A 56,670-nucleotide genomic window follows, 5' to 3' on the forward strand; every position below is an offset into this window, starting at 1 on the left:
GTTCGTCTGCAAAACCTGGACAAAAGAACCCGAACGCTTCAGGATCAACCCGATCCAGCACACCGTGGGACTAAACAATTAAGCGCATCGAAAATGCCATGGCGACTTTCTTGGCCAAGCGCCGACCTCCTCCGCACATACGTCCAGAACTCGATATTGGCTACCGCTTGAATGGGCAGAGCATCGAAATATTCGAGATTCGCCCGCAGTGGGACAATCCGGCGATCATTCGTGAGCACCCGTTCGCCAAGGCGACCTACGTACGAACTCAAAATCTGTGGAAGGTATTTTGGAAACGCTCTGACCTGAAGTGGCATGGTTACGAGCCTGCCGCAACTGTGAAGTCGATTGATGAATTTCTGGCTGCCGTCGACGCGGATCAGTACTGTTGTTTTTTCGGGTAACCCCCGTCATCTTTGGAAGAAAAATCAGACTCCGATCAACAACCAAGGAGTCAAAGATGGAAACCATCAACAAACGCGAAGCCTGGAACAAGGGAAAACTTGTCGGCCAGAAGCCACCCCTCAAGCCGAAGGACATCTGGGCCATCCGCATCCACCTCCAGAATGCCCATGCAGTCCGCGACCTTGCCATGTTCAACCTGGCTATCGACAGCAAGCTGCGGGGCTGCGATCTCGTCAGTCTGCGGGTCCGCGATATCACCCACGGGAACCAGGTGCTATCCCGCGCCATGGTGATCCAGCGGAAAACGCAGCGGCCAGTGCAGTTTGAACTGACGGAACCGACAAGGACGGCAGTGACGGCATGGCTTGAGAAGTCACGTTTGCGCGGAGATCAGTTTCTGTTCCCGAGCAGGGTAGCAAAGTCGCCACACGTCTCGACACGGCAGTATGCGCGGATCGTGCATCACTGGGCCGAATCAGCCGGTCTGGATTCGTCGGTCTATGGGACGCATTCCATGCGGAGAACCAAGGCAACATTGATCTACAAGCGCACGAAGAATCTGCGGGCCGTTCAGTTGCTACTTGGTCATTCCAAGCTGGAGAGCACCGTTCGTTACCTCGGCATTGAGGTAGACGATGCGCTGGAGATTTCGGAGCAGACTGAAATCTAGCCGGCACCTTGCGGCAGCACGGGGGCACAACCCGTGCGGCCGCTTTTTGGCATCATGTTGTATCCGTGCTACCGGCCACAACCAGCCTGTCGATTTGCGGTAAAGGAACGGCAGCATTGAAAATGCCGAAGGCATTAAATGTAAGCAACTGACGTTGGGGCGCTAGTCGTTCCAAGGGTGGTAGTTGATTCGGGCGGCAGGACGAACGCGCCCCGCAATAGTAGTTCGTTGAAAATGTGGCCACGGCGCGTGAGTATCATCCGTCGGCTGAACGGCAACATGTGCTGATTCACTTTCTGGTAATGTGAGAGTTATTCGATACCGTCCGTTAACTTGCCGACATTGTTTCGCGTGACAACCGAACCCACTTACGCCCGTAGCCTAATCGAGGCGAGTCTTGACCCTTTGGTAACGATCAGCGCCGAGGGCAAGATCACGGACGTCAATACGGCCACGGAAAAAGTCACCGGCGTAAGCAGAGGCAGACTGATCGGTAGTGATTTCGCCGACTACTTCACTGATCCGCAGAAAGCCCGTGAGGGATATCAACAGGTATTCTCGCAGGGTTCCGTGACTGACTACCCGCTGGCAATTCGCCATGCTTCCGGCAAGGTCACGGATGTCCTCTACAACGCCAGCGTATATCGTGACGCCCAAGGCAACGTGCTTGGCGTGTTCGCTGCTGCGCGAGACATCACCGAACGGAAGAAGGCGGAAGAAGCAACCCAAGCCGCATCTCAATACGCCCGTAGCCTAATCGAGGCGAGTCTTGACCCTTTGGTAACGATCAGCGCCGAGGGCAAGATCACGGACGTCAATACGGCCACGGAAAAAGTCACCGGCGTAAGCAGAGGCAGACTGATCGGTAGTGATTTCGCCGACTACTTCACTGATCCGCAGAAAGCCCGTGAGGGATATCAACAGGTATTCTCGCAGGGTTCCGTGACTGACTACCCGCTGGCAATTCGCCATGCTTCCGGCAAGGTCACGGATGTCCTCTACAACGCCAGCGTATATCGTGACGCCCAAGGCAACGTGCTTGGCGTGTTCGCTGCTGCGCGAGACATCACCGAACGGAAGAAGGCGGAAGAAGCACTTGCCGAGTACAGTCGGCAGCTCGAGCAGCGAGCCATTGAACTGGAGTTAGCCAAAAAAGCCGCCGAGGCCGCCAACGTAGCCAAGAGCGCTTTCCTCGCCAACATGAGCCACGAAATCCGAACCCCGATGAACGGTATCATCGGCATGGCCAACATCCTGCGCCGGGAAGGTGTTACCAGCAAACAGAAACATCGCCTCGACGTCATCGACTCCTCTGCCCAGCACCTGTTGTCGGTTATCAACGACGTCCTCGATATTTCTAAGATTGAGGCCGGCAAGTTCTCCTTGAATGAAGCTCCGGTTGTCGTAAGCAGCCTGATGGCTAATGTCAGTTCGATCCTGTCGGATCGAGTTAAAGCCAAGGGTCTCCACCTACTGATCGAAACCGGGCACTTGCCACACAACCTTGTGGGTGACCCGACGCGGCTACAACAGGCGCTGCTCAACTACGCCACAAATGCCGTTAAGTTCACTGAAACAGGCACCGTGACACTGCGTGCTCTCAAACAGGAAGAAATCGACGATTCGGTAATAGTACGCTTCGAGGTAGTGGACACCGGCATAGGCATTCCTCCCGAAACCATGTCGCGACTCTTTACTGCTTTTGAGCAGGCCGACAACTCAATGACCCGCAAGTATGGTGGCACCGGCCTTGGATTGGCCATTACTCAGCGACTGGCCGAATTGATGGGGGGGGGAGTCGGCGCTGAAAGCAAGCCGGGGATGGGCAGCACTTTCTGGTTTACGGTAAACCTAAAAAAGAGCGGCGAGACACTTGAAGCGGCGACGGGAACAGCCTCCGTTGCCGAGGCCGAGCTTCAACAACGCTACGCCGGCAAGCGCATTTTGGTAGTTGATGACGAACCCATAAACCGGGAGGTCGTCGTGATGCATCTTGAAGCGGCCGATCTTGTCGCTGATACAGCGGAGGACGGCGCAGAGGCTGTCCTGATGGCGAGGAAGAACAGCTACGCCGCCATCTTGATGGATATGCAGATGCCGAAACTAAACGGGCTAGAGGCAACGCCAGAGATACGCCAGATTCCCGGTTACCGAGATACACCGATCATCGCCATGACCGCCAACGCATTTGCCGAGGACAAGTCGCAGTGCCTTGCTGCGGGGATGAACGATTTCCTGACCAAGCCATTCAACCCCGATCAGTTTTTTTCAATCTTGCTGCGCTCATTGAGTCAGCGAGACGGCTAGGACTGGTTTGCCTATGACTCCAACAGCGCGGTTAACAGCAACTGACTATGCAAACGACAAAGGTCCGTTTACAGTCTGAAGCAGCCCAATAGCCAACCTGCCTTGACGGACTGGTTTGGGTCGAGAGCGCCAGTTCGACGGAGTAGGTAGCAGACCTTCGAGCCTGATTGGCGTTGACTGGCGGCTTACCTCCACATTGCCGCCCGACACCGGGCAAGCGGCCAACGGCGGCAAAGGCCGACGTGCTGTCAAAGCAGTGATTGCTGCGACTGTTCGGCAATCAGGTTTTCAGCCGGAAACAGTCGCAAGAAATCTCGACTTGCCGATACCGGAGCATTCAACCAATCGTCGTAATCCTGCTCATTTAGAATCACTACCGAGCGCTTTTCGTCATCGGGGTTGTGGAACTGACGCATGAACGGGTGCTGATCCGCGTTTACTGTCAGCATCGTGTAGCTGTGGGTGATATCCCCTGACGGATGGCGTTTCGTCGCCCAGAGACCAGCGATGCCCATCGGCTTGCCATCTGCTCGGGTGATGCGCGTTGGTACTGCCCGGCCACTACGCCAATCCGGTTCGTAGATCGCCTCAGCCGGAATGATGCAATGCTGCGCCAGTCGCCAGGCATCTCGATACGAAGGCTTCTCATGTACCGTTTCCGAGCGGGCGTTATAGGTATTCCGGGCAATGCTTGCGCCCTTGGCCCAATGGGGAATCAGACCGAATGACCCAACCAGTAATTCGCGCAGTGGAACGGCTTCGTCGCCGACATCGGCAAATTCATGCTTGCGCAGAAACGGGCCGAAATACCCCGGCCACAAGCTGGATTTCAGATCAAGCGGCACCTCACTCACGCCGAAGTACGACTTGAGGCGGGCGGGATCGGTTTGCGGATCATAGTGGGCACACATGCGATCCAGCATACCAAAAGAAACCCCTCGGGTTTGGACGCCGAGGGGTTTCGGGACAACCGCGTTATTACTTGGTTGTCGGGGCAGTCAGGGTTGCAGCTTCCTTCTTTTCAGCCTTGTGGCCATGCTTGGCATGCTTATGAGCCGGTTTTGCTGCTTCAGGCTTGGCCGCTTCGACCTTGGCCTCGGTCTTGACAGGTTCAGCGGCCTTCGGTGCTTCAACTTTCTTCTCGGCAGCGGCCGGCGCCGGGGCAACCACCTTGGCTGACGGGGCGGTCGAAGGGGCCGGGGTGGCAGTGCCCTGGGCAAAGGAAGCGGAAGCAAAGCCAGCAGCAACAGTCAGGGCAACGAGGATCTTGGAAACTTGCATTTTGAATCTCCTAAACAGGTAGGTTGTTGTTCATTTTCAGGTGCTGACAACCTTTTGCAGCGCCATGGGCCGAATAACGCGCCGTGTTGCGCCGCCGATGTCAGCAGAAACGTAAGCCTGTGTATCCGCCTATAACCCAGATGTATCGGGCGATTTCACGGGCAGGCAATGCAGTCCAAATGCATACAGTATTGCGCCTTGTTGAGTACTGTACGAATATACAGTTAATCAACAACAAGGAGCCGATCATGATTCGTATCGTCTGCCCACACTGCCATGCCCCATTGGCCGCGAATGAACTGGAACAAGCCCGCGTCGATGGTTGCCTGAGCTTGATCTGTCCGGAGTGCGCATCTGTCCTCCTCTCCGACAAGGAGCGGGAGTATCACACCCTGGCGGAGCATTACCCCGAGATGGCCCATGCCTGAGTTGTCATTACGCCTGGATGATCTGCCGGGTGTCTTCGTTCCTTTGCCCGGCGCACCGCGCCTGGCCTTGCCTATTGACGAGGTGCGGGTCTCCGCCGGCTTTCCGAGTCCTGCCGCTGACTATGCCGACAATCGGCTCGACATCAACGAGTACCTGATTCGCAATCCAGTCTCGACCTTCTTCTTTTCTGTGGAAGGCGATTCCATGCAAGGGGCTGAGATATTCGATGGCGATATTTTGGTGGTCGACAAGAGCATTCGGCCCCGGCATGGACACATTGTTGTTGCCTTCGTCGATGGCGAGCGCCTGGTCAAACGGCTTTACCAGCGCGCTGGCCGGGTTGCCTTGTTGGCCGAGAATCCGAACTATCCCCCCTTGGAAATCCGGGATGGCATGGATCTCCTGATCTGGGGCGTGGTGACAGGCAAGTTCAAACACTTTGGCGCCTGAGCCATGGCCGTGTTTGCCCTGGTCGATTGCAACAACTTCTACGCGTCATGCGAGAAGCTATTCAATCCCAGACTCAAAGATACGCCGGTCGTCGTACTTTCCAATAACGATGGCTGCGTCGTTGCCCGGTCGGCCGAAGTCAAAGCGCTAGGCATTCCGATGGGCGTGCCCTGGTTCAAGATCCAGCAGGAAGCCAAACGCCACGGAATTGTCGCATTCAGTTCCAACTATGCGCTCTACGCCGACATGAGCAATCGGGTGGTCGAGATCCTCTCGTCCTTCTCGCCGAACATTGAGGTGTATAGCATCGACGAGAGCTTTCTCGATCTTTCTGGCTTTGAGCGGATCGGCTACCACGCCTATGGCGTGGATATCCGGCAACGCATTGCCGACTGGCTGGGACTCGCAGTTTGTGTCGGCATCGGCCCCACCAAGACATTGGCCAAGCTGGCCAATCATTGCGCCAAGAAGAAGCTGGCAGGAGAGGCTGGTGTATGTGACTTCACGAGTATTTCCCCATCCGAGCGTTTGGCACTGTTTGAACGGATCGACGTTGGCGAAGTTTGGGGTGTCGGCCGCAAGATTGCCGCCAGACTCGAATCCATGGGCATTATCACCGTTCGGCAATTGCACGATGCCGATGCCGAAACCTTGCGCAGTCGCTTCTCCGTGGTACTGGAACGAACGGTTCGTGAGTTGCGAGGGATCTCCTGCCTTGACCTGGAAGAGGTCGTGCCTGACAAGCAACAGATCATGAGTAGCCGGTCCTTCGGTACCTTGATCTATGAGCGGGCGGAACTCGCGGAGGCGGTGGCCAGCTACATCGCCCGAGCGGCAGAAAAGCTGCGGGCACAGGACGCACTGGCGGGGGCACTGCAGGTCTATATCCGGACCAATATCTTCAAGCCGGAGGTGCCTCAGTATCAACGGGCCATGACCATCCCACTGCCAGAGGCCAGTGCTGACACGCGAGTGCTGACTCAATGGGGGCTACGCCTGTTACGCCGGATTTATCGGCCCGGATATGGCTATCACAAGGCTGGGATCACCTTGATGGAGATTGTGCCTCGGACCAATCAGCAGTTCTCGTTGTTTGTACCGAGCAGCCAAGCGTCAGGTCGCAACGACAAGCTGATGGCGACGCTTGATTCAATCAACGGGAAATATGGACGTGGGGCATTGCGATTGGCGGCGGAAGGAGTGACGAAGCCGTGGCAGATGCGGCGGGGGAATCTATCGCCGCGATATACGACAGACTGGGAAAGTGTTGCCAGGGTTTGGGCACGATAGCGGGCCGAAAATCGACCATATCATAACGGTCGTTGTCCAGATGAGTCGGGGCGGTCAGTAATTTGCCGCTTACCCGCCGTCCGGACTAAAGAGTGTCTAGAAATCTCCGACTGTCACCGTCGAGAAGGAGGAAGCGCCACAATCCTTCGACACGATAGTCGTGCCAGCTCAGGAGGATGGATTCAACGAAGTTTTCCTTGGTGAGGATTGCTGGTACGCAATCAGGATTCAGGCAAAGTACATTCCGCAAATCAAGTACATCGCTGGGTATGTGACAGCCCCAACTTCGGCGATAACCCATATCGCCGAAGTTGCGACGATTACGTCGTATGAGGGCACCGGGAAGTACATCGTGAAATTTAAGGGCCCTGCTGAAAAGATCGGGCCAATCCCTTTGGCTGATGCTGGAATTGGGGCAACGCCAATTCACGAGAAAATACATGTAAGGAAATACGCCATCGAGTGGGTGAATTCGGAGCAGCGAAGCGCGACGAATTCACCACGAGATCAGTCGCCGAAGGCGAATGCATTGCGTCGGATGAAATGCAAAATTCCGTGGCCGTTCGGGAAAAATTGAACGCAATCCCAAAGTTGTATTTGACGGTGATCGGAGGACCATTCGAGGGTTGCGTGCTTCGCACGTGATTTGCGGTAGTTCCTCAGCTTCGCGTTGTCACTACTCGCAAATCAGGTCTTTTTCTTGCAACCGGGGAGGCAGGGGCATTGCCCCGTTTGAGTTTGACCAACTCGCACAACTCCTGTCGGGTTCGCTGCGCTGCCATTGCTGGCGGTGTGTTACGGATCGTGGATGAAAAGTTGAAGAGTAATTCCCAAGCTGACCCATCATCGAGGCCATCCACACGGAATCGCTGAAACTTTGGCCGGCATCACCCGGCAGGCTCGTTATTGCGGCTCCACGCAATCTGTTCCCATCGCTGCCGGTCAGTTAGGGTATGGCTGGCTGAGTCGTCTATCTGCTTGTGTTCGTGCTTGTCTCGACGCTGGACAGGGGTATTTATGTCTAGGGGCGCTAAAATTATCTATCGGCTACGAGATGTCCTATGCAATTTTCATTCTGGTTGATTGGCATTGTGGGGCCAAAAACCTACAGAGAGGTCAGGTGCCTTCAGCTGGTACCGATATGTGTGTTTTAGCATCGTGGCGCTCTGCCGTAACTTGGCCGTTCATCAGAAGTGGCAGTAGCCAGTCACGCAAGGTAGATAGTTCGCGGATTTCCTTTATGTTAAGTCGAATTTTTTCCACGAGCGGGTTAAAGAATGATTGGAAGCTCAATAGGACAGGAGAACCCTTTTCAGGTGTTGCTATGCGGTAGTTTTTCATTACCGACCAATCTGCCCGTGGCATTTTCGAGCCGGTGCTGCCATGTGTTGCAGCTTTAATGAATTTATCGGAAAACACTGTTTCCAGCGCCAGTCCTAATACTTCCTTCGATTTCGGGCGCATGACAATCGTGTCTGTCGAGGTGATACCGTCCATCATCGCTAAGCCTACTTTATGTAAGTAAGGACGGATTTTGCCAAACAGGATATCTCCATCCTGAAATGCGGTCTTATTGCTTGACGCTTGGTCGGCTGTTGACCATGAGGTGATCGCAATACTTTTCCGAGCGATATGCTCTAGGCCTATGTATGGTGTGCTCGCATCGAATGCTTCTGGAATAGCGCCATCCTTGACAATAGAAACCAAATCATCTAGCTGAGTAACTTTCCAATCTGCCGGAATTTTGTTTTTTAGGACATCGTTCCAGGCCATAGTGCCACCGCTGGTCTTGTAAGGACGGCCTAGGTCGTTTGGGAAGTCGAACTGCACAAACCAATATTCGTACATCTCCTTCGCTAACTTCTCCAATTCTGCATTGATGCGGTTGTTGCAGTCGATTTTTTTGTCAATCGAATACAACACATCCCCGATTTTTTGTTGCGCATATTTTTCTTCTGGATGGCGAACAAGAATATTCTCGAACGTTTTTGCCGAAATCCCTGCAACTGTAGAACCAGAATTGTTTCTAAATATCTCTTTTTGTCCAGCTGGCGACTGAAGGTAATACTTTAAGAAAGCTGCATCAATTTTTGAATTTACTCTAAGGGCGTAAAGTCTCTGGCTCAATACTATTTTTTCATCTGAGTCCCACAGCATCACTTGGCCCGAAGGTGCTTCCGAAGTGAGAAGCAAGTCACCTCTCTTAACTTCCTCCTTCATCCACTTTTGGTAAAGTTCTTCGTCGGCGTAATTGATTGAATCCAGTTTGTCTAGGCCACTGAATTTGACGTTATTTGCTGATAATGCTTTGTACCCGTTTTGAGCCCATTCATGCCCCAGCTTTTTCGGTGTTCTTCCGCGATAGTCAATTACCTTTGATAAGCATTTTGATAAAGGTGTTACTTTCCATTTATTGCTCATATGTTAACCCTGCCAACTGCTTCTTGATTATTTTTTCTAGCTTTACTGATTCCTCGAATAGTTCATCAATATTGGCTGTGTGTTTTTTAATTTTTTTTGCGAACTCTGCCGGTGTTAGGTCACTGTATTCAATATCCACTTCGAAATACTGTCCGGCGCTTAGGGAGTAGTTTTTTGCGGCAATGTGCTCATAACTCACCACTACTGAGAAATCCTTCACCAACTGCTTGGCGTTGAATGTGGCGATGATGCGGTCTTCTTCTTCTGTTGATAGAAGTGTCTTCTGGTTCTTTCCATCCTTGACCTTGGTACCGAGACTGGAGGCATCAATTAGCACCACATTGGCTTTGTTGGAGGCGTCAATGAACAGGATGGAAACATTGGTACCGGTGGTGGCAAAGATGTTGCTGGGCATGGAGACCACTCCGGCGAGCATCTTGTTATCGACTAGATGCTGACGGATACCTTTGTCGATGCCGCTTTGTGCTGTGATAAAACCGGTAGGGACTACCACAGCTGCTTTGCCCCCCGGTTTGAGGGAGTAAATGATGTGCTGGAGGAAGAGCTGATAGATAGCCATCTTATCGACGGCCTGTTTTGGAATATTCGGCACTCCGGCAAAGAAGCGTTCTTGATGCTCCTTGGTATCCAATTCATTCCGAAAATCTGAAAAATCCATCTTGAAAGGTGGATTGCTGACGATGTAATCGAACTTTTTGAGCGCTTTTCCCTCCCGGTGGTAGGGGTGGAGCATGGTATTGCCCTGGATGATGTTGGGGATGGAATGCACCAGGTTGTTCAGGATCAGATTCAGACGCAACAGGCTGGATGATTTTTGCGAGATGTCCTGCGAGTAGATCGAACAGCGCAGCTCGCCGATGGCGTGGGCGATGTTCATCAACAACGTGCCGGATCCCGCTGAGGGGTCGTAGCAGCTCACGTTGCTGATTTTTCCGCGTACCGAATCAGGCACCAGGATTGCGGCCATGATCTTGGCTACTGCGTGCGGGGTGTAGTACTCGGCGTATTTGCCGCCGCTGTCTTTGTTGTAGTCCTTGATCAGGTACTCAAACAGAGCGGCGTAAAAGTCATACTTCACGCTGAATATCCGCTCAAAACTGAAGTCGCCTAGTTTGTTGATGATGGCTCGACAAAAATCATCGCGCTTGGACGGGTCGGTGATGAATTCGCTGACCCGATCGAACAGCGTAACCTTGGCTCCACCATCAGTTTTGACGGCGAAGATGTCGTTGTTAGTGATTGCGATGTCACGCAGCGTGTCGTCAAACAGCTTGGCGAATTCGGGCGCGTTCTGCCTTCCAAACAGATGGGCGATGAAGTGCTCTGGTTTGAGGCGGGCGGTATCTGGACCCATCTGCATTTGCAGCATTTCCAGCTCGTCAGCGCTTAAATCAGATATGGCTGCTTCCCAGCTTTCAGTTTTGACAAGTTCTGGCCGAATTTTCTTGGCTTCGAACGCGAATTTGTCGTTGAGAAACTTGTAGAGGAATACCTGTGTGATGATCTTGAACTCGTTGCCATCGTTTCCTAAACCATAGGTGGCGCAAATGGCCTTGAGGCTGTCAATAAGTTCGCGGGTGCGTTGCTCAAACTGCTGAGTTACCAAACTGTGTACTCCTAAACTGCTGCCCTGAAGCCCTCACGGCCTCCGGCTGAAAATTCATTCATGTATTCGGCTACCACCAACTGATTGATCGTTCGGGTGGCATCGGGTGTTAGCTTGATGCGCTGGCGGGTGTAAAACTCACCAATCACGATGGGTTGCATCATCCGCTCAAAGTAGGTCTCATTGGCTAACAACTGGGTATTTTGCAACACTTGCTCGTCTGCCAGTGCTTTGACGCTTACCAGGGCATCAAAAAGGTGGCGCTCGGTCTGAGTGACATTGCCACGCTCCTGCAGGCGCTTGTGAATACGGGTGTATTTCGCATCACCTCGATATTTGGCACGTAGCAGATTGTTCTGGCGATTCAGCTCTTTGACCTTGTCATGGATAGCGTTTAGCGCTCCGATGTTGGCGGTCATCTCCTCTTGACTGACTTCGTTCAGTTTTTTCTTCTTGAATAGCCGCTCAAGCTCCTCGCGCAGGGTGACGAACTTGAGGTCTTGTTGATCGAAGTTTTCGGCAAGCGCTTCACGGGTCTGGCGCAGAGTATTTTTCAGCTTGTCGGCCAGTACCAGTTCTTCTTCCTTGATCTTGACGAACTTGAACAGCACGTCTTCCAGCGCGACATTGAGCAGATTGCTGGTGTCGGTTGCTGATTCGATGCTCTCCTTCAAGTTGAGCAGGTCGAGATGGTTGCAGGTTTCGCGGTAGAGCTGGTTGAGTTTGTGGAAATCAAGCTGCTGCAACAGCGTGTAATCGCCTTGTAGGCGGATCAAGTTGTAGAGGTTACGGGCATCCGCCAAGGCCTTCTTGAGTGCCAGTACGGCAGTACGGTCCTGCATCTGGCTTATCTGGCGGGAGAACTCTTCGGCGTTTTCAGTATTGAAGCTGAACAGGATGTCCTTGATGGCCTCGATTTCTTGCTCGATTTCCTCTGCTGACTTGAACAGATTCGAGTAGTGCTCGATTTCATCGCCCAGTTCGGATTGCAGTTCGTCGAAGTAATCCTTGTTTGTCTTATCGAATTCCTTACGGATATCCGCAAAATCCACCACATAGCCGTAGCGGAAGTCCTTGTAGGTGCGATTCACGCGGGTTAGGGCTTGCAACAGGTTGTGCGCCTTGATGATGCGGCCGAGGTACAGCTTTTTCAGACGCTTGGCATCAAATCCGGTGAGTAGCATGTTGTAGACAAACAAGAGGTCGATCTTGCCTGCCTTGAAGTCTTCCACCCATTGTTTTCGCTCGTTTTTGCTGCCTACGTCGTGCAGGATCAAGGCGGCGCATTTGACACGGTATTCCTGCTGGATTTTGGCCGTGTAGCTCTCAGGCTCTGCTACGCATTTCAATGGGTGATCCGGGTCCTGCGATGTGTTCGCTGGTGAAGGTTGAGTTGCATAGACAGTGTTGAATATGTCGAACATCTGCCGGGCCTGTTCGGCACTGTCGCAAATGACCATGCCACCAATACTTCCGTCGCCCAAAGCACTACGGCTTTTCTCAAAATCACGCACGATGTAATCGAGCATGGGTTCGACAAACTTTGGATGTGAATAGATCAGTTTTCGATCAACGTCACCCTGCTGAAGCTTGACGGCTGCTAGCGCTTCTTGCAGCGAGAGTTTGTAGTTGGTGACGATCTCTTCACGGATGAGGCGAAGAGTGTAGCCATCGGAAATAGAGGCGTTGTAGTAGTACTTGTGGATGTAATCGCCAAACAACGAACGTGAGTTGTAGTCGTCGCCCAGAAGCGGCGTGCCTGTGAGCCCGATCTTGATTGCATTACGGTCTGATTGGCTGAGGTTGGCCAGGAAGCTACCCTCTGGGTTGTAGCTACGGTGCACCTCATCAAGGAAATAGACGCGCTGGATGCTGAAGTCGTAATCCTCAGCACGAACCACATCGGGGTCGTCCTGGAACTTCTGAATATTGACGACCGTTATTTCAGGTTTGCCACTGTGGTTGTGCAGTACCTGTGTGGTCTTGATGTCTCGGGCAAAAGCGTCACGACTATCAATGGTATGTACGACCAGACCACGGCTAGAAAACTCGCGCTGCGCTTGAATGAGCAGATCGAGACGATCAACAATGAAGTAGAACTTGGGGATGATTCCTTGTTGCTGGAAGTAATCCGTCAGGAAGCGGGTGTTGTAATACGCCAGCGCTGTTTTTCCGCTCCCTTGCGTGTGCCAGATGATGCCCTTCTTAACCCCTGCGTTTAGTTTCTTCTCGATGGCTTTGGTTGCAAACAGCTGGGGATAGCGCATGACATGCTTCTGTAGGCCATCCGTTTCATTTACGTAGGCCAGCGCAAAGCGCAGCAGGAACGACAGGCGATCACGGCTGAACAGCGAAGTGCAAATGCGGTTGGTCGGAGTATCAGGCGCTTTATTACTTAGAAACTCGGGACTGTGTTTGATGACATTGAGGTTGTTGTCACGTAGCACTTCGTTTTCGATGGCGTCATCTTCCTCCCTAAGGAGTTGGGTGAGGTCCAGCGTCTCCACCTCAAGATCTTCACGGAAATAGTTGAAGACTGGTGAGTCATACGAAGGGCTGGCGTAAAACGCACCCTCGATAGGCTGTGGCGAGCCATCGTCGTACTCCATGTTGTTGGAGAAGACCATCAGCTGTGTGATGTTGATGAACCGGCGAAAACGTGGATTTCGACTGCGTGTGATGATGCGGTTACGCTCGGCCAATACACCCTCTCGGTTGTTTGGCTTCTTGACTTCGATAAACGCGAGCGGCATTCCGTTTATCAGCAGCGTGATATCCGGGCGGAATTCGTCATCGCCGTTCTTGCAGGTCAATTCGGTGACAACATGAAAGCTGTTATTCGAAAAATCCTTGAAGTCGATCAACTTGATCCCTGATCGCTCAGTGAGTTTTTCGTAAAAGACCTTGCCGAGGTCCTCGTTGTCGAGCGATAGCTTTACGTCAATCAAAAGGCGTTCGATGTCGTCGCTATCTATCGACGGGTTGATCCGTGCAATGGCGCTGCGGAACAGCTCAGGGAAGATGTTGGTTTCCTCATCCCACTTGGTGTCCTTTAGGGATAGGTAGCTGTAGCCAAGCCTGATCAAATGCAGAATGCAGGGAATCTTGACCCTTGAGTCTTCACTGAAAACCATCTGCTGTACTCCTCCCTGTTACTTTTTATGGGGCATGACCATGTCAAAGTGGTAATAATGCCATGCTTACATAGGAGCAGCCCTGCCAGGGGCGTGCAAGAGGTGATCTATCGTATGAAAATGACCGTCGTTGCTGGATTTTTGTTGTTTTCACTCTCCGCATTCGCCGATGTGGCAGGCGTTGTCGTGGGCGTTGCAGACGGTGATACCGTCACGGTGCTTGATGCCGACAAGACCCAACACAAGGTTCGCATTGCCGGAATCGATGCTCCCGAAAAGGCTCAACCATTCGGACAGCGGGCCAAGGAACGGATGAGCACCTTGGTATTCGGGAAAGAGGTACGCCTTGAAGGCGATAAACAGGATCGCTACGGTCGAACTGTAGCAAAGGTATGGGTGTCACCACCGGATTGCCAGCGTTGCCCCAAAACTCTCGATGCTGGACTCGCCGTGCTGACATCCGGTCTTGCGTGGCATTACAAGAAATACCAGAACGAGCAGAGCCCTGAGGACCGCGAGCGTTACACTTTTGCCGAGGACGAAGCACGATCAAAACGGGCTGGCCTCTGGTTGGAGGGCAATCCTGTACCACCTTGGGAGTGGCGAAAATCCAGGCGCTTTGGTGGTGAGCAGAATGCGAACAGGTAGTGACAAAACAATAGAGGGGCATCGCTGATGCCCCTCTATTGTTTTGTTTGGCCTGATCTCGCGAGATCAGGCAGATTTGGCCGCTTTCTTTGCCTTTCGACGGCAGTTGTACCAGTAGGTAACAGCGCCTTTCTCGGTAAGCGTTGCGCCCTGGACGAAGGCAGCGATAAGCGCGCAGTTCAATTAACTCAGGAAGCTGCCTAACTGGGCGATGGGAATCGTAGCCATGTCGCGTTGATTTCACTGAATTAGGCTGCGGTAAATAAAAGTTCATGCAACATCAATGTTAAGAGGGATGATTTGAGCCCCCGCTTTCAGTTTTTCCAAGTAGTCCGCCCACAACTGCATCATGGCTCTTCTTTCTTTCAGAAACTTGGTGCGGTTATAAGCGGTGCCGAGGGCATCAGCGACTTGGTGAGCTAATTGGTGTTCAATGACTTCCGGTTTGATGTGTAGCTCTTCGTGCAGAATGGTTCGGGCCATTGCTCGAAAGCCATGTCCGGTAATTTCGGTTTTGGTGTCGTAGCCCATCCGGCGCAGAGCTGCGTTAATTGCTGCGTCGCTCATGGGGCGTTGGGGGTCGCGTCCGGGAAAAACGTAGCGGCCATGGCCGGTTAGAGCATGTAGTTCTTGCAAAATGGCAATGGATTGAGAAGCAAGTGGAACTAAATGCTGTGTTTTGGTTTTTGTGATGAAGTAACGCCATTCTCCCTTTTCCAAGTTGAAGCCGCCCCATTCCGCCTTTCGCAGTTCTCCTGGGCGCACAAACAGTAATGGGGCTAACAATAGTGCGCAGCGAACAACGAATGTGCCTTTAAAGCCATCGATTGCGCGCAGTAGTTCAGCGACACTCTTTGGGTCTGTGATGGAGGGAAGGTTCTCCGTTTTTGGGGCTGGAATTGCACCTTTTAGGTCGGGGCATGGATCGCGCTCGGCCCGGCCTGTAGCAATCGCATAGCGGAAGCACTGGCTGATTTCGCTCTTTGCTTTGTGGGCGGTATAACGAGCTCCGCGAGCATCAATTCGACGGAGCACCGCTAGTACTTCGGGAGCAGTGATTTCGGCAATAGGGCGCTTTCCCATCCAGGGGAAAACATCTTTTTCAAGGCGAGCCAGCGCTTTTTTGTATTGTGCCTCTTCGATATTGCTGCGTTTGTTCTCCAGCCATTCGCGGCAAATGATCTCAAAGCTATTTGCATTGAGGGCTGCCCGGGTGGCTTTTGCCGCTTTGCGTTGTGCGCCAGGGTCGACGCCATCGGCCAGAAGCTTACGTGCTGCGTCACGCCGTTCTCTTGCATCCTTGAGGCTAATCTCCGGATAGACCCCCACGGATAGGGTTTTGCGCTTGCCGTCAAAGCGGTAATCAAGCCTCCACCACTTTGAACCGTTGGTGTTGAGCAGCAAATAGAGGCCGCCACCATCGGTCATCTTGATGGATTTTTCTTGTGGCTTTGCGGTTCGAATTCCGATGTCGGTAAGTGCCATGACGGTAACCTTCGTTGGCGGTAGGTGAGTTACCGTCAATCCTACCGTCAGTTACCGTTGGATTTCAATACACTACTTTGGACTGCGCTAGACGTAAAAAAGGCTGGAAACCCTTTGTATATCGTGGTTTCCAGCCTTTTTTGGACTTCTTTAGACTAATTCTTGGTGCCCGGGACGGGAATCGAACCCGTACGCCTTTCGGCTCCGGATTTTAAGTCCGGTATGTCTACCAATTTCATCACCCGGGCCAGGGTGAACACGCAGTCAGTCCGTGCTGAATCTCGGGGAAGTGCTGTGGCTGCGTGTGGTCGCAGCGCGCTGCAGGGCGCGCGCGAGGCGTGATTCTAGCAATGCACGGCAGATTTGGGCAGCTTTTAAAGGGGTTAAGTTTGAGTGTGTTTTGCCGATAGCAGGATCAGTACGTATCAAGCGCAGAGGAATGAGCGTGAAACTGATCTATCGCAGCGAGCACTATTGCATTGTTGATTATCCGGCCCATGAGGCGGTTGAGTTGCTCGACAAGCAGGGATTCCGCTCGTGTTTTCTGAGTGGGGCGGCGGCGCGTCTGTTTCAGCAGGAAATGGCGCTGGCCGGTTCCGATCCCTCGCAGGATGCAGGGCTGGATGCATTGCTCAGCCGTTATTGTGTTGATGCGGCACGTCCCATCCTCTTTCACTGACGTGGTAGAATGCGGGCCGGTTTAGATTAACTGAGGAATGCGGCCAAAATGGGTGACGTGAATAGCAGCTACGTTTCGGATCACACGAAGTGGATGAACGACATGCTGGAAAAGAATCCGGCTTGGGTTGAGGATCAAAAGGCTGGTCGCGCCATGTGGTGGGACAAGAAGCAGGATGTCGATACGACGACGCGTCAGGCTGAGTCCAAGGTTGCACAAAAACCCTACCCGTACGATGTAAACTTCTACGGCGAGTGATACTCGCTTGATCCGGCGCCTTGGCGCTGGGTAGTCATCAAACCCCCGCGAGTCGGGGGTTTTGTTTTTTCAGCACCCGCTGTTTTTCGGTTCCGGATTGGTGTCCGGGCGATCTGGCGCTCTTGCTGACCGGCATGCCCTGGTTCTGCCTACTCCGCAGGATCGTTTTGGCGATCTTTCGCCTGGCGGGCTGGCATGGATATGAAACGGGGCGTGTCAAAACAGCAGGCGTAAAAAAAGCCCCCGGGAACGGGGGCTTTTCTTGTGGCAAGGTACCAGGGGTACCTCAGCCTCGCTGAAGGCCAATTACTTGGCGGCTTCGGCCGGCTTGGCTTCAGCAGCCGGGGCAGCAGCCGGGGCAGCGGCTTCAGCCGGCTTGGCTTCAGCAGCCGGGGCAGCAGCCGGAGCGGCAGCCGGGGCCGGAGCAGCAGCCGGTTCTTCCTTCTTACCGCAAGCGGTCAGGGCCAGGGCGAGCAGAGCAGCAGCGAGGATAGACTTGTTCATGGGGTTTTTCCTTATCGATAAGAAACAAAAAAGCTAATAGACTGGGAGATCAGGAGCGACCTAATCAGCCAAAGATTATAGCAAAGCTTACGCGTCATGTAAGCTAATTGTTGCGCTGCATTATGGTGTTTGTGTAACAGCCAATTTACAAATCACAAACCCAGCGTGCTCCGGCGAATGGCTTCGCCCGATTGCATTCGGATTTCATCAAAACGCCCGCCATAGCCGCGGATTTCTCCGGGTTCATCGATCAGCAACTTGCAGCGGGGCTGATTGGTCTCGAAGCGGATGACTGCATGCTCACGGTCTGCAATGAGCAAGCTGTCTCGAAGGTGTGCCAATTCCGGCCCGCTTTGCTGCACTGCACAGACATGGCTGTAAGTTTCCATCAACTGTAATAGGCGTGGGTGCTGGTTGAGCAGCAAGGTGGCATCGCGGACGATCAGGCTCAAGCGCATGCCGTTGCCCGGGCTACGCAGCAGGCGCTCGATTTGGGTGATTTGCGCTGGGGCATCCAGCTTCAGCCAGGCGAGGTCCTGATCGTAGATTTCGAGATGAGATGCCGCCAGGCCGATAACCTGCCAGGCTGCCTGTTGATAGTCGCTCCAGGTGGTGAAGAGGTCTCTGCTCATGATGTGCGATGCAGTGTGGCGGGGTCGTATGAATGGCTAGGCAGTCTTGTTGATCCAGTTTGCGATCAGGGTGTGTAGCTGGCCGGGATCAACCGGCTTGCAAATATGTTCGTTCATGCCTGCCGCGATGCAGGCCGCACGGTCTTCTTCAAAAGCATTCGCGGTCATGGCGAGGATTGGCGTGTTGCGGTTGTACGAGTCCTGGCGAATGGCTTGCGTTGCCTTGATGCCATTGATGTTGGGCATTTGCATGTCCATGAAGATCAGGGCATAGCTGCGTTGCCGTGCAAATGCGATGGCTTCTGCGCCATCCTTGGCAACGTCTACCGAGAGGCCGATGTCTTCCAGCAGGCAGCGTGATACTTCCTGATTGAGGGGCTCATCTTCCGCGAGCAGAACGCGGTAACCCGCAAAGGCGGTGGAAAGGGGACTGGCAGCAGTACTGTCAGGTGCATGCAGATTTCCGTCTGTGCTGGACACCGGGTGCTCGAAAGGCATCTCGAACCAGAAGGTGCTGCCCAACCCCGGCATGCTGTCTAGCCCGATTCGTCCCCCCATCAACTCGACCAGCCGTTTGCTGATGGCTAGTCCCAAACCGCTGCCGCCATATTTTCTGGTCATGCTGCTGTCGGATTGCTCGAAGGCTTGAAAGAGCCTGTGCTGCGCATCCGGCGGGATGCCAATCCCGGTATCCCGGACTTCAAAGCGAATGGTCAGTGCCTGCGGTGTGTCCTTGAGCATGTGGGCAGACAAGGTCACGCTGCCGTGTTCGGTAAATTTGATGGCATTGCCCACCAGATTCAACAAAATCTGGTCGAGCCGCAGCGCGTCACCGATCAGTGGCGTACGGGCCAGGCTTTCCGTCATGCTGAAAACAAGCTGAAGGTGCTTTTCCTCTGCTTTGTGAGCAAGCGTGTTGCCCAGTGTTTCGATCGAATCGGCCAATGTGAGCGGCTGACGCTGGAGGATCATGCGCTCGGCGTCGATTTTCGAGAGGTCGAGAATGTCGTTGAGAATCCGCATCAGGTGGGCTGCTGCGCGTTGTGCTTTCTCGAGTTGGTCCTGGCTTTTGGGGTCGCGGATGTTGCGCCGGACGAGCCCGATCATGCCGAGTACGCCATTCATCGGCGTGCGCAGTTCATGGCTCATGTTGGCCAGAAAACTGCTCTTGGCTCGGTTGGCTGCTTCGGCGGCCTCTTTCGCCTGATGCAGCGAGAGTTCGTTGGCACGCAAGCGGAGATTGTCACTTTTGATCGCCTGAACCAGGCGCCACATGGCTGCGGCTGTCAGGGCGCCCAGCACCCAAACCAGTAGCCGGAGTCGGAATGCCCATGCCTCTGCGGTCTGAACCTCGGTCATGGTGCGTTGCGCCACCAGGGAATTGAATTCGCTAATCGGACGCATGATGCGCGCCTTGGCTTCGCGGTAAGCCGTGTCGTTGAGCATGCCGATGGCGCGCATGCGCTCGGCCTGGCTGGGGGCGTTGTCGATGATGCGCATGGCGGCAAATTCCGTGGCGGTGAGCGCGTCGGAATGGGTGGCCGCTTCGCTGAGTTTGGCAAATTCGTCCTGTGTGAAACCGGCTTTGCTCATGAGCTCAAGCAGGGCGATGGCCTCGCCGGCCGGGCGGGGGCGTTGGTCCTGGTCATTGACCAGATCCCAGTAGACATTCCAGTAGTTGAGCGGACGTGGCTGCTTGCCGTTGCGGATGTCGAGGATTTCCTGGTAGTGCTGCTTGTATCTGGGGAGCCCGGTCGTCACATAGGCATTGACCATGCGGCTCAGATCGTCTGAGGATTGACGCAGTTCGTCAGACAGCAGAAACGAGATCTGGCGCTTGTCATTGGCCTGGTCGATGGATTTTTCCGCCTGGACGTAGGCCACAAAGGCTACGGCGAGCAGGCAAACGGCCGCAATCGCAAGCCAGAGCCGGCGCGTTGTGTCTTTCTGATCTGTCTCGTGGGCTAAGCTGTGCATTCGTCTTGAGGGGCGTTTGTCGGTCGGTTGCACTTGAAACAATCATACCGCGCGCCATCTCGGCGTAGTGAATTTGCACGGTATGGACCGGACCTCGTCCGGCGAAGGTGCTTTGGGTGATGGCTCACGCAACACGTCGCCGCAGAGGATTGATAAAATTTGGCCTTTTTTCGGAGTCGACCGTGCCAATCGGAGTTGTCGAGTCGCTGGATCATGAAGCGCGGGGGATTCTGCGTCAGGATGGCAAGGCCATTTTTGTCGATGGGGCCTTGCCGGGCGAGACGGTTGAGTATGCAAGTTTCCGGCGCAAGCCGAAGTACGAGCTGGCGCATCTGGTCGAGGTGAAATCACCCTCGCCGGCACGCGTGACGCCGCCGTGCCCGCACTACGGGATTTGTGGTGGTTGCGCCATGCAACACATGGAGCCCTCGGCCCAGTTGGCCGTCAAGCAGCGTGTGCTGGAAGACAGCCTGTGGCATATCGGTCGCGTTCGGCCGGAGCATATCCTGCCCCCGATTCAGGGCGGCAGCTGGGCGTATCGCCATCGGGCCCGCCTCGGTGTGCGCAATGTGCCGTCAAAAGGCGGCGTCTTGATCGGTTTTCACGAAAAACGCAGCAGCTATATTGCCGACCTGCGTTCCTGCATGGTGTTGCCGCCGCATGTGTCGGCGCTGCTGGAGCCGTTGCGGACGCTGATCGCCAAATTGTCGATTTCAGACCGTCTGCCGCAAATGGAAGTGGCGGTGGGTGAGGCGTGTACGGCGCTGGTTTTGCGTATCCTGCAGCCGTTGACCGTCGCCGACGAGGCCTTGTTGCGCCAGTTTGCCGATGCACATGGCGTGGTGTTCTATCTGCAGCCCAAGGGGCCGGACAGTGCGTATCGCTTTTATCCCGTGCCGGGGCCGAAGCTGTCGTATCGCCTGCCGGAATTTGGCCTGGATATTGAATTCCGGCCCAATGAATTCACGCAGGTCAATCATCCGGTGAATCGTGTGCTGGTGCGGCGCGCCCTGCGTCTGCTCGACCCGCAGCCGGGTGAGCGGATTGCCGACATGTTCTGCGGTCTTGGCAACTTCACGCTGCCGATTGCCCGTTCCGGCGCCCGCGTGGTGGGCGTGGAGGGCAGCCCCGGCCTGGTACAGCGCGGGCGTGATGCGGCACAGGCCAATGGCCTGGTCGATCAGGTTGAATACGGCGTGGCCAACCTCTTCGAGTGCACCGAGGATTCCCTGGCGGCACTGGGGCGCTTTGACAAGATGCTGATCGATCCGCCGCGTGAGGGGGCCATCGAACTGGTCAAGGCGCTGGGGGAGGATGCGCCCCGTCGTATTGTCTATGTTTCCTGTAATGCGGCCACGCTGGCGCGTGATGCGGCGGTCCTGGTTTCGGTCAAGGGATACCGTTTCGTCTCGGCCGGTGTGGTGAACATGTTCCCGCACACGGCACACGTCGAGTCAATTGCCTTGTTCGAGCGCGACTGACAGCGCGAAAGCATGTAAAAAGGGCAGCCATTTGGCTGCCCTTTTTTGTTGCCGCGGGGGCGTTGACCGTCAGGATCAGTCGCGTTCGCCGGTCAGGGCCATGATCAGCTGCAGCAGGCTGACGAAGACGTTGTAGATATCGAGGTAAACCGCCAGCGTGGCCGTGACGTAGTTGGTCTCGCCACCATGCACGATGCGGCTGATGTCGTACAGGATGTACGCCGAGAAAATGCCGACAGCGGCAGCGGCGATGGTCAGCGACAGGGCCGGGATCTGGAAGAAGATGTTGGCAACGGCAGCCAGCAGGATCAGGATCATGCCGGCAAACAGGAATTTGCCGATGCCGGTGAAGTCACGCTTCGTGGTGGCGGCCAGCGAGGAGAGCACCAGGAAAATCGCACCGGTACCGCCTGCCGCCATCGCAATCATGGTGCCGCCGTTCGAGAAGCCCAGCGCGAATTGCAGGATGCGCGACAGCATCAGGCCCATGAAGAAGGTGAAGCCGAGCAGCAGGGCAACCCCCAGACCGCTGTCCTTGTTGCGTTCGATACCCCACATGAAGCCGAAGGCAATGCCCATGAAGAGCAAGAACGAGATCAGCGGGCTGCCGGCGAAGAAGCTGAACCCCATCTGAATACCGACCAGCGCCCCGAGGACGGTCGGCACCATGGACAGACCGAGCAGGAGGTAGGTATTGCGCAGCACGCGGTGGCTTTCCACCGGTACGCTGAGCGAACCTTGGTTGGTAAGATCGTATTGGGTATTCATGTCATCGACTCCATTGGGTAGTTGCTACGGTCAATAAGACTACCGGAGCCGCCCGGAAGTTTCAAATTCCCGGGCCGGGAGCAAGGCAGGGACTGGCGTCCGCAGCGGGCTGTGCTATCATGCGCGCCTTCCCGGGTCTGTGGCAGAGCGGTTGAATGCACCGGTCTTGAAAACCGGCGTGCCGAAAGGCATCGTGAGTTCGAATCTCACCGGACCCGCCAGAATGAATTTGATCGCACGCAGCGCTGCCGCTGTGTTGCTGAACCGCCTGAAATCGCCGTGGCCGCCATCGCTGAGATGGGTGTGCCGAGCTTCCTGCTCATGGCTGATCTCGGCGGTTTTTGTTTTTCTGCGCGCAGCCGGATTTCAATGCTTTCCGGCGGTCGACCGTCGGCGTTTCTTAAAAATTGAGGAAACGCCCGATTTCCTCTGAACGCGCCATCGTGTCGGCGTAGCCGAGATCGATCAGGCGCCGGGTGTAGGGCTTTTCAAACAGCAGGTAGCTGGTCAGGGCACCGCCGCTGCGGTTCATCGCGCCCAGGCCGGTCAGCATGATCTTGACCGGCGTCGGCAGGGCGCGCGCGTGCTCGGCGGCAATCCGGTCCAGTCGCTCCGAGGGGGCGATGACCAGGGTTTCGATGGGGCGCAGACTGATGCCGGCCTCGGCCCGAACGTGTTCCGGAATCTTCGAGAGGGTGTGGTTGATCCGCTGCAGGCGCTCGATGTCGACCGCGAGGCCATCGAGAAAAATGCTGGCCAGCGTGTGGCCGGCGATCTGGGCGAGGGGCGGGTAGCCTTCGCTGGTGCGTCGCTCCTGATGCTCGCGGGCGCGCCCGGCACCCACGACCAGGATGCGTTCCGCACCCAGGTGAATGGCGGGGGAGATCGGGGCCAATTGGCGCATTGAGCCATCCCCGAAATATTCCCGGTTGAGCCGGATCGCCGGAAAGATGAAGGGGATGGCACTGGAGGCCATCAGGTGGTCGACCGTGATGTCGGTGCGGATGCCGTGGCGTTGCGTGCGCTTCCAGGGTTCGGCATCCGGGTGTCCCTGAAAGAACGCAATGTTTTCGCCGGTGTCGTAGCCGGAGGCGGCGACGCTGACCGCATGCAAGGCGCCCTTCTGAATGGCGCGGTCAATCCCGGTGAAATCCAGATGCTGACTGAGCAGGCGGCGCAAAGGCGCGTTGTCGAGCAGGGAGCGGGGCGGGTGCTTGATCAGCCAGCCGAGGGCGAATGATGAGAGCCAGCGTGCACCGGTTGCCCCGATGCCCAGCGCGTCGGCGCGGTAGATGTCGCGCGCGTGCATGTTCTTCCAGATGCTGGCGAGCACCATGGTGGCTTTGCCGAAATCGTCGGCCAAGCAGGCAAGGCCGGTGGCATTGATGGCGCCGGCCGAGGTGCCGCAGAGAATCGGAAAGGGGTTTTGCTTGCGTTTGGGAGAGAGCTTCGCGATGGCGAGCAGGACGCCGACTTGATACGCGGCACGCGCGCCCCCGCCGGTCAGGACGAGTGCGGTGCGGGGAACAGCCGGGTCAGCGGGGTGGGCGGCCATGTGCTTTCTCTCTGGAAAGGCTCATGGCGCCAGTATAGGAGCCTTGTCCGGCCCGCTCAATCGGTTTCGATACGGGTGGCGTCGGCCCAGCAGTTGGGCGTTTCGTAGAGACGGACCTGCTGCAGGCGCAAGTGGTTGCCGTAGGTATCCTGATAGACCGCATCGAGGCGGTCAAAAGCGATGCGGACGAGGTTTTCGGCGGTCGGTACGCGGTCGAGAATGACGGTCTTGTGGCCGGGCAGGCTGGAGAGAAAGTCGACAATCGCCTGGTCGCCGGCATAGGCCAGGAAGGCGTGGTCCCATTCATCGACCAGATGGGTCTTGGCCAGATCCTTGACTTGCGAGAAGTCCATCACCATCCCGTTGGCGGCATCCCCCGCCTTGTTGATGATCCCGCCCGAGAGCGTGATTTCGATGGCGTAACGATGTCCGTGCAGGTGGCGGCACTGGCTTTTGTGGTCCGGGATGCGGTGTCCGGCATCGAATTCGAGGCGGCGCGTGATGAGCATGGCAATACGTTTCTGGGAGCAATTGGAAATTATACAATGGGGCATGCTTACCACTGATGATCATCGCCGCGACAGCGCCGGCCTTCGCTATGTTTATCCCGTCGTGTCGCGGCGGGCGGGCGGCGTGTCGGTAGGGATCAACCTCAATCCCAACAATGCCTGCAATTGGGCCTGTGTCTATTGCCAGGTCGAAGGGCTGACCCGGGGCGGGCCGCCGCCGATTGATCTGGCGCTGCTCGAGGATGAATTGCGCTTTTTCCTCAAGGATGTGCTGGAGGGCGACTTCATGCAGCGGGCGGTGCCGGAAACCGCGCGCCGCCTGATGGATGTGGCTTTTTCCGGTAATGGCGAGCCCACCAGCGCCCCCGAGTTTGCCGAGGCGATGGCGGTGGTGGCGCGGGTGATGGCGACGTATGGTCTGGCCGGTCAGTTGCCCGTGCGCTTGATTACCAACGGCAGTTTGATGCACCGCCCCGAGGTGCAGGCGGGGATTGCGCGTCTGGGCGAGTTGGGCGGGGAGGTCTGGTTCAAGCTGGATCGTGCCGAACCCGATGCGGTGGCCGACATTAACGGCGTGCCCTGGTCGGCGGAGCGCGTCGGGCGGGCTCTGGAAATCTCGGTTGAACGGGCGCCGACCTGGGTTCAGACCTGCTGGTTTGCGCTGGATGGGGAAGTACCATCAGCCACCGCACGGGCGGCCTACTGTACGCTCCTGAAACCCTTGGCGGCGCGTCTTGCCGGCGTGCATCTCTATGGTTTGGCGCGACCTTCCATGCAGCCCGCTGCGCCGCGCCTGTCGCGCCTCTCTGCGGAAGATCTGCAGGATTTTGCCGACGAGATCATAAAAAAAACGGGCATCAAGGTGATGGTTTCACCGTGACGCCCGTTTTCGTCCGCCAGGGACGCGGCATTAAGCCACTTTCTTGGCGTGGCTGCGAGCCGACTTCTTCAGGGACTTGAACAGTTCCGGTTCCTGGGACTTCAGGTACTCGACGACTTCCCAGTCTTCACGCTTGATCGACTTGATGTCGACTTGTTCGACGTGCACGAGGCGGAGCAGTTCGCGCACCGGCTTCGGCATGTTGCGGCCGCTTTCGTAGCGGGAGCCGCCGCTCTGGGTCACGCCCAGGGTGGACCAGAACTGTTGCTGGTTCAGGCCGAGCTTGCGGCGGATTTCACGGGCGTCAATCTTTTCGATGGTCTTTACAGTGCTCATTTTATGCATTCTCCGTAATCAGGTGGCGTGGATATACCCGGTCATCGTAAAGCGGTATGACTTAGGTCATATGACCAAGTGTATATCCAGATATGACGTATTTCAAGTGCTATTGCCATAAATTTTTTTCTCGGGTATACCCTAAGTCCATCATTTTTCAGGGCTAATTTTTCCGAGTGCCTTGTCCTGCAATCATTTTGGCGGGCTCTTCCCGATTTTGCGGTGATGCTCTAAGATGGTCCGGGAATAAAAAATCATTTGGGAGACTGACCCATGCTGGTACGTGAAATCCTCCGTGTGAAGGGCGGGACGCTCTATACCACGACCCCTGAACAGACCCTGGCGACGGCCATCGACACCATGGCGGACCTGGATGCCGGCTCGCTGGTGGTCATGCAGGCCGGCAAGATGGTGGGCATGCTGACCTTCCGCGAAGTGATGCAGGCCATGAAGCAGCACAAGACCGATCCGGAAAATGTCCTGATCGGTGACGTCATGGTGCGGGAGCCGGTGACCGCTTACCCGGACATGGATGCCAATGACCTGCGCCGTCTGATGATCGACAAGCATTCGCGCTACCTGCCGGTGATGGACGGCAGCGTGCTGCTCGGCGTGATTTCCTTCCTGGACGTGGCCAAGGCGGTGCTGGAAGAGCAGAGCTTCGAGAACCGGATGCTCAAGAGCTACATCAAGAACTGGCCGGAAGAAACCGCCAGCTGAACCTGCATGGCAGTGCTTGGGTAGGTCAGCAGGTAGGCAACAGGGGCGCGTGATGCGCCCCTGTTGCATTGCCGCCGGGCAAGTGAAATTGACGCCTTTCCGGCGGTCGACCGCCGGAAAATGCCGAAAACCGAGCCATGCTAGAATCGCGCCTTTCTCCAACGGCCCCGATCGACCATGTCCGGCAATACCTTTGGCACCCTGTTTACCGTTACTTCATTCGGCGAATCCCATGGCGCAGCGATTGGCTGCATTGTTGATGGTTGCCCGCCGGGACTGGCCATCAGCGAGGCGGATATTCAGGCAGAGCTGGATCGCCGCAAGCCGGGCACCTCGCGGCATGTGACGCAGCGCCGCGAACCGGATACCGTGGAAATTCTCTCCGGCGTGTTTGAAGGCAAAACCACCGGGACGCCGATTGCCCTCCTGATCCGCAATCAGGATCAGCGCAGCAAGGATTACGGCAATATCGCCACGACCTTCCGGCCGGGGCACGCCGATTACAGCTATACCCAGAAATACGGTTTTCGCGACTATCGTGGCGGGGGGCGTTCCTCCGCCCGCGAAACGGCGGTGCGCGTCGCCGCGGGTGCGATTGCCAAGAAGTGGCTGAAGGAACGCTACGGCGTCACGGTGCGCGGCTGGATGAGTGCGCTCGGCCCGATCGACATTCCCTTCGTGAGTGCCGACGACATTGATGGCAACGCCTTCTTCGCGCCGAATGCCGCCATCGTGCCGGAACTTGAAACCTACATGGATAACCTGCGCAAGTCGCTGGATTCGGTGGGCGCGCGCATCACGGTGACCGCCCAGGGCGTGCCGCCGGGGTGGGGCGAGCCGGTGTTCGATCGTCTGGATGCCGAAATCGCCTACGCGATGATGGGCATCAATGCCGTGAAGGGCGTCGAGATCGGTGCCGGCTTTGACTCCGTCGCCCAGCGCGGCAGCGAGCATGGCGACGAACTGACGCCGCAGGGCTTTGCCTCCAATCACGCGGGCGGCATTCTGGGTGGTATTTCGACCGGTCAGGAAATCGTCGTCAATATGGCGATCAAGCCGACTTCCTCCATCGCCCAGGCACGTCGTTCGATCAATGCGGCCGGCGAGCCGATCGAAGTGGCCACCCAGGGGCGTCACGATCCCTGTGTCGGCATCCGGGCAACGCCGATTGCCGAAGCCATGCTGGCCCTGGTTCTCATCGACCATGCCTTGCGCCACCGCGCCCAGTGCGGCGATGTGGTCTGCGACACGCCGCGCATTCCGGGCCGGATCGCGGACTGAGCCGTCTTGACTGCATGCATCCGGTAAAATGACCGGATGCATGCATTGCCCGTCTGGCGCCTCTCCGGCTATTACTTCGTTTATTTCGCCTTTCTCGGCGCTTTTTCCCCGTATTTCGGGCTGTATCTGCAATCGCTGAGCCTGTCGGCCTGGGAGATTGGTCTCCTGATGTCGCAAATGCAGTTGATGCGGATGTTCGGGCCATATCTCTGGGGCTCGCTGGCGGACCGCTTTGGCTTCCGTGTCTCGATCATCCGGCTGGCCGCCCTGGTCGCGCTGCTGGGCTTCATGGCCTTCTTCTGGCTGGATCGCCTGTCCGGCATGCTGGTCGCGATGGCCTTGCTCGCCTTCTTCTGGAGTGCCGCCCTGCCGCTGGTTGAAGCGCTGACCTTCGACCATTTGCGCGAAGAGCGCTTGCGCTACAGCCGCATCCGGGTCTGGGGTTCGGTGGGATTCATCGTGGCGGTGCTGGCCACCGGTGCCTTGCTTGATGTCGTGGCGCCGCGCGGGGTGCTTTGGGTGTGCTGCTTCATGCTTGTCGGAATCCTCGGCTTTGCCCTCAGTTTGCCGGAAGCGCCCCCGCTGGCGAGTCCGCAGGAGACCCAGCCGATTGGCCGGATTTTGCGGCAGCCGCACATTCTGGCCCTGATGGCCGCCTGTTTTGCGATGTCGGCCGCGCATGGGCCGTTTTATGTCTTTTTCTCCATTCACCTTGCCGACCATGGCTACGCCAAGACGGGCGTCGGCCTGCTTTGGTCGCTGGGGGTTTTGGCGGAAATCTGTGTCTTCATGCTGATGGCGCGCCTGACGCGACGTTTCAGCTTGCGTCAGATTCTGCTCGCGAGCTTTGCGGCGGCGGTGCTGCGCTTCGTCTTGATGGGATGGGGCGTGGGGTCGCTGCCTGTGGTGATCCTGGTGCAGCTCCTGCATGGCCTGACCTTCGGGGCGTATCACGCTGCGGCGATTGCGGCGGTCAACCGCTGGTTCACCGGCAAATCCCAGGGCCGAGGGCAGGCGCTGTATTCCAGCTTGTCCTTTGGTGCGGGCGGCTTGCTCGGTGCGCTGATCAGCGGCCGGACCTGGGATCACTGGGGGGCGGGCTGGACATACACCCTGGCGGCCGGTTTTGCCCTGGTCGGTTGGTGGCTGCTTTGGCGCTGGTTCGTTGATTCTCCGGCGGTCGACCGTCCCGAAAGCGTCAAAAACGACGATCCTGTGCAATAATCGTCAGCTTTCCAGCCCCCAATTCGAAGTTTCATGGCGAAGACCCTCTACGACAAGCTTTGGGAGAGTCATGTCGTTCATCAGGAAGATGACGGCACGGCACTGATTTATATTGATCGTCACCTCGTGCACGAAGTGACCAGCCCGCAGGCCTTCGAAGGCCTCAAACTGGCCGGTCGCAAACCGTGGCGTCCGTCGTCCATCGTGTCGACCCCGGACCACAACACGCCGACGGATCATTGGGAAGAGGGCATCAAGGACCCGATTTCCCGCCTCCAGGTCGAAACCCTGGATGCCAACATCCGTGAAGTCGGCGCACTGGCCTATTTCCCGTTCAAGGACCAGCGCATGGGTATCCTGCACGTGGTCGGTCCGGAAAACGGCGCCACGCTGCCGGGCATGACCGTCGTCTGCGGCGACTCCCACACCTCCACGCATGGCGCCTTCGCCTGCATGGCGCACGGCATCGGCACTTCCGAGGTCGAGCATGTGCTGGCGACCCAGTGCCTGGTGCAGAAGAAATCCAAGACCATGCTGATCGCCGTTGAAGGCCAGCTCGGCAAGGGCGTCACCGCGAAGGATGTGGCTCTGGCCGTGATCGGTGCCATCGGGACGGCCGGCGGCACGGGCTACGCCATCGAGTTCGGTGGCAGCGCGATCCGCAGCCTGACCATGGAAGGTCGCATGACCCTGTGCAACATGGCCATCGAAGGCGGTGCGCGCATGGGCTTCGTGGCGGTCGACGACAACACGATCAATTATTTGAAGGGCCGCCCGTTCTCGCCGTCCGGCGACAACTGGGAAAAGGCCGTCGCCTACTGGCGTACGCTGCATTCTGACGACGGTGCGCAATTCGATCGCGTGATCACGCTGAAGGCTGAGGACATCCGTCCGCAGGTTACCTGGGGCACCTCGCCCGAGATGGTCGTCGCGGTTGACGCGACGGTGCCGGATCCGGCCAAGGAAGCCGATCCGGTCAAGCGCGAAGGCATGGAACGTGCCCTCAAATACATGGATCTGGCACCCAACACCCCGATCGCCAGCATCGCCATCGACAAGGTCTTCATCGGTTCGTGTACCAACTCGCGGATCGAGGATTTGCGCGAGGCGGCGGCCGTCGTCAAGGGCAAGAAAGTGGCGGCCAACGTCAAGCTCGCGCTGGCCGTGCCGGGCTCTGGTCTGGTCAAGCGTCAGGCCGAAGAAGAAGGCCTGGACAAGGTCTTCCTGGCAGCCGGTTTCGAGTGGCGCGAGCCGGGGTGCTCGATGTGCCTGGCGATGAACGCCGACCGCCTGGAGCCGGGCGAGCGTTGTGCTTCCACCTCCAACCGTAACTTCGAAGGTCGTCAGGGCCCGGGTGGCCGGACGCACCTGGTCAGCCCCGCGATGGCTGCAGCTGCAGCGATTGCAGGACATTTTGCGGATATCCGCGACATCCTTTGATTCAGGAGATGATCATGAAAAAACTCGTTACCTGGGCGTTGACCGTTGCTGCGCTGCTCTCCCTGACCGCCTGTAATACCGTTCAAGGCATCGGCAAGGATATCGAGAAGGGTGGCGAAGCCATCCAGCGTGCCACCAAGTAAGGATTTCCATGGATAAGTTTGTTCGCCTCGAAGGCCTGGTGGCGCCGCTGGATCGCAGCAACGTCGATACCGACGCCATCATTCCGAAGCAGTTCCTGAAGTCGATCAAGCGTGCCGGCTTTGGCCCGAATGCTTTCGACGAGTGGCGCTATCTGGATGTCGGTGAGCCGGGGCAAGATTGTTCCCAGCGTCCGAAGAACCCCGATTTCATCCTGAACCAGGATCGTTATCAGGGCGCCGAAATCCTCGTCACGCGTGCCAACTTCGGCTGCGGTAGCTCCCGCGAGCACGCGCCCTGGGCGCTGCTGGACTACGGGTTCAAGGCCATCATCGCCGAATCCTTCGCCGACATTTTCTTCAACAACTGCTTCAAGAACGGCATTCTGCCGATCGTGCTGCCCGCCGCCGAAGTCGAGGCCATCGTGCAACAGATCGCGGCAACGCCGGGTTACAAGCTGGTGGTTGATCTGCCGGCGCAGCAAGTGATCCGCCCGGATGGCCATGCGGTGGCTTTCCAGGTCGACCCCTTCCGCAAGGAATGCCTGCTCAACGGCTGGGACGATATCGGCCTGACCCTGCGCCACGCAGACAAGATCAAGGCCTTCGAAGACAAGCGCCGTACCGAGCAGCCCTGGCTGTTCGCCTGAGAAACAAGAGGAATACACCATGAAGATTTGTGTTTTGCCGGGTGACGGCATCGGTCCGGAAATCACCGCTGAAGCCGTTCGTGTCCTGAAGGCGCTGGATCTCAGGTTCGAGATGGAAGAAGCCCTGCTGGGCGGCGGTGCGGTCGACGCGACCGGCAACCCCTACCCGGAAGCCACCCAGAAGCTGGCGCGCGAAGCCGATGCCATCCTGCTCGGCGCCGTCGGTGGCCCGAAGTGGGACAGCCTGCCGCGCGAACAGCGTCCGGAGCGCGGTCTGCTCGGCATCCGCAAGGACCTCAACCTGTTCGCCAACCTGCGTCCGGCCATCCTGTATCCGGAACTGGCCAACGCCTCGACGCTGAAGCCCGAAGTCGTGGCCGGCCTCGATATCCTGATCGTCCGCGAACTGACCGGCGACATCTATTTCGGCCAGCCGCGCGGTGTGCGTGAAGAAAACGGCGAGCGCGTCGGTTTCAACACCATGGTGTACAGCGAGTCGGAAATCCGCCGCATCGCCCACGTTTCCTTCCAGGCTGCGCAGAAGCGCAACAAGAAGCTGTGCTCGGTCGACAAGATGAACGTGCTTGAATGCACCCAGCTCTGGCGCGATGTGATGATCGAGGTGAGCAAGGATTACCCCGATGTCGAACTCAGCCACATGCTGGTCGACAACGCCGCGATGCAGTTGGTCAAGGCACCGAAGCAGTTCGACGTGATGGTGACCGGCAACATGTTCGGCGACATCCTGTCCGACGAAGCCTCGATGCTGACCGGCTCGATCGGCATGCTGCCGTCGGCTTCGCTGGACCAGAACAACAAGGGCCTCTACGAGCCGTCGCATGGTTCGGCGCCGGACATCGCCGGCAAGGGCGTGGCCAATCCGCTGGCCACCATCCTGTCCGCCGCGATGATGCTGCGTTACACCTTCAACCTTGAAGCGCAGGCTGTGCGCATCGAAGACGCCGTCAAGAAGGTGCTGGCTCAAGGTTATCGCACCGGCGACATCTACGAGCGCGGTACCAACAAGGTCGGCACCCGCGAAATGGGCGACGCCGTGCTTGCCGCGCTGGCTGCGTAAACCAAAACCCGGCTCGCGCGTTAAATACAAGTTATATCTGGAGAAGAAGTCATGAAGAAGGTTGGTCTGGTTGGCTGGCGTGGCATGGTTGGCTCCGTGCTGATGCAACGCATGGTGGAAGAGGGTGATTTCGCCCATATCGATCCGGTTTATTTCTCGACCTCCGCCGCGGGCGGCAAGGCACCGGTATTCGGTGGCAAGGAAGCCTCCCTGCCGCTGCAGGATGCGACCAACATCGAGGCCCTGAAGGCCTGCGAGATCATCATCACCTGCCAGGGCGGCGACTACACCAAGGAAGTCTTCCCCAAGCTGCGCGCTGCCGGCTGGAACGGTCACTGGATCGACGCTGCTTCGTCGCTGCGCATGGCTGATGATGCCGTGATCATCCTTGATCCGGTCAACATGAACGTGATCAAGGACTCCCTGGCCAAGGGCGGCAAGAACTGGATTGGCGGCAACTGCACCGTTTCTCTGATGCTGATGGGCCTGGGTGGGCTGTTCCAGAACGATCTGGTCGAGTGGGCCACCTCCATGACCTACCAGGCTGCCTCCGGCGCCGGCGCGCAGAATATGCGTGAACTGATCTCCCAGATGGGCGTCATCCACGACTCCGTCAAGGATCTGCTGGCCGATCCGGCTTCCGCCATTCTCGACATCGATCGCAAGGTCGCCGAAACCATCCGTTCCGACGCCTTCCCGAAGAAGAACTTCCGCAACACGCCGCTCGCCGGTTCGCTGATCCCGTGGATCGACGTGCCGTACGAAAACGGCCAGTCCAAGGAAGAATGGAAGGGCGGCGCCGAATGCAACAAGATCCTCGGCAAGCCGGCCTTCCGTTCGGCCGGTTCGATCCCCATCGATGGTCTGTGCGTTCGTATCGGCGCGATGCGCTGCCACAGCCAGGCCCTGACCATCAAGCTGAAGAAGGATGTGCCGCTGGACGAAATCTCCGACATGCTCGCCAAGGCCAACCAGTGGGCCAAGGTCGTGCCGAACGATCGCGAGATTTCCGAGCGCGAACTGACCCCGGCTGCGGTCACTGGTACGCTGACGGTGCCGGTCGGTCGTCTGCACAAGATGGCCATGGGTCCGGAATATTTGGCTGCCTTTACCTGCGGCGATCAGCTGCTGTGGGGCGCTGCCGAGCCGCTTCGCCGCATGCTGCGCATCCTGCTGGATGCCTGATTTGATTGGGTTTTTTGTTTCAAAAACGGGGCTTCGGCCCCGTTTTTCATTGCGGCGACAGATTCTGCCTAGCCCTTACTGAGAAGCGGGTTTAGCTTGCATTGCTAAGTCCATGATGTTAATTTGAAACTCCCCTTTTGATGCTCTGGGTTTTTGCCGTGAGTGACACTACCCGTTATCCCTTCAGAAAACGCGCAGCCACGTTGGCTGTCGCTTCCTGTCTATCCTTGTTGCCCCTTCTTGGCGAAGCGGCCAGTCTGGGTAAGTTGACCGTCCTCTCGGGCCTGGGGCAACCCCTGCGAGCCGAGGTTGAGTTGGGGGCGGATCGTGAGGAACTGATGGGGATGGCCGCGCGCCTGGCACCCATCGAGGTTTTCAAACAGTCCGGTCTTGATTTCGTGCCCGCCTTGCGCGACATGCGCTTTGCCATCGAGAAACGGGCAAATGGTACTGCGGTCTTGAAGCTCTCAACGGCGGCGCCGATCAATGAGCCTTTCCTCGATTTTCTCGTTGAGCTGAACTGGCCGGCCGGGCGTGTCGTCCGTGAATACACTTTCCTGCTCGACCCGCCGGAATTGACACCCAAAGGCGCAGCGCCGCAGATTTCGGTGGCTGAAGCAAAGGTCCCTGAGCGGATCAAGAGCAGCGCATCCGTCGTGCCAACGCGTTCTGCCGCGGTCGAGGTGGCTGCTGCACCGAAAGCGCCGCGTGAGAAGCCGGCCAAACTGGCGGCTGACGAGGATGCCGCGCCGAAATCCAAGCCGCCTGTCAAGGAAAAGCCGGTGCCTGCCGAAGGGGGGCAGGCAGGCGATATCCAGGTCAAGACCGGGGATACGCTCGGTAAAATTGCAGCGGCGCATCAATACGATGGTGTCTCGCTGGAGCAGATGCTGGTTGCCCTCTACCGGCACAATGAATCCGCTTTTCTCGGTCAGAATCTGAATCGCCTGAAAACCGGGGCGATTTTGGGGCTGCCGGACCGGGCTGAGGTTGAAGCCATTCCGGCCGATGAGGCACGCAAGGTTTTCCGGGCGCAAGCCAACGACTGGAACGCCTATCGCCAGAAACTGGCGCAGGCTGCGGGGAATGCCGCACCGCGTGAAGCCTCGGCGACCCAGCAGGACACCGGAAAGATCACGGCAAAGGCTGAGGAAAAGGCCAAGCCGGCGGATGCCGTGCGTGACCAGGTCAAGGTTTCCAAGACCGAGGATACGAAGAAGGATGCTGCGAAAGCCGCCGCCGCCACGGAAGACAAGATCGCCGCAGAGCGCGCCCTGAAAGAAGCGCAGGAGCGTGTTTCCCTGCTCGAAAAGAATGTGGGGGATCTGCAGAATTTGTTGTCCATGAAGAATCAGCAGTTGGCTGATCTTCAGGCGCAAAAGAAAAACGAAGTGAAGCCGGAACCGAAGCCGGAAATCAAACCGGAAGAAAAGCTGGTCGTCGCGCCGGAGTCGGCCAAGCCGGCGACCCCGGAAGCGCTGCCTGCCGAAGCGGCCAAGCCGGCAGCGCCGGAGCCGGAGAAAGCGGTGGAGCCGCCCAAGCCGGAAGCTCCCAAAGTGGCAGAGGCGCCCAAACCAGTGCCGCCGAAGCCGCCGGTCGAAGCCGAGCCGGAAGAAGAGCCGGGGCTGCTCGACAGCATGCTGCAGGATCCTACCCTCTTGCTGGGCGGGGCGGGCATCGCCGCGCTGCTGGGTGCCTATGCCGTGGTCCGTCGTCGCCGTCAGCCGCCGGCGCCGGCAACAACTGCCATGCCGAATTCGGACGCGCTCGGGGCCAATTCGGTCTTCCGCAATGCAGGCGGGCAAAGCGTTGACACCGGCAACACCTCGCCGATGACCAATGAGTTCAGCCAGGCCGGCCCCGGCACGATCGATACCGATGATGTCGATCCGGTGGCTGAAGCCGATGTTTACATGGCCTATGGCCGTGACGCGCAGGCCGAGGAGATTCTGGTCGAGGCGCTCCAGAAAGATCCGGGTCGTACGGCCATTCACGTCAAGTTGCTTGAAATCTATGCCGGTCGCAAGAGTCTGAAGCAGTTCGAGACCCTGGCCAGCGAGTTGTATGCGCTGACCGGTGGCGTCGGTCCGGATTGGGCCAAGGCCGTCCAGATGGGCGCGCAACTGGATCCTTCCAATCCTCTGTTCTCTGGTGCGACGGCCACGCAATCCCCGTTTGCCGCAGATGCCACCCTGATTGCTGCGCCCGCAGCGGTATTTGCCGCTGCCCTGGCTGAACCGCCAGCTGACCTTGCGCCTCCGCCGATGGCGGAAGCGCTGGCGGGCGAGCCCGAACTGCCCGCGCTCGAACCTGAGCCCTTTGTCCCGACATCGTTGCCGGAATCGCCGCTGGCTTACGAACCGCCGCCTGCTTCGCTCGTTGATACGCAAACCCTGAGCCAGGTCCGTGCCGACATGCAGGAGCGCGGCGAGGATCTGCAGAGTCTGGATTTCGACCTCGGTGAGGCGTTGACCGCAGCGGTCGAGGCACCGGCCGAGATCGAAGTGCCGGCGCCGGTTGTCGAACCGGTCAGCGCGCCGGCCGATGAGGCTTTTGATTTTGAACTCGACATCCCGGCGGTCAGCGAAGAGCCGGCTATCAGCGAACCCTTGTCCGTTTCGGAGCCCGGGCAGCCGGGCGGCGAGTCTGTCGATACCTCCGCGCTGGATGCTGACGATGTGAATGTGGCGACCTTGCCGGATATCGGCACGGCCATCGACTTCGATCTCGACCTTTCCAAACCGCTGGATGCACCGCCCGAGCCGTTGGATATTCCGCCGCCGGCTGCCGTGCCTCTGGACGATCTGGTCATGCCGCAGTCCGAGCCTGTGCCGGCCTCCGAGGGGGCCGCGTCGGCCGAGGAGATCGATTTCGACGTCGATCTTTCCGACTCTGTCTTCCTGGGTGAGCCGGGCAAGCCCGAGGTGGATCTGGGGAGTATCAACCTGGATCTGGATGCACCGTCCGCAACTGCCGAGCCGATGCCCGCAGACGCCTTGCCCGATGTTGCGTCGGATGTTGCGCCGGATGTTGCGCCAAATGCTGCCGAGGCCGCGCCGGTCGAGCGCGATGCGCAGTGGGAAGAGGTCAATACCAAACTCGATCTGGCCAAGGCCTATGAAGAGATGGGCGATCTCGACGGTGCTCGCGAACTGCTTCAGGAAGTGATCGGGGAGGGCAGTACGGACCTCGTCGAGCAGGCCCGTACCATTCTGGATCGCATCGGCGGTTAAAATAGCCGCCTTGTATTGATCCGTGACACGGCCCCGTAAGGGGCTGTGTGCTTTTGGGGACTGTCTTGGTGCATCCTGCCGCCCATCTTCTGATCTGGCTGTTCATCGTGCTTGCCGTGCAAGCCCTGAGCGGGGTGGGGCTGCTTGGCCTCGCGGTGCTGATCGCCTTGGTGCGACCGGCCATCCTGCCGGCCTGGTGGGGATATATCCGACGTTCCCGTTGGTTGCTGCTGACGCTGTGGTTGATCCTGGCGTTCAACACGCCGGGCGATGCCTGGCTCGACCAGGCCTGGGCACCCACCGAGCAGGGGTTGCGTGAAGCCAGCCTGCAGGCGGCCCGCTTGGTGCTCATGCTGGGTTTACTGGCCGGCTTGTTTGCAACGCTCGGACGGGATAGTCTGGTGGCTGCCCTGTGGGGGCTGTGTCTGCCTTTGCGCTCCCTGGGCATCGATACGGCGCCTTTTGTGGTCCGCTTGTCGCTGGTGCTCGATCATCAGCAGCACGCCCACCGGGGGAGCGACTGGCGGGCCATCTTGCAAGGCGCCTTGCCGCCGGTCGACGGGCCGGAGACGGTCAAAATCGATCTGCCAGCCTGGCGGACTCGGGATACACTGGGCGTTTTGCTGGGGAGTGGCATGGTATTCGGTGTGGTGCTGTGGTGAGTGCGGAGATGCGAATCGCACTGGGCGTTGAATATTTCGGCTCGCGTTTCCGGGGCTGGCAAAGCCAGGCCGGCGGGGGCACCGTGCAGGACGCGCTGGAAAAGGCGCTGGCCACCATTGCCGGGCAGCCGGTTGCCACCCTGTGTGCCGGACGGACCGATGCCGGCGTGCATGCCACCCAGCAGGTCGTGCATTTCGACGCCCCGGTCGAGCGTCCGCTGACGGCCTGGGTGCGCGGCGTCAACACACAATTGCCGGACGGTGTCGCGGTGCGCTGGGCGCAGTCGGTGAGCGACGAATTTCACGCCCGCTTTTCGGCGCGCGGCCGTCGTTATCGCTATCTCCTGCTCAATCGCCCGCAGCGTCCCGGTCTCTGGCAGGGGCGGATGGGCTGGTTTCATGGCACGCTCGATCTGGCCGCCATGCAGGATGCCTGCGGTCGACTGCTCGGCGAGCATGATTTTTCCGCGTTCCGTGCCGCCGAGTGTCAGGCCAAGTCGCCGATCAAGACCATGCAGCGGGCCGACGTGCGTCAGTTCGGCGATCTGTTTGTCTTCGATTTCGAGGCAACCGCTTTTCTGCATCACATGGTGCGCAATCTGGTCGGGACGCTGGTCTATGTCGGCAAAGGGGCGCAGCCGGCCAGTTGGGTGGATGCGCTTTTTGAAATGAAGGATCGCAAGCTGGCGGCGCCGACCTTTTCGCCGGATGGCTTGTATTTTCGCGGGCCGGTGTATGAGCCGCACTGGGGCTTGCCCGACCCGGCCGATGATTTTCTGGATGCGGTATTGCGATGACGAGAATCAAGATCTGCGGGCTCACCCGTGAGGCCGATGTCGAGGCGGCCGTGGCCGCCGGGGCGGATGCGCTCGGTTTTGTCTTCTATCCGGAAAGCCCGCGCTACGTCACGCCGGCGCGGGCGGCTGAACTCACGCGGCGTATTCCGCCCTTTGTCGAGGTGGTTGGCCTCTTCGTGAATGCCGCGCCGGAAGCGGTACTCGAGACCTGCGCGCAGGTGCCGATCAGCCTCTTGCAGTTCCATGGCGATGAAGATGCTGCCTATTGTCGCCAGTTTTCAAGGCCTTATATCCGGGCTGCGCGCGTGAGGCCGGGGCTTGATCTGGTAGAATTCGCCCGCTCGTTCCCGGATGCCCGGGGCCTGTTGCTGGATGCCTTTGTCGAAGGCTACGGCGGCGGCGGCCATGTTTTTGACTGGACGCTGATTCCGCCTGATCTGCCGGGCTTTTTGGTGCTCTCGGGCGGGTTGACCGTCGGCAATGTCGGCGATGCAATCCAGCGGGTCCATCCGGTCGCGGTTGACGTCTCGTCCGGGGTGGAAATGAGCAAAGGCATCAAGGATCACGACAAGATGCGCGCTTTCGTGTCTGCCGTTCGGGCGGGCGACAAGGCGGGCAGCGAAGGATAGAAAGTTTTATGCGGAAATCGGCGGGGGGTATCACCCGGACCTGTTGGCGACGCCATCTGGCGAATCATCCCTGAACCGGGATGCGTGCCCGCATTTGTCCCTTCCCCGTTTTTGCAGAGAGATTGCCATGTCCCAAACCCCGTATGCTTTTCCTGATGCCAAAGGCCATTTCGGTCCCTATGGCGGTGTATTCGTCGCCGAAACCCTGTTTGGCGCGCTGGATGAACTGAAGGCCGCCTACGCTGCCGCGCAGGCCGACCCGGCTTTCCGTGCCGAATACGACTACGAACTCAAGCATTTTGTCGGCCGTCCGTCGCCGATTTACCACGCCAAGCGCCTCTCCGAGGTGTGCGGCGGTGCGCAGATCTACCTGAAGCGTGAAGACCTGAACCACACCGGCGCGCACAAGGTGAACAACTGCATCGGCCAGGCCCTGCTCGCCAAGCGCATGGGCAAGCCGCGCGTCATCGCCGAAACCGGTGCCGGCCAGCACGGTGTGGCGACGGCGACGGTGGCGGCACGCTACGGTTTCGAATGCGTGGTCTATATGGGCGCCGAGGATGTGCGTCGTCAGGCCGCCAACGTCTATCGCATGAAGCTGCTCGGCGCGACCGTCGTGCCGGTTGAAAGTGGCTCGAAGACCCTGAAGGATGCGCTCAACGAAGCGATGCGCGACTGGGTCACCAACATCCACAATACCTTCTACATCATCGGCACCGTGGCGGGGCCGCACCCCTATCCGATGCTGGTTCGCGATTTCCAGAAAATCATCGGCGAGGAGTGCCTCGAACAGATGCCGGAGATGGCCGGGCGTCAGCCGGATGCGGTGATTGCTGCCGTCGGCGGTGGTTCCAACGCGATGGGCATCTTCTACCCGTACATCGATGTGCCGGGTGTCCGCCTGATCGGCGTTGAAGCGGCGGGCGAGGGCGTTGAGTCCGGCAAGCATGCCGCTTCGCTGACTGCCGGTGTGCCGGGGGTGCTGCATGGCAACCGGACCTACCTCCTGCAGGACGAAAACGGCCAGATCATCGAAACCCATTCCGTGTCGGCCGGCCTCGATTATCCGGGCGTCGGTCCCGAGCATGCCTGGCTGAAAGACCTTGGCCGTGCCGAATACCAGCCGATCAAGGACGATGAAGCCCTCAAGGCCTTCCACGATCTGTGTCGCCTCGAAGGCATCATCCCGGCGCTCGAATCCAGCCATGCGCTGGCTTACGCCATGAAGCTGGCGCCGACCCTCGCCAAGGACAAGATTCTGCTGGTCAACCTCTCCGGCCGGGGTGACAAGGACATGCATACCGTGGCCGAAAAATCGGGGATCCAGTTCTGATGTCGCGCATTCAAAAAGCTTTCCAGCGCCTCAATGGCGAAGGCCGCAAGGCGCTGATTCCGTTTATCACCGCCGGCGATCCGGACGCTGATCTGACCGTGCCCCTGATGCATGCCCTGGTCGAAGCCGGCGCTGACATCATCGAACTCGGCGTACCATTCTCCGACCCGATGGCCGACGGTCCGACCATCCAGCGTGCGTCCGAGCGTGCGCTCGCCAAGGGCATGACCCTGCGCAAGGTGCTGCAGCTGGTCGCCCGCTTCCGCGCCGAAAACGATGCCACGCCGGTTGTCCTGATGGGCTATGCCAACCCGATCGAAGCCATGAGTCTCGACGTGTTTGCCGAAAAAGCCGCGCAATCCGGTGTCGATGGCGTGCTGGTGGTCGATTATCCGCCTGAGGAGGCAGAGTCCTTCGGTGCGGCCATGCAGGCCCGGGGCATGGATCCGATCTTCCTGATTGCGCCGACCTCGAATGCCGAGCGTATCGCCCAGGTGGCGCGCATTGCGAGCGGCTATGTCTATTACGTCTCTCTGGCCGGCGTGACCGGTTCGGGGGCTTTGAATGTCGATGCGGTGGCCGAGCGCCTGCCGTCCATCCGCGAACAGACCGGCTTGCCGGTCGGGGTCGGCTTTGGCATCCGCGATGCCCAGACGGCCCGCCGCATTGCCGGCTTTGCCGATGCGGTGGTCGTCGGAAGCCGCATCATCGAAGAAATTGAACGCTCCACGCCGGAGACCGCATGTGCCAACGTCAAGGCACTGGTCACCGATCTTCGTCGGGGCATGGATGAGGTAAAAGCATGAGTTGGCTGAACAAGCTCCTTCCCCCCAAAATCAAGCGCGAGCAAGGCTCGCAGCGCAAGACCAACCTGCCGGAAGGCCTGTGGAGCAAATGCCCGTCCTGCGAGGCGGTGCTCTATGCGACCGATCTGGAAAACAACCTGCAGGTTTGCCCGAAGTGCGGTCATCATCACCGCCTGAATGCCCGCCAGCGTCTTGATGTGCTGCTCGATGGCGAAGGCCGTTTCGAGATCGGTGCCGAGGTGGTGCCGGTCGACACCCTGAAATTCAAGGATTCCAAGAAGTACCCGGATCGTCTGATGGAAGCCAATGCCGCTTCCGGCGAATCGGATTCGCTGGTGGTCCTGCAGGGCGCGATCAAGACCATGCCGGTCGTGGCCGCTGCCTTTGAATTCGACTTCATGGGCGGCTCCATGGGCTCCGTGCTCGGCGAGCGCTTTGTGCGCGGCGTGCAGGTGGCCATCGAAAACAAGATGCCTTTCATCTGCGTCACGGCTTCCGGCGGTGCGCGCATGCAGGAAGGCCTCTTCTCGCTGATGCAGATGGCGAAGACCACGGCCGCCCTGACCAAGCTCTCCGAAGCCGGGCAGCCCTTCATTTCGATCCTGACCGATCCGACCATGGGCGGCGTTTCCGCCTCCTTCGCCTTCGTGGGCGACGTGGTGATTGCCGAGCCGAACGCGCTGATCGGCTTTGCCGGGCCGCGCGTGATCGAGCAGACCGTGCGCGAAAAGCTGCCGGAAGGCTTCCAGCGTTCTGAATTCCTGCTCGAAAAGGGCGCCATCGACATGATTGTCGACCGTCGCGAACTGCGTGACCAGGTTGCCAAACTGCTCGCTCTGTTGCAAAAACTGCCGGCTGCCGCTTGAAAACACTGAACGACTGGCTGGCCCATCTCGAGGGCCTGCATCCCAAGGGGCAGGCCGGCATCGAGCTGGGCCTGGATCGCATCCGCCTAGTCAAGGCGGCGCTCGGGCAGACCGAGTTCTGTCCGCTGATCACGGTGGGCGGCACGAATGGCAAGGGCTCGACCTGCGCCTATCTGGCCAACATCATTGATCGTGCCGGCTATCGCGTTGGCTGCTACAGCTCGCCGCACATCCTGGCGTACAACGAACGTGTGCGTCTCAATGGCGTGCCGGTCAGCGATGCCGCCTTGTGCGCTGCCTTTGCGCGTGTCGAAGCTGCCCGCCTGGCGGCGGGCGAGGTCAGTCTGACCTATTTCGAATTCGGCACCCTGGCGGCGTGGGAAGTCTTTGCCGAAGCCGGTGTCGAGGCCGTCGTCCTCGAAGTCGGGCTGGGCGGTCGGCTGGATGCGGTCAACATCTATGAACCGGATGTTTCCATCGTGACCGGGATCGCCCTCGATCACACCGATTGGCTGGGGCCGGATCGTGAATCGATCGGTTTTGAAAAGGCCGGGATCTACCGCGCCGGCAAACCGGCGTTCTGTGCCGATCCCAATCCGCCGCAGCGTCTGATTGATCATGCCGCAACCATCGGTGCCGATCTGCGCTTGATCGGCCGCGATTTTGGCTTTGAGCGCCCGGCGGCCGAAGCGGCGGAAAACCGCCTGCAATGGCGTTGGTGGTGCAACCAGGACGGCCAGCTGACGCGGCGCGCCCTGGCCTATCCGGGCTTGCGTGGGCCGACCCAGTTGTACAACGCGGCGGTGGCACTGGCCGCACTGGAAGCGATTGCCGACCGATTGCCGGTGACCATGCAGGCCATTCGCCCCGGCTTGATCGAGACGGAACTGACCGGCCGTTTTCAGGTGGTGCCGGGCAAACCGGCCATCGTGCTGGATGTCGGGCATAACCCGCAGGCGGTGGGTGTGCTGGCGGTCAACCTCTCCAATATGGGCTTTTTCGATCGTACGCATGCCGTGCTCGGCATGCTGGCCGACAAGGATATTGCGGGCTCCCTGCAGCCCCTCAAGGCGCGGATCGATCACTGGCACCTTGCGACGCTGGCCGGTCCGCGGGGTACGACAGCCGAAGCGCTGGCCGCGGTGATTCGCGATGCCGGGCTTGGCGGGGACATTCACACTTACGACTCGCCGGAGGCCGCCATGCGGGCAGCCAAGGGGGCAGCCGGTGAAAGTGATAGAATTGTCGCCTTTGGTTCCTTCTACACGGTTGCCGGGGCACTTACTGCGCTCGGCAAAACAGCCTGATCATGGAAGACAGCGACGTCCAGCAGCAAATCAAGAAGCGCGCCCGCCGCCGCCTGGTGGGGGCCGTGTTCTTCGCCTCCCTCGTGGCCGTGGTCCTGCCCATGGTGATGGATAACGAGCCTCGTCAGGCTGTCCAGGACGTCGAGATTCGCATTCCCGGCCAGGACGAGAAGCCCTTTGCGCCCAAGTTTGCCGCTGCGCCGGTCGATGTGCCGTCGCCGCCCGAATCGGCGCCGCCGGCGCGTCCTGCAGCGCCAATGCCCGCTGCTGCCCCGGTGGCACCCGTTGCCCCCTCGGTCGCACCACCGGTTGCGCCGACGGCACGGGTGATTGAGTCTTCTCGCGAGCAGGGGCAGGAAAAACCGGCCGTAAAGCCGGAAAAGCCGGTCGAGAAAGCCCCGGAAAAAGCAGCAGAGAAGCCGCCTGCGAAACCGGCGGACAAAACTGCCGAGAAAAAGCCGGCGGAAAAAGCCGCTGAAAAGCCGGTTGAAAAGAAGGAGAAGTCTGCTGAAGATGCCAAGCGCGCCGCAGCGATTCTGGCCGGTGGTGCAGAGGCCAAGCCTGCCGCCAAGGGCGGGGAGCATCTGATCCTGATCGGTGCCTTTGCCAACGAAGCCAACGTCAAGACGATCAAGACCAAGCTGGGTGAGTTGGGGATCAAGACTTTCAGCGAGACCCTCGATACGCCGCAAGGCAAGAAGACACGCGTGCGGGCGGGGCCATTCCCGAACCGCGAAGCGGCTGACAAGGCGCTTGAGAAAATGCAGCGTATCGGCGTTTCCGGCGTCGTGGCCGCCAAACCATGACCTATTTTGATTACACCGTGATCGGCGTGATCGGCCTCTCCCTGCTGTTCGGGCTGTGGCGGGGCGTGGTCGGTGAAATCATTGCCTTGCTCGCCTGGGCGCTGGCCTTGTTTGCAGCCATCGAGTTTGGTGGTGTCGTCGGCGAAGCGCTGTTCAATGGGATCAATGATCCGGCGATGCGAACACTCGCCGGCTGTGTCGTGATTTTTATCGGCGTCCTGGTGGCCATGGCCTTGGTGCGCATGGTGGTGAAAAGCATGGTCAAGGCCCTTGGGCTGTCCATGTCGGACCGCCTGTTGGGCATGATTTTCGGTTTGGTGCGCGGTGTGCTCGTGACCATGGTGCTGGTGGGGCTGGGCGGCATGACCGCTGCGCCGCAGCAAGCTTGGTGGCGCGAGGCGACGCTGGCCAAGCCCCTTGAGACAGCTGTGATGGTGGCCAAGATCTGGCTGCCGGATGAGCTGGCAAAACGAATTCGATTCAGTTAAGCAGGAAGCGATTATGTGCGGGATTCTCGGTGTGATGGCGAATACGCCGGTCAACCAGTTGCTCTATGACGGTCTGATGGTGCTCCAGCACCGTGGCCAGGATGCGGCAGGCATTGCAACGGCGGAGGGCAATACCTTCCACCTGCACAAAGGCCCGGGCCTCGTCCGCGACGTGTTCAGGACGCGCAACATGCGTGCGCTGCCCGGCAACTGGGGGATCGGCCATGTGCGTTACCCGACGGCCGGTTCGGCCTACAACTTTGCTGAGGCGCAGCCGTTCTACGTCAATTCGCCTTTCGGCATTGTGCTCGGCCACAATGGCAACCTGACCAATGCGGAACAGCTCAAGGAAGAAATGTTCCGCATGGATCGCCGCCATGTGAATACGAACTCCGATTCCGAAGTGCTGCTCAACGTGCTCGCGCATGAACTGCAAGCAGCCGCCTCCGGTTACGAACTGGACGTGGATGCCATCTTCCAGGCGGTGGCCGGCGTGCATCGCCGCTGTCGCGGCGCGTATGCCGTGGTGGCCCTGATTGCCGGCTATGGCCTGCTGGCCTTCCGCGACCCGCACGGTATCCGCCCGCTGGTCTATGGTGAAAACCAGACTGCGGACGGGATGGAATATCTGGTTTCTTCCGAGTCCGTGGCCCTCGATACCCTGGGTTTCAAGGTCGTGCGCGACCTGGAGCCGGGCGAGGCGATCTTCATCGATCTCAACAAGCAACTGCACAGCCGTCAGTGCGCCCAGCAACCGCTGTATGCGCCCTGTATCTTCGAATACGTCTATCTTGCCCGTCCCGATACCGTGATCGATGGCGTCTCGGTCTATGAGGCTCGCCTGAAGATGGGTGAGGCCCTGGCCGAGAAGGTGGTCAAGACGATCCCGGTTGAGGAAATCGACGTCGTGATTCCGATCCCGGATTCGAGTCGACCGTCGGCCATGCAGTTGGCTCAGGCCCTGAATATTCCGTTCCGCGAAGGCTTCGTCAAGAATCGCTATGTCGGTCGGACCTTCATCATGCCGGGCCAGGCCATGCGCCGCAAATCGGTGCGCCAGAAGCTCAATACCGTCAGCCAGGAATTCAAGGGCAAGCGTGTGCTGCTGGTCGATGACTCCATCGTCCGCGGCACCACCAGCCGTGAAATCGTCGAAATGGCCCGTGCGGCCGGTGCCGTCAAGGTGTACTTCGCGTCGGCCTCGCCCCCGGTCCGTTATCCGAACGTCTACGGTATCGACATGCCGACCCGTGCCGAGCTGATCGCCACAGGCCGTACTGATGCCCAGATTGCTGCCGAAATCGGTGCCGATGCGCTGATCTATCAGGATCTGGAAGCCATGAAGCAATCGATCACCGCGCTGCGCGAAGATCTCACCGTCTTCGATGCCGCCTGCTTCGACGGCTGCTACGTGACCGGCGATATCGATGCTGCCTACCTCGATGCCGTTGAAGGCAACCGCGGCGGTAAGGCCAGCAAGAATGACGATGACGGTGACGGCAAGGCCTCCCAGCAACTGGCCCTGCAGATTTCCGCCGGCGGTCAGGACTGATATGGCGGGGGCGCTCGAAAAATTCGGCATCGACGGCGATTATTTGCCGGAGACGCTGGCCGTGCGGGGTGGCCAGGAGCGGAGCCAGTTCGGCGAGCATGCCGAAGCGCTCTACCTGACCTCCAGCTTCGTTTTCAAGAGCGCGGCGCAGGCCGCCAAGCGCTTTTCGGGCGAGGAGGCGGGCAATGTCTACGCCCGTTTTTCGAACCCGACGGTCAGCATGTTCGAGGAGCGGCTGGCTGCTCTGGAAGGTGCCGAAGCCTGCGTGGCCACGGCGAGCGGCATGTCCGCGATCATGGCCCTGGTGCTGGCGCACCTGAAGCAGGGCGATCACATCGTGGCTTCCAACAGCCTGTTCGGGGCGACGGTTCAGCTTTTCTCCAATATCCTGGCCCGCACCGGCATCACGACCACCTTTGTGTCGCAAACCGACCCGGCGGCCTGGGCCGCGGCAATTCGCCCGGAAACCAAGCTGTTCTTCCTGGAAACGCCGTCCAATCCGCTGACCGAAATTGCCGATATCCGCGCGTTGTCGGCGATTGCCCACGAGAAGAACATTCTTGTTGCGGTCGATAACTGCTTCTGCACGCCCATCCTGCAACGCCCGCTCGATCTCGGCGCGGATCTCGTTGTACATTCGGCGACCAAGTACATTGATGGTCAAGGGCGTGTGCTGGGCGGTGCGGTGTGTGGTCCGAAGCACCTTACCGATGAAGTCTTCAAGTACCTGCGCACCGCAGGGCCGACCCTCTCCGCCTTCAATGCCTGGGTGCTGCTGAAAGGCCTGGAGACGCTGAAATTGCGTATTCAGGCACAGTCGACCGCCGCCGCCGAGCTGGCCGCCTGGCTGGAGGCCCATCCCAAGGTCGCCCGCGTTTATTACCCCGGCCTGGCGTCGCATCCGCAGCACGCGCTGGCCATGTCCCAGCAGACCAGTGGTGGCGCCATCGTCACTTTCGAGGTCAAGGGTGCGCGCGAGCAAGCCTGGACCGTTGTTGACCACTGCCAGCTGCTTTCCATCACTGCCAACCTGGGTGATACCAAAACCACCATCACCCATCCTGCCTCGACCACGCATGGCCGCATCACGCCCGAAGCGCGTGCCGCCGCCGGCATCAGCGAAGGCCTGCTGCGCGTTGCAGTCGGCCTTGAAGCCATCGAGGATCTCAAGGCCGATCTGGAACGCGGCCTTTCCCTGATCTGACAAATGGGCCATCGATGCCGGCTTTGGCCGGCATCGGGGCGCCCTGGAGTTTTCCCATGCAGTTTTCCGAACTCGGCCTTCACGCCGACATTCAGCGCGCCGTGGCCGAGCAAGGCTACGATACCCCGACCCCGATTCAGCAGCAGGCCATTCCTGCGGTGCTGGCCGGCAACGACCTGATGGCTACGGCCCAGACCGGTACCGGCAAAACCGCCGGCTTTACCTTGCCCATCCTGCATCGTCTGGCCACCGGCAAGAACGACCGTCTGTCGCGCGTGGCCCGTACGCCGCGCGTGCTGGTCCTGACGCCGACCCGCGAACTGGCCATTCAGGTCGAGGAAAGCGTGCGGACCTATGGCAAATACCTGCCCGTGAATTCCCTGGCCGTTTTTGGCGGTGTCGGGATCAACCCGCAGATCGCCAATCTGCGTCGCGGTGTCGATATCCTGGTGGCGACGCCGGGCCGTCTGCTCGATCACGTTCAGCAGAAGACCGTGGATCTGGGCAGCATCGAAATTTTCGTCCTTGACGAAGCCGATCGCATGCTCGACATGGGCTTTATCCGCGATATCCGCAAGATCATTGCGCTGTTGCCCAAGCAACGTCAGAACCTGCTCTTCTCGGCGACCTTTTCGCCGGAAATCCGCGATCTGGCGACCGGCCTCCTGCAGCATCCGGTCTCGGTCGACGTGGCGCCGCGCAACACCGCTGCCGAGACGGTCAAGCAACAGGTCATCGAGTGTGATCGCGAGCAGAAGAAGGATCTGCTCGTGCATCTGATGAACACCCGCAGCCTGCATCAGGTGCTGATCTTCGCCCGCACCAAGCACGGTGCCGATGCGCTGGCGCGCCGCCTGGACAAGGCGGAGATCAAGGCCGGGGCCATTCACGGCGACAAGTCGCAAGGTGCCCGCACCCGCGTGCTCAGCGAGTTCAAGGAAGGCAAACTGGTGGCCCTGGTGGCGACGGATATCGCCGCCCGCGGCATCGATATCGATGCCTTGCCCTACGTCATCAATTTCGAGCTGCCGAATGTGCCGGAAGACTATGTGCATCGCATCGGCCGGACGGGCCGGGCCGGGATGACGGGGGAGGCCATTTCCCTGGTCTGCCATGATGAGCGCCCGCAGCTGAAGGACATCGAGAAGCTGATCAAGCGTTCGCTCGAGCGCGTGGTGGTCGAAGGCTTCGAGCAATCCGCCGTGGCCGCACCGCGTCCGCCGGCACAGGAACGCAAGCCGCGTTCGCAGGGGGCAGGGCGCGCTAAGGGCGCCCCCGGTGGCGGGCAAAAGAAAGCGCCCGGCAGTGCGCAACCGAAACGCAACGGCGGTGGCAATGGCGGCGGTTCGGGCGGTGGTCAGCACCGCAGTGGGTCACGCCACCGTTAAGCCTGCTCAGGCAGGCGCGTCAGCAGGGCGGCGGTTTGCCGCCCTTTTTTTCGTGGCGAGATTCAGCGTCCCTTGATCCACTGGCTGACGTCGTCGAAGGACAGCGGCCGGGAGAGCAGATAGCCCTGGATTTCGTTGCAGCCGATGTGTTTCAACCGATCCAGCTGGGCATCGGTTTCCACCCCTTCTGCGATGACGGCCAGCGACAGTCCGTGGGCGAGGGCGACAATGGCGCGGACGATGGAGTCGGCCTCCGAGGAGTTCCCCATGTCGCGCACGAAGGATTGGTCGATCTTCAGCTTGTCGACCGGGAAACGCATCAGGTAGGCCAGCGAGGAATAGCCGGTCCCGAAATCATCAATCGAAATCTGCACGCCGATTGCCTTCAACTCGTGCAGGCGGGTGAGCACTTCGTCGGCATCGTGCATGGCGACGCCTTCCGTGATTTCCAGTTCAATCCGTTCCGGCGGTACGCCGTGACGGACAATCGCGTCGCGAACCGTTTGCACAAGATTGGTATGGGCAAACTGATGGGCGGAGAGGTTGATGGCCACGCAGAGTTCGGTCAGGCCTCGCTGGCGCCAGCGTGCCAGGCTGCGGCAGGCTTCGTCGATGACCCAGTCGCCGATCTGCACGATCAGCCCAAGTTCTTCCGCAGCCGGGATGAAAACGGCCGGTGAAACCAGTCCGCGTTCCGGATGCTGCCAGCGGATCAGCGCCTCGACACCGGTCAGGCGCTGGGTTTGCAGATCCAGTTGCGGCTGGAAATGCAGGAGGAACTGGCGGTTGGCGAGGGCGGCGGTCAACTCGCCCTGGAGGTTGATTTTCTCCAGGATCGCCGCGTTCATGTGCGGCTCGAAGAAGGCAATCTTGTTCTGGCCTTGTGTCCGGGAGTGGTTGAGCGCTGCATCGGCATTCATCAGCAGGGTGTCCGGCTCGGTCCCGTCGGCCGGGAAAACCGAGAGGCCGGCATTGGCCGTGATGTGAATGGCGTTGCCCTGGATGTCCATGGGCGCGTTGATGCTTTCGACCAGACGTTCGGCCAGGTTGATGGCGCGATGCGGCTGGCTCAGGCGCGGGACGACCACGACAAAGTCGTCGCCGGTCACGCGCGAGACGGTATCGCCTTCGCGGGTGGCCTTGACCAGGCGCTGGGCAACGATTTTCAGGACCTCATCGCCGATATTGTGACCGAGCGAATCGTTGATGTGCTTGAGGCGGTTCAGGTTGAAGGCGAGCAGGTAAAGCGGTTTGCCTTCATTCTGGGCCGCGATGATGGCCTGGTTGATCCGGTCGATGAGCAGGGCCTTGTTGGGCAAATCGGTCAGGCTGTCGAACCAGGAATAGCGGTGGATCAGGCCTTCGGCACGCTTTCGTTCGCTGATGTCGGAGAAGATCGCCAGGTAGTGCGTGACCTTGCCCTGTCGGTTGCGCACTGTCGAAATGGAGAGCCATTCCGGATAGTACTGGCCGCTGCGGCGGCGGTTGACCACTTCGCCCTGCCAGACACCGGCTTCGCTCAGGGTTTGCCACATTTCCCGGTAAAACTCCGGGCTTTGCTTGCCGGAGGAGAGGAAGGACGGATTGCGCCCCAGAGACTCTTCCGCCGTCCAGCCGGTAATCCGGGTAAAGGCGCTGTTGATGCGGACGATGCGGTTCTCGGCATCGGTGATCATGACGGCTTCAGCCGCATTGTCGAAAACCTGCTGGGCCAGTGCCAGGCTGTCTTCGTATTCCTGCTGCCGGGTCAGATCGTCGATGGTCAGCAGATACAGCGCTTCGCCTTCGATGTGGTGCGGGCGCAGGCGCAACTCGGCCGGAAAGACGCTGCCATCGGCGCGGCGCAAAGGCCACTCGGTGAAAAATTGATCGCGTGATTGCAGTTCCAGTTCGCCCAGGCTGTTGAAAGCCTCGGCCGCGGAGGGCTCCAGATGCAGCGCCGCGAAATTCAGGGTCTTGAAGTGGTCGACCGTCAGACCGAAGAGCAGGGCAGCGGTCTTGTTGCAGTCTCGGATGGCGCCGGTTTGGGCATCGTAGAGGACGATGCCGGTATTGAGCATGTCCAGGATGTCGTCCAGCGCAAGGTGCATCAGTGAGGCAGTCATTGCGTATGCAGTGTTTCGAGGCTCTTCAACTGGCGATCGTGCCAGCGACTGAGCAGGACGAGCGCGATACTAGCACCAATCAACGCCATCGCCATGTCGGATTGCGTATCCCATGGATCACCCTGAGTCCCCAGGAATTCGTCGGCACCCTGACCAAGGGCCAGGGCCGCGCCCCACTCGATTAATTCGTACACCGCACTGATGGCCAGCGCCACGCACAGACAGAGGAAGGCAGCCATGCCGCCGGCACGCACGTGCCTGCCCCGAATCAGGATTTCACGCGCCGCCAGCGCCGGCACGAAACCCTGCATGAAATGGCCAATCTTGTCATAGGGATTGCGCCCGAGATTGAAGCCTTCCTGCAGCCAGAAACCAAGCGGCACTCGAGCGTAACTGTAAGCACCGCCGAGAATGAGTACCAGGCAATGCAGTGCAATCAGGAGGCTCAGCAGGGTAGTCAGCGGATAGCGCTGCCGGGTTGCAGCAATCAGGGGCAGTACGATGAGCACCGGTGCCACCTCCATCCACCAGGTGGCGCGGTCAAACGGGGAAAGTCCCGAGAGAACAAGGGCGCCGAGTATGATGGCGGCGAGCAGGGCATCGAGTTGGGATCGCGACATGGGGTCAGGCCTCCGCCCGGATCAGGTCCAGCAATTCTGCCCCATAGTGCTCGATCTTGGCACTGCCCATGCCGGTAATGCTGGCCAGCAGACCGTGGCTGGTCGGGCGGACTTCCGCCAGTTCGCGCAGGGTTTTGTCATGCAGGATGACGTAGGCCGGGACGCCCTGTTCGCGGGCGGTGTCGGCGCGCCAGCGGCGGAGCAGTTCAAAGAGCGCGACATCTTCCGGTGCGAGGTCTGCGGCAGCCGGGCGACCGCTGCGTGCGGGGGCGCTCGATTTGCGTTTAACGGGGCGGCGCAACTGGACACTGCGTTGTCCCTTGAGGACCTCTCGCGCCGCTTCGGTGAGTTGCAGCGCACCATGTTCGGCCATATCGACGTGGATCAGCCCGGCAGCGGCCAGTTGGCGGAACACGCTTTTCCAGGCATGGTCGTCGAGGTCGGCGCCGACACCGAAGGTGGGCAGCTGATCATGGCCGTACTGACGCATGCGTTCGGTCTGCTTGCCGCGCAGGACATCGGTCAGGTGGGTGACACCGAATCGCATGCCGGTGCGGAAGATAGCCGATAACGCCTTCTGCGCGGCCTGGGTGCCATCCCAGAGTTCCGGCGGGCTGTCGCAGACGTCGCAGTTGCCGCACGGCTCGCGCGATTCGCCGAAATAGTTGAGCAGAACCTGGCGGCGGCAGCGGGGTGCTTCGCAGTAGGCAAGCAGCGCGGTCAGGCGCTGCGATTCAAGGACTTTCTGGCTGTCTGCAGCGCCGGATTCGGCAATGCGCGCGTGCTGCAGGGCCACGTCCTGCATGCCGTACGCCATCCAGGCCTCCGAGGGTTCCCCGTCGCGCCCGGCGCGCCCGGTTTCCTGATAGTAGGCTTCGATACTCTTGGGCAGGTCGAGGTGGGCGACAAAGCGGACATCCGGCTTGTCGATGCCCATGCCGAAGGCGATGGTGGCACACATGATCAGGCCGTCCTCGCGCAGGAAGCGGCGCTGATTGGCCGCCCGTTCCTCGGCGGGCAGGCCGGCGTGGTAAGGCAGGGCCGGATAGCCTTGCGCCGAGAGCCATTCGGCTGTTTCCTCGACCTTCTTGCGCGACAGGCAATAGACGATACCGGCCTGGCCCTGGCGGCCCGCCAGGAAACCGAGCAGCTGCTTCTTGGCATTGTCCTTCTCGACCACGGTGTAACGGATGTTCGGGCGGTCGAAGCTGGAGAGGAAGACGCGGGCTTCCAGCAGGCCCAGGCGCGCCAGCATTTCGTTGCGGGTCGCCTGGTCGGCCGTGGCCGTCAGCGCGATGCGCGGCACCGCCGGGTAGCGTTCGTGCAGGGCGGAGAGTTGCAGGTATTCCGGGCGGAAATCATGCCCCCATTGCGAAACGCAATGAGCTTCGTCGATGGCGAACAGGGCCAGCTTGCCGGCTTCGTACAGCGCATCGAACATGGCCAGCGTGCGGTCGAGCAGCAGGCGTTCCGGGGCAATATAGACGAGGTCGAGCTGGCCGTTAAAGATGGCTTGCTCGACGGCCTGGGCTTCGCGCCAGTCGAGTGTGGAATTGAGGCAGGCCGCCTTGACGCCAAGCTGGGTCAGGGCATCCACCTGATCCTGCATCAGCGCAATGAGCGGCGAGACGACGACGGCACAGCCCGGGCGGAGCAGGGCCGGAATCTGGTAGCAGAGACTTTTGCCGCCGCCGGTCGGCATCAGCACCATGGCGTCGCCGCCTTGGGCAACGTGTTCAATGATCTCGGCTTGCTCCCCGCGGAAGGCCGGGTAGCCGAAGACATCTCGCAGGCAGGTCAGGGCTTGGGCGGCGGTCGACACGAATTCAGGCCCGGTTTTCAGGCAGGATGGCTTCGCGGCGGAGCACCTCGCCATCCCAGCGCAGTGCTTCGCCGCGGTCTTCGTGCCAGTCGGCCAGGACCCAGCGTTCAACGTGGATGCCGTCGACAATGTGGTCGTGGCGGGCCGGCTGGTGAGTGTGGCCGTGAATGAAGGTGGCGTAGGCGTGATCGCGCAGGAAATCGTCCGTCGCAGCACCGTTCAGGTCGCTGTAATGCTGCGGCTTGGCCTGCTGGTTGCGGCGGCTCTTCCAGCGCATCAGGCGGGCGACCAGGCGGCGCAGCCAGCGCGGGCGCGCGAGCATCTGCGCTTGCCATTCCGGCGTGCGGACTTTGGTGCGGAAGGCCATGTAGGCCGCATCGTCGAGGCAGAGTGCATCACCGTGCGAGAGCACGAAGGACCACTCGGGCAGGGCGAGGTCATACGGGTCGGGCAGCAGGGTCAGGCCGGCTGCTTCAGCAAAGGTCTGGCCGAGCAGGAAGTCCCGGTTCCCGTGCTGGAGGTAGATCTTGAGACCGGCGTCGGCTGCCGCACGGAGCGCGCCGATGATCCGGGCGTGATGGGCGTCGTCGATGTCGTCGTCGCCGATCCAGGCTTCAAAAAAGTCGCCGAGAATGTACAGCGCCTCGGCCTGGCGGGCGCGGCCCGCCAGAAACCGGAGGAACAAAGCAGTCGCCCCGGGCGACCGGGGCGACAAATGCAGGTCGGAGATGAAGAAGATCAAACGATCTCGGCCTTCTCGATGATCACGTCTTCCTTCGGCACGTCCTGATGGAAGCCCTTGTTGCCGGTGGCAACGGCACGGATCTTGTCGACGACATCCAGACCTTCGGTGACTTCGCCGAAGACGCAGTAGCCCCAGCCCTGACCCATCGGGGCCTTGAAGTCGAGGAAGTCGTTATCGACGGTGTTGATGAAGAACTGGGCGGTGGCCGAGTGCGGATCGTTGGTGCGGGCCATGGCGATGGTGCCGCGCTTGTTCTTCAGACCGTTGGCGGCCTCGTTCTCGATCGGGGCCTGGGTGTCCTTCTGGTCCATGCCGACGGCAAAACCGCCACCCTGGATCATGAAGTTCTTGATGACGCGGTGGAAGATGGTGCCGTTGTAGTGGCCGGCTTCAACGTAGGCGATGAAGTTGGCAACGGTCTTCGGGGCCTTTTCGGCATCCAGCTTCAGGGTGATGGCGCCGTGGTTGGTGGTCAGCTTGACTTGGGACATGTGGGAATCCTTATTTTTCGGAAATGATTTTGACGCTCTGGATGACGACGGGCGTCACCGGAACATTCTCGTAATAGCCAGCGTTGCCGGTCGGCACCTTGGCAATCTTGTCGACGACATCCATGCCCTGGACGACCTTGCCGAAGACGGCGTAGCCCCAGGTGCGGCCATCGGCCGGAGAGCGGTGGTTCAGGAAGTCGTTGTCTTTCAGGTTGATGAAGAACTGGACGCGGGCGGAGTGCGGGTCCTGGGTGCGGGCCATGGCCAGCGTGCCGCGCTCGTTTTTCAGGCCGTTGTTGGCTTCATTCTGCAGCGCCGGGGTGCGCGTTTTCTTCTCTTCCATCGACGAGTTGAAACCGCCGCCCTGAATCATGAAGCCATCGATGACGCGATGGAAAATGGTGGCTTCGTAAAAGCCGTGTTTGGCGTTGTAGAGAAACATCTCCACGGTCTTCGGGGCTTTGTCCGGGAACAGTTCCAGCGTGACCTTGCCGAGCGAGGTGGTCATTTCCACCGTCGGGGCTGCCCAGGCAGCGACGGAGAGCAGCAGGCCGGCGGTCAGGGTTGAGAGTTGCTTCAACATCAGGCACTTCCTTCGTAGATGATTTTCCATTTGCCGTCTTCGCGAATCCAGTACTGGCGCTTTTTCATCTGGTTGTTCAGATTGTTGCTGCGGTAGTCCTGGTCGAAGGTGACGACAACCACTTCTTCCTTGCCGGGGTTGCGGAACACGGACAGGTTATCCACCTTGACCTTGATCCACTCCTTGCCCCCATTGACTTGGCGCTTCTGGGCGGCAAATTGTTCGTAACTCTGGTCGGCCGATTTGAAACGCTTCGAATAGTGTTTCAGGTAACGCTCGGTGTCGCGGCTTTCCCAATCGCTCCGCCAGGCGTCGATGGCCTTGTTGAGCTCGGTCCGTTCCTTGTTCCAGTCATCCAGCGACAGCCATTCGACCGAGTTGCTGATGATGACCGGCGTCAGACCGACCTGCAGATTCTTGGAAATGGCTTCCAGATCCTGGTTCGTCAGGACGACGCAGCCATCCGATGCTTTGGGCGGACGGGCGTAGGTGTCGGAGGGGGTGCCATGCAGCCAGATACCGCTGCCGCCACGCCCCTGGCGCTTGTCCCATTCATTTGGATAGTTGATGGGATAGGCGCCGCTGCCATACAGGTCGGCCAGCTTTTGCCGGGGCAGGTTGGCGGTCACGTGGTACACGCCAATCGGGGTGCGCTTGTCACCTTCGGCCGATTTTTCAGCACCCAGCTTGCCTTGCGTCACGTAATAATCGGCCACAAAACGCGGTCGACCGCCGTTCTTGACGTCGTTCTCGTAGAGATAGAGGCGTGAGCGTTTGGTATCCACCACGATCGCGTAGCGCTGGTCCGGCTGCATTTGCAGCAGGTAGCGCGGCACGGCATTGTCCTGCGGCTTTTCCCGATAGCCCTTGAGGCGGGCAATGGCCTCAGCGCGCAGGTCGGCCACTTTTTCCGTGGGTGCGCTATTCAGGGCACCGAAGGATTGGATGGGTTGGGTGCGCGCCATCAGCAGGTCGCCGCGAATCAGATGGGCGAGACGATAGTTCGGGTACTGGCGGAGCAGATTTTCAGTCAGTTGCAGCGCGCTGCTCAGACGGTTGTCTTCAATTTCCTTGAAGATCTTGGCCAGTTGGGCTTCCGGTCCCATATCCGAGACCGTGGAAGGGCGTGCCGAAGCAACCTGAGTGGCACTCAGGGCTGCTGTCGCACCTGCACTGGCAGCCACCACAGCGGCTGCCTTGCGAGGGGCGTTTTTTTGCGTCGATTTGGGCGGCTTGGCGAGGGCGCTGCCCGCCACGCAGGCGGACAGCCCAAACAACAGAAACTTCCGACCAAACATCAGCGGGAGTTTTCTTCCTTGATCAGCCACTTGCCGCCGCTACGCACGAAAACGAGGGTCTTCGTCGTGGAGGTGCTCAGGCCCGGTGCACTGTAGTGCTGGCGGAATTTGACCACGGCACGGTCGCCATCAACGGTGATGGCCGGTGCATCGTAGCTGACCGAAATCTTGCCGCCCTTGCCGGCGATACGCTGTTCGCGTTCCGCTTCCCACTCCTTGCGGGAAATACCCTTCGGCGTGTTGAAGTCGCTGGCGTAAGCACCCAGGTAAGCGCGCATGTCCTTGCGAGACCAGGCGCCGGCCCAGTTGGCGAGGGCTTTGGTGACATCTTCGTTGGCCGTATCCGCCGGCTTGGCAGCCGCAGGGGTCGGAGCCGGCGCAGCAGCCACGGGTTTGGCATCCGTATTCTTGGCCGCAGCGGCGCCCGGGGTGGCGGCTACAACGCTGGCCGTCGGGGCGGCTGCAGGCTTGGACGGAGCGGCAGCCGGGGC

General features: G+C 59.2%; 55 protein-coding genes and 2 tRNA genes (1 of these 57 only partly in view). 35 read left to right on the plus strand and 22 right to left on the minus strand.

Annotated elements, in window-relative coordinates; all coding sequences use genetic code 11:
• Positions 1-98: 98 nt before the first annotated feature.
• From AACO21_RS11200 to AACO21_RS11210, 3 genes are all read left to right on the plus strand, one after another.
• Positions 99-404, plus strand: a complete 306-nt coding sequence (locus tag AACO21_RS11200; RefSeq protein ID WP_346192601.1) for a DUF3024 domain-containing protein — start codon at positions 99-101, stop codon at positions 402-404.
• Positions 405-460: 56 nt separating this feature from the next.
• Positions 461-1,075, plus strand: a complete 615-nt coding sequence (locus tag AACO21_RS11205) for a tyrosine-type recombinase/integrase (RefSeq protein ID WP_346192602.1) — start codon at positions 461-463, stop codon at positions 1,073-1,075.
• 351 nt (positions 1,076-1,426) lie between these two features.
• Complete coding sequence (locus tag AACO21_RS11210) at positions 1,427-3,382, plus strand: PAS domain S-box protein (protein ID WP_346192603.1); 1,956 nt, start codon at positions 1,427-1,429, stop codon at positions 3,380-3,382.
• A gap of 248 nt (positions 3,383-3,630) precedes the next feature.
• Here the strand turns inward: AACO21_RS11210 and AACO21_RS11215 are convergent, their stop codons facing one another.
• Both AACO21_RS11215 and AACO21_RS11220 read right to left on the minus strand, forming a co-directional pair.
• Positions 3,631-4,305 (minus strand): SOS response-associated peptidase, encoded by a 675-nt coding sequence (locus AACO21_RS11215; protein WP_346192604.1) that lies wholly within the window; start codon positions 4,303-4,305, stop codon positions 3,631-3,633.
• A 55-nt stretch (positions 4,306-4,360) separates the two neighbouring features.
• Complete coding sequence (locus AACO21_RS11220; protein WP_346192605.1) at positions 4,361-4,663, minus strand: amine oxidase; 303 nt, start codon at positions 4,661-4,663, stop codon at positions 4,361-4,363.
• Between the two features lie 248 nt (positions 4,664-4,911).
• Between AACO21_RS11220 and AACO21_RS11225 the strand changes: the two genes are divergently transcribed.
• The 4 genes from AACO21_RS11225 (at position 4,912) to AACO21_RS11240 (ending at position 7,409) form a co-directional block, all read left to right on the plus strand.
• Complete coding sequence (locus tag AACO21_RS11225; protein WP_346192606.1) at positions 4,912-5,091, plus strand: hypothetical protein; 180 nt, start codon at positions 4,912-4,914, stop codon at positions 5,089-5,091.
• Entirely contained in the window at positions 5,084-5,542 is a 459-nt protein-coding gene (umuD, locus tag AACO21_RS11230) for a translesion error-prone DNA polymerase V autoproteolytic subunit (protein WP_346192607.1), read from the plus strand. Before AACO21_RS11225 ends, umuD begins: the two co-directional genes overlap by 8 nt.
• A 3-nt stretch (positions 5,543-5,545) precedes the next feature.
• Positions 5,546-6,832, plus strand: a complete 1,287-nt coding sequence (locus tag AACO21_RS11235; protein WP_346192608.1) for a Y-family DNA polymerase — start codon at positions 5,546-5,548, stop codon at positions 6,830-6,832.
• 160 nt (positions 6,833-6,992) lie between these two features.
• Positions 6,993-7,409, plus strand: coding sequence for a hypothetical protein (locus AACO21_RS11240; protein ID WP_346192609.1), 417 nt, complete (start codon positions 6,993-6,995; stop codon positions 7,407-7,409).
• A gap of 539 nt (positions 7,410-7,948) precedes the next feature.
• Here AACO21_RS11240 and AACO21_RS11245 read toward each other — a convergent pair.
• Genes AACO21_RS11245 through AACO21_RS11255 form a run of 3 tightly spaced genes read right to left on the minus strand, consistent with a single transcriptional unit; the run spans position 7,949 to position 14,014 of the window.
• On the minus strand, positions 7,949-9,253 hold the full coding sequence (locus AACO21_RS11245; RefSeq protein ID WP_346192610.1) for a restriction endonuclease subunit S: 1,305 nt from the start codon (positions 9,251-9,253) through the stop codon (positions 7,949-7,951).
• Positions 9,243-10,880, minus strand: coding sequence for a class I SAM-dependent DNA methyltransferase (locus tag AACO21_RS11250; protein ID WP_346192611.1), 1,638 nt, complete (start codon positions 10,878-10,880; stop codon positions 9,243-9,245). The genes AACO21_RS11245 and AACO21_RS11250 overlap by 11 nt, the downstream gene beginning before the upstream one ends.
• Before the next feature lie 11 nt (positions 10,881-10,891).
• Positions 10,892-14,014, minus strand: coding sequence for a type I restriction endonuclease (locus AACO21_RS11255; protein ID WP_346192612.1), 3,123 nt, complete (start codon positions 14,012-14,014; stop codon positions 10,892-10,894).
• Between the two features lie 114 nt (positions 14,015-14,128).
• Here AACO21_RS11255 and AACO21_RS11260 point away from each other — a divergent pair, with 114 nt between their 5' ends.
• Positions 14,129-14,662: a thermonuclease family protein gene (locus AACO21_RS11260; protein ID WP_346192613.1), complete on the plus strand. Its 534-nt coding sequence runs from the start codon at positions 14,129-14,131 to the stop codon at positions 14,660-14,662.
• A 270-nt stretch (positions 14,663-14,932) separates the two neighbouring features.
• On the opposite strand, the gene AACO21_RS11265 is transcribed toward AACO21_RS11260, so the two are convergent.
• Together AACO21_RS11265 and AACO21_RS11270 are read right to left on the minus strand one after the other, a co-directional pair.
• On the minus strand, positions 14,933-16,147 hold the full coding sequence (locus AACO21_RS11265; protein WP_346192614.1) for an integrase arm-type DNA-binding domain-containing protein: 1,215 nt from the start codon (positions 16,145-16,147) through the stop codon (positions 14,933-14,935).
• A 163-nt stretch (positions 16,148-16,310) separates the two neighbouring features.
• Positions 16,311-16,395 (minus strand) — tRNA-Leu (locus tag AACO21_RS11270).
• Between the two features lie 197 nt (positions 16,396-16,592).
• Here AACO21_RS11270 and AACO21_RS11275 point away from each other — a divergent pair.
• Both AACO21_RS11275 and AACO21_RS11280 read left to right on the plus strand, forming a co-directional pair.
• A complete protein-coding gene (locus AACO21_RS11275; protein WP_346192615.1) occupies positions 16,593-16,826 on the plus strand; it encodes a DUF3567 family protein in 234 nt (77 codons plus the stop codon).
• A gap of 48 nt (positions 16,827-16,874) precedes the next feature.
• The gene (locus AACO21_RS11280) at positions 16,875-17,084 is read left to right on the plus strand and encodes a DUF3460 family protein (protein WP_346192616.1); all 210 of its coding nucleotides are present in this window, start codon (positions 16,875-16,877) and stop codon (positions 17,082-17,084) included.
• Between the two features lie 306 nt (positions 17,085-17,390).
• Here AACO21_RS11280 and AACO21_RS11285 read toward each other — a convergent pair whose 3' ends face one another.
• From AACO21_RS11285 to AACO21_RS11295, 3 genes are all read right to left on the minus strand, one after another.
• The gene (locus AACO21_RS11285) at positions 17,391-17,588 is read right to left on the minus strand and encodes a hypothetical protein (RefSeq protein ID WP_346192617.1); all 198 of its coding nucleotides are present in this window, start codon (positions 17,586-17,588) and stop codon (positions 17,391-17,393) included.
• Positions 17,589-17,740: 152 nt separating this feature from the next.
• Positions 17,741-18,220 carry a hypothetical protein gene (locus AACO21_RS11290; RefSeq protein ID WP_346192618.1) on the minus strand — a complete coding sequence of 160 codons (480 nt, stop codon included), beginning with the start codon at positions 18,218-18,220 and terminating at the stop codon, positions 17,741-17,743.
• 36 nt (positions 18,221-18,256) lie between these two features.
• Positions 18,257-20,197, minus strand: coding sequence for an ATP-binding protein (locus AACO21_RS11295; protein ID WP_346192619.1), 1,941 nt, complete (start codon positions 20,195-20,197; stop codon positions 18,257-18,259).
• 182 nt (positions 20,198-20,379) lie between these two features.
• On the opposite strand from AACO21_RS11295, the gene rlmD reads away from it, so the two are divergent.
• Positions 20,380-21,678, plus strand: a complete 1,299-nt coding sequence (gene rlmD, locus AACO21_RS11300) for a 23S rRNA (uracil(1939)-C(5))-methyltransferase RlmD (RefSeq protein WP_346192620.1) — start codon at positions 20,380-20,382, stop codon at positions 21,676-21,678.
• A 75-nt stretch (positions 21,679-21,753) separates the two neighbouring features.
• Here the strand turns inward: rlmD and AACO21_RS11305 are convergent, their stop codons facing one another.
• Positions 21,754-22,446, minus strand: a complete 693-nt coding sequence (locus tag AACO21_RS11305) for a Bax inhibitor-1/YccA family protein (RefSeq protein ID WP_346192621.1) — start codon at positions 22,444-22,446, stop codon at positions 21,754-21,756.
• Positions 22,447-22,579: 133 nt separating this feature from the next.
• Here AACO21_RS11305 and AACO21_RS11310 point away from each other — a divergent pair.
• Positions 22,580-22,667: transfer RNA gene (locus AACO21_RS11310), tRNA-Ser, on the plus strand.
• A 58-nt stretch (positions 22,668-22,725) separates the two neighbouring features.
• Complete coding sequence (locus tag AACO21_RS11315; RefSeq protein ID WP_346192622.1) at positions 22,726-22,857, plus strand: hypothetical protein; 132 nt, start codon at positions 22,726-22,728, stop codon at positions 22,855-22,857.
• Here AACO21_RS11315 and AACO21_RS11320 read toward each other — a convergent pair.
• Together AACO21_RS11320 and queD are read right to left on the minus strand one after the other, a co-directional pair.
• Positions 22,847-24,001, minus strand: a complete 1,155-nt coding sequence (locus AACO21_RS11320; RefSeq protein WP_346192623.1) for a patatin-like phospholipase family protein — start codon at positions 23,999-24,001, stop codon at positions 22,847-22,849. The genes AACO21_RS11315 and AACO21_RS11320 overlap by 11 nt on opposite strands.
• 56 nt (positions 24,002-24,057) lie before the next feature.
• Positions 24,058-24,510 (minus strand): 6-carboxytetrahydropterin synthase QueD, encoded by a 453-nt coding sequence (queD, locus tag AACO21_RS11325; protein WP_346192624.1) that lies wholly within the window; start codon positions 24,508-24,510, stop codon positions 24,058-24,060.
• 43 nt (positions 24,511-24,553) lie between these two features.
• Here queD and AACO21_RS11330 point away from each other — a divergent pair, with 43 nt between their 5' ends.
• On the plus strand, positions 24,554-25,390 hold the full coding sequence (locus tag AACO21_RS11330; RefSeq protein ID WP_346192625.1) for a radical SAM protein: 837 nt from the start codon (positions 24,554-24,556) through the stop codon (positions 25,388-25,390).
• Positions 25,391-25,420: 30 nt separating this feature from the next.
• On the opposite strand, the gene AACO21_RS11335 is transcribed toward AACO21_RS11330, so the two are convergent.
• Positions 25,421-25,726 (minus strand): transcriptional regulator, encoded by a 306-nt coding sequence (locus AACO21_RS11335; protein WP_346192626.1) that lies wholly within the window; start codon positions 25,724-25,726, stop codon positions 25,421-25,423.
• 273 nt (positions 25,727-25,999) lie between these two features.
• On the opposite strand from AACO21_RS11335, the gene AACO21_RS11340 reads away from it, so the two are divergent.
• From AACO21_RS11340 to AACO21_RS11440, 21 genes are all read left to right on the plus strand, one after another.
• Positions 26,000-26,446 carry a CBS domain-containing protein gene (locus tag AACO21_RS11340; RefSeq protein WP_346192627.1) on the plus strand — a complete coding sequence of 149 codons (447 nt, stop codon included), beginning with the start codon at positions 26,000-26,002 and terminating at the stop codon, positions 26,444-26,446.
• A 177-nt stretch (positions 26,447-26,623) separates the two neighbouring features.
• Entirely contained in the window at positions 26,624-27,727 is a 1,104-nt protein-coding gene (aroC, locus tag AACO21_RS11345; RefSeq protein WP_346192628.1) for a chorismate synthase, read from the plus strand.
• Between the two features lie 36 nt (positions 27,728-27,763).
• Entirely contained in the window at positions 27,764-28,951 is a 1,188-nt protein-coding gene (locus AACO21_RS11350) for a major facilitator superfamily domain-containing protein 6 (protein ID WP_346192629.1), read from the plus strand.
• Positions 28,952-28,984: 33 nt separating this feature from the next.
• The gene (gene leuC / locus AACO21_RS11355; protein WP_346192630.1) at positions 28,985-30,391 is read left to right on the plus strand and encodes a 3-isopropylmalate dehydratase large subunit; all 1,407 of its coding nucleotides are present in this window, start codon (positions 28,985-28,987) and stop codon (positions 30,389-30,391) included.
• A gap of 14 nt (positions 30,392-30,405) precedes the next feature.
• Positions 30,406-30,534 carry an entericidin A/B family lipoprotein gene (locus tag AACO21_RS11360; RefSeq protein ID WP_346192631.1) on the plus strand — a complete coding sequence of 43 codons (129 nt, stop codon included), beginning with the start codon at positions 30,406-30,408 and terminating at the stop codon, positions 30,532-30,534.
• 8 nt (positions 30,535-30,542) lie between these two features.
• Positions 30,543-31,181, plus strand: coding sequence for a 3-isopropylmalate dehydratase small subunit (gene leuD / locus AACO21_RS11365; protein WP_346192632.1), 639 nt, complete (start codon positions 30,543-30,545; stop codon positions 31,179-31,181).
• 19 nt (positions 31,182-31,200) lie between these two features.
• Positions 31,201-32,259 carry a 3-isopropylmalate dehydrogenase gene (gene leuB / locus AACO21_RS11370; protein ID WP_346192633.1) on the plus strand — a complete coding sequence of 353 codons (1,059 nt, stop codon included), beginning with the start codon at positions 31,201-31,203 and terminating at the stop codon, positions 32,257-32,259.
• Positions 32,260-32,310: 51 nt separating this feature from the next.
• Positions 32,311-33,444 (plus strand): aspartate-semialdehyde dehydrogenase, encoded by a 1,134-nt coding sequence (gene asd / locus AACO21_RS11375; protein WP_346192634.1) that lies wholly within the window; start codon positions 32,311-32,313, stop codon positions 33,442-33,444.
• Between the two features lie 158 nt (positions 33,445-33,602).
• Positions 33,603-36,677, plus strand: coding sequence for a FimV/HubP family polar landmark protein (locus tag AACO21_RS11380; RefSeq protein WP_346192635.1), 3,075 nt, complete (start codon positions 33,603-33,605; stop codon positions 36,675-36,677).
• 65 nt (positions 36,678-36,742) lie between these two features.
• A complete protein-coding gene (locus AACO21_RS11385) occupies positions 36,743-37,339 on the plus strand; it encodes a hypothetical protein (protein ID WP_346192636.1) in 597 nt (198 codons plus the stop codon).
• A gap of 8 nt (positions 37,340-37,347) precedes the next feature.
• A complete protein-coding gene (truA, locus tag AACO21_RS11390; RefSeq protein WP_346192637.1) occupies positions 37,348-38,136 on the plus strand; it encodes a tRNA pseudouridine(38-40) synthase TruA in 789 nt (262 codons plus the stop codon).
• Positions 38,127-38,765, plus strand: coding sequence for a phosphoribosylanthranilate isomerase (locus AACO21_RS11395; RefSeq protein ID WP_346192724.1), 639 nt, complete (start codon positions 38,127-38,129; stop codon positions 38,763-38,765). Before truA ends, AACO21_RS11395 begins: the two co-directional genes overlap by 10 nt.
• 127 nt (positions 38,766-38,892) lie before the next feature.
• Positions 38,893-40,098 (plus strand): tryptophan synthase subunit beta, encoded by a 1,206-nt coding sequence (gene trpB / locus AACO21_RS11400; protein WP_346192638.1) that lies wholly within the window; start codon positions 38,893-38,895, stop codon positions 40,096-40,098.
• Entirely contained in the window at positions 40,098-40,904 is an 807-nt protein-coding gene (gene trpA, locus AACO21_RS11405; protein WP_346192639.1) for a tryptophan synthase subunit alpha, read from the plus strand. Before trpB ends, trpA begins: the two co-directional genes overlap by 1 nt.
• Positions 40,901-41,770 carry an acetyl-CoA carboxylase, carboxyltransferase subunit beta gene (accD, locus tag AACO21_RS11410; protein WP_346192640.1) on the plus strand — a complete coding sequence of 290 codons (870 nt, stop codon included), beginning with the start codon at positions 40,901-40,903 and terminating at the stop codon, positions 41,768-41,770. Before trpA ends, accD begins: the two co-directional genes overlap by 4 nt.
• The gene (folC, locus tag AACO21_RS11415; RefSeq protein WP_346192641.1) at positions 41,767-43,077 is read left to right on the plus strand and encodes a bifunctional tetrahydrofolate synthase/dihydrofolate synthase; all 1,311 of its coding nucleotides are present in this window, start codon (positions 41,767-41,769) and stop codon (positions 43,075-43,077) included. Before accD ends, folC begins: the two co-directional genes overlap by 4 nt.
• Before the next feature lie 2 nt (positions 43,078-43,079).
• Positions 43,080-43,883 carry an SPOR domain-containing protein gene (locus AACO21_RS11420; protein ID WP_346192642.1) on the plus strand — a complete coding sequence of 268 codons (804 nt, stop codon included), beginning with the start codon at positions 43,080-43,082 and terminating at the stop codon, positions 43,881-43,883.
• Positions 43,880-44,371 carry a CvpA family protein gene (locus AACO21_RS11425; protein ID WP_346192643.1) on the plus strand — a complete coding sequence of 164 codons (492 nt, stop codon included), beginning with the start codon at positions 43,880-43,882 and terminating at the stop codon, positions 44,369-44,371. Before AACO21_RS11420 ends, AACO21_RS11425 begins: the two co-directional genes overlap by 4 nt.
• Before the next feature lie 13 nt (positions 44,372-44,384).
• A complete protein-coding gene (gene purF, locus AACO21_RS11430) occupies positions 44,385-45,923 on the plus strand; it encodes an amidophosphoribosyltransferase (protein WP_346192644.1) in 1,539 nt (512 codons plus the stop codon).
• A 1-nt stretch (position 45,924) separates the two neighbouring features.
• The gene (locus AACO21_RS11435) at positions 45,925-47,127 is read left to right on the plus strand and encodes an O-succinylhomoserine sulfhydrylase (RefSeq protein ID WP_346192645.1); all 1,203 of its coding nucleotides are present in this window, start codon (positions 45,925-45,927) and stop codon (positions 47,125-47,127) included.
• Between the two features lie 56 nt (positions 47,128-47,183).
• Complete coding sequence (locus tag AACO21_RS11440; RefSeq protein ID WP_346192646.1) at positions 47,184-48,515, plus strand: DEAD/DEAH box helicase; 1,332 nt, start codon at positions 47,184-47,186, stop codon at positions 48,513-48,515.
• 62 nt (positions 48,516-48,577) lie between these two features.
• Here AACO21_RS11440 and AACO21_RS11445 read toward each other — a convergent pair whose 3' ends face one another.
• The 8 genes in view from AACO21_RS11445 to AACO21_RS11480 are tightly spaced (at most 20 nt apart) and all read right to left on the minus strand, a layout consistent with a single transcriptional unit that may run on beyond the window.
• Positions 48,578-50,620, minus strand: a complete 2,043-nt coding sequence (locus AACO21_RS11445; RefSeq protein WP_346192647.1) for an EAL domain-containing protein — start codon at positions 50,618-50,620, stop codon at positions 48,578-48,580.
• Positions 50,617-51,240, minus strand: coding sequence for a DUF2238 domain-containing protein (locus AACO21_RS11450; RefSeq protein ID WP_346192648.1), 624 nt, complete (start codon positions 51,238-51,240; stop codon positions 50,617-50,619). Before AACO21_RS11450 ends, AACO21_RS11445 begins: the two co-directional genes overlap by 4 nt.
• Before the next feature lie 4 nt (positions 51,241-51,244).
• Positions 51,245-53,116 (minus strand): DNA helicase RecQ, encoded by a 1,872-nt coding sequence (gene recQ / locus AACO21_RS11455; RefSeq protein WP_346192649.1) that lies wholly within the window; start codon positions 53,114-53,116, stop codon positions 51,245-51,247.
• Positions 53,067-53,804, minus strand: a complete 738-nt coding sequence (locus AACO21_RS11460; RefSeq protein WP_346192650.1) for a UDP-2,3-diacylglucosamine diphosphatase — start codon at positions 53,802-53,804, stop codon at positions 53,067-53,069. The genes recQ and AACO21_RS11460 overlap by 50 nt, the downstream gene beginning before the upstream one ends.
• On the minus strand, positions 53,801-54,298 hold the full coding sequence (locus tag AACO21_RS11465) for a peptidylprolyl isomerase (protein ID WP_346192651.1): 498 nt from the start codon (positions 54,296-54,298) through the stop codon (positions 53,801-53,803). The genes AACO21_RS11460 and AACO21_RS11465 overlap by 4 nt, the downstream gene beginning before the upstream one ends.
• A gap of 10 nt (positions 54,299-54,308) precedes the next feature.
• Positions 54,309-54,881 carry a peptidylprolyl isomerase gene (locus AACO21_RS11470; RefSeq protein ID WP_346192652.1) on the minus strand — a complete coding sequence of 191 codons (573 nt, stop codon included), beginning with the start codon at positions 54,879-54,881 and terminating at the stop codon, positions 54,309-54,311.
• On the minus strand, positions 54,881-56,158 hold the full coding sequence (locus AACO21_RS11475; RefSeq protein ID WP_346192653.1) for a L,D-transpeptidase family protein: 1,278 nt from the start codon (positions 56,156-56,158) through the stop codon (positions 54,881-54,883). The genes AACO21_RS11470 and AACO21_RS11475 overlap by 1 nt, the downstream gene beginning before the upstream one ends.
• 20 nt (positions 56,159-56,178) lie before the next feature.
• A protein-coding gene (locus AACO21_RS11480) for a tetratricopeptide repeat protein (RefSeq protein WP_346192654.1) crosses the window boundary here: on the minus strand, positions 56,179-56,670 show its 3' end. Its footprint extends 636 nt past the window's final position; 492 of the gene's 1,128 nt are visible here — the last part of the coding sequence; its start codon lies off the right edge, out of view — the gene reads right to left on this strand; it ends in the stop codon at positions 56,179-56,181.

It is taken from the genome of Dechloromonas sp. ZS-1, from assembly GCF_039649255.1.
Lineage (GTDB): Bacteria > Pseudomonadota > Gammaproteobacteria > Burkholderiales > Rhodocyclaceae > Azonexus.

Coding starts and splice junctions, on each gene's coding strand:
- AACO21_RS11280 (WP_346192616.1), top strand. CDS start 16,875: ATGGGTGACGTGAATAGCAGCTACGTTTCGGATCACACGAAGTGGATG.
- AACO21_RS11470 (WP_346192652.1), bottom strand. CDS start 54,881: ATGTTGAAGCAACTCTCAACCCTGACCGCCGGCCTGCTGCTCTCCGTC.
- AACO21_RS11440 (WP_346192646.1), top strand. CDS start 47,184: ATGCAGTTTTCCGAACTCGGCCTTCACGCCGACATTCAGCGCGCCGTG.
- AACO21_RS11340 (WP_346192627.1), top strand. CDS start 26,000: ATGCTGGTACGTGAAATCCTCCGTGTGAAGGGCGGGACGCTCTATACC.
- leuD (WP_346192632.1), top strand. CDS start 30,543: ATGGATAAGTTTGTTCGCCTCGAAGGCCTGGTGGCGCCGCTGGATCGC.
- trpB (WP_346192638.1), top strand. CDS start 38,893: ATGTCCCAAACCCCGTATGCTTTTCCTGATGCCAAAGGCCATTTCGGT.
- AACO21_RS11260 (WP_346192613.1), top strand. CDS start 14,129: ATGAAAATGACCGTCGTTGCTGGATTTTTGTTGTTTTCACTCTCCGCA.
- AACO21_RS11330 (WP_346192625.1), top strand. CDS start 24,554: ATGCTTACCACTGATGATCATCGCCGCGACAGCGCCGGCCTTCGCTAT.
- AACO21_RS11205 (WP_346192602.1), top strand. CDS start 461: ATGGAAACCATCAACAAACGCGAAGCCTGGAACAAGGGAAAACTTGTC.
- AACO21_RS11220 (WP_346192605.1), bottom strand. CDS start 4,663: ATGCAAGTTTCCAAGATCCTCGTTGCCCTGACTGTTGCTGCTGGCTTT.
- AACO21_RS11285 (WP_346192617.1), bottom strand. CDS start 17,588: ATGAACAAGTCTATCCTCGCTGCTGCTCTGCTCGCCCTGGCCCTGACC.
- AACO21_RS11255 (WP_346192612.1), bottom strand. CDS start 14,014: ATGGTTTTCAGTGAAGACTCAAGGGTCAAGATTCCCTGCATTCTGCAT.
- queD (WP_346192624.1), bottom strand. CDS start 24,510: ATGCTCATCACGCGCCGCCTCGAATTCGATGCCGGACACCGCATCCCG.
- AACO21_RS11290 (WP_346192618.1), bottom strand. CDS start 18,220: ATGAGCAGAGACCTCTTCACCACCTGGAGCGACTATCAACAGGCAGCC.
- truA (WP_346192637.1), top strand. CDS start 37,348: ATGCGAATCGCACTGGGCGTTGAATATTTCGGCTCGCGTTTCCGGGGC.
- AACO21_RS11425 (WP_346192643.1), top strand. CDS start 43,880: ATGACCTATTTTGATTACACCGTGATCGGCGTGATCGGCCTCTCCCTG.
- AACO21_RS11225 (WP_346192606.1), top strand. CDS start 4,912: ATGATTCGTATCGTCTGCCCACACTGCCATGCCCCATTGGCCGCGAAT.
- AACO21_RS11435 (WP_346192645.1), top strand. CDS start 45,925: ATGGCGGGGGCGCTCGAAAAATTCGGCATCGACGGCGATTATTTGCCG.
- AACO21_RS11450 (WP_346192648.1), bottom strand. CDS start 51,240: ATGTCGCGATCCCAACTCGATGCCCTGCTCGCCGCCATCATACTCGGC.
- aroC (WP_346192628.1), top strand. CDS start 26,624: ATGTCCGGCAATACCTTTGGCACCCTGTTTACCGTTACTTCATTCGGC.
- AACO21_RS11295 (WP_346192619.1), bottom strand. CDS start 20,197: ATGCACAGCTTAGCCCACGAGACAGATCAGAAAGACACAACGCGCCGG.
- AACO21_RS11335 (WP_346192626.1), bottom strand. CDS start 25,726: ATGAGCACTGTAAAGACCATCGAAAAGATTGACGCCCGTGAAATCCGC.
- leuC (WP_346192630.1), top strand. CDS start 28,985: ATGGCGAAGACCCTCTACGACAAGCTTTGGGAGAGTCATGTCGTTCAT.
- AACO21_RS11465 (WP_346192651.1), bottom strand. CDS start 54,298: ATGTCCCAAGTCAAGCTGACCACCAACCACGGCGCCATCACCCTGAAG.
- AACO21_RS11265 (WP_346192614.1), bottom strand. CDS start 16,147: ATGGCACTTACCGACATCGGAATTCGAACCGCAAAGCCACAAGAAAAA.
- accD (WP_346192640.1), top strand. CDS start 40,901: ATGAGTTGGCTGAACAAGCTCCTTCCCCCCAAAATCAAGCGCGAGCAA.
- recQ (WP_346192649.1), bottom strand. CDS start 53,116: ATGGCGAGGTGCTCCGCCGCGAAGCCATCCTGCCTGAAAACCGGGCCT.
- AACO21_RS11235 (WP_346192608.1), top strand. CDS start 5,546: ATGGCCGTGTTTGCCCTGGTCGATTGCAACAACTTCTACGCGTCATGC.
- umuD (WP_346192607.1), top strand. CDS start 5,084: ATGCCTGAGTTGTCATTACGCCTGGATGATCTGCCGGGTGTCTTCGTT.
- AACO21_RS11320 (WP_346192623.1), bottom strand. CDS start 24,001: ATGGCCGCCCACCCCGCTGACCCGGCTGTTCCCCGCACCGCACTCGTC.
- AACO21_RS11350 (WP_346192629.1), top strand. CDS start 27,764: ATGCATGCATTGCCCGTCTGGCGCCTCTCCGGCTATTACTTCGTTTAT.
- asd (WP_346192634.1), top strand. CDS start 32,311: ATGAAGAAGGTTGGTCTGGTTGGCTGGCGTGGCATGGTTGGCTCCGTG.
- AACO21_RS11245 (WP_346192610.1), bottom strand. CDS start 9,253: ATGAGCAATAAATGGAAAGTAACACCTTTATCAAAATGCTTATCAAAG.
- AACO21_RS11420 (WP_346192642.1), top strand. CDS start 43,080: ATGGAAGACAGCGACGTCCAGCAGCAAATCAAGAAGCGCGCCCGCCGC.
- leuB (WP_346192633.1), top strand. CDS start 31,201: ATGAAGATTTGTGTTTTGCCGGGTGACGGCATCGGTCCGGAAATCACC.
- purF (WP_346192644.1), top strand. CDS start 44,385: ATGTGCGGGATTCTCGGTGTGATGGCGAATACGCCGGTCAACCAGTTG.
- AACO21_RS11305 (WP_346192621.1), bottom strand. CDS start 22,446: ATGAATACCCAATACGATCTTACCAACCAAGGTTCGCTCAGCGTACCG.
- AACO21_RS11360 (WP_346192631.1), top strand. CDS start 30,406: ATGAAAAAACTCGTTACCTGGGCGTTGACCGTTGCTGCGCTGCTCTCC.
- AACO21_RS11200 (WP_346192601.1), top strand. CDS start 99: ATGGCGACTTTCTTGGCCAAGCGCCGACCTCCTCCGCACATACGTCCA.
- trpA (WP_346192639.1), top strand. CDS start 40,098: ATGTCGCGCATTCAAAAAGCTTTCCAGCGCCTCAATGGCGAAGGCCGC.
- AACO21_RS11445 (WP_346192647.1), bottom strand. CDS start 50,620: ATGACTGCCTCACTGATGCACCTTGCGCTGGACGACATCCTGGACATG.
- AACO21_RS11215 (WP_346192604.1), bottom strand. CDS start 4,305: ATGCTGGATCGCATGTGTGCCCACTATGATCCGCAAACCGATCCCGCC.